The sequence below is a fragment of the Roseomonas chloroacetimidivorans genome (genome assembly GCF_049629625.1).
Taxonomy (GTDB): domain Bacteria; phylum Pseudomonadota; class Alphaproteobacteria; order Acetobacterales; family Acetobacteraceae; genus Roseomonas; species Roseomonas chloroacetimidivorans.
Map to the genome: position 1 here is coordinate 57,672 of NZ_JBNBZS010000016.1, position 56,141 is coordinate 113,812.

At 65.7% G+C, this 56,141-nt stretch carries 51 protein-coding genes (2 of these 51 cut by a window edge); 27 read left to right on the forward strand and 24 right to left on the reverse strand.

From position 1 onward, the window contains the following. Positions 1-1,875: the 5' portion of a CDC48 family AAA ATPase gene (locus tag ACO1BU_RS14060; protein ID WP_424136585.1), read on the reverse strand. The gene continues 408 nt to the left of window position 1, outside the view; the window shows 1,875 of its 2,283 coding nt (coding positions 1-1,875); its start codon is at positions 1,873-1,875; the stop codon falls past the left edge of the window. Positions 1,876-2,033: 158 nt separating this feature from the next. On the opposite strand from ACO1BU_RS14060, the gene ACO1BU_RS14065 reads away from it, so the two are divergent. Then, positions 2,034-2,180, forward strand: coding sequence for a hypothetical protein (locus ACO1BU_RS14065; protein WP_424136586.1), 147 nt, complete (start codon positions 2,034-2,036; stop codon positions 2,178-2,180). 414 nt (positions 2,181-2,594) lie between these two features. On the opposite strand, the gene ACO1BU_RS14070 is transcribed toward ACO1BU_RS14065, so the two are convergent. Further along, positions 2,595-3,425 carry an LOG family protein gene (locus ACO1BU_RS14070; protein ID WP_424136587.1) on the reverse strand — a complete coding sequence of 277 codons (831 nt, stop codon included), beginning with the start codon at positions 3,423-3,425 and terminating at the stop codon, positions 2,595-2,597. A gap of 498 nt (positions 3,426-3,923) precedes the next feature. Between ACO1BU_RS14070 and rpoD the strand changes: the two genes are divergently transcribed. Beyond that, the gene (gene rpoD / locus ACO1BU_RS14075; RefSeq protein ID WP_424136588.1) at positions 3,924-5,696 is read left to right on the forward strand and encodes an RNA polymerase sigma factor RpoD; all 1,773 of its coding nucleotides are present in this window, start codon (positions 3,924-3,926) and stop codon (positions 5,694-5,696) included. A gap of 151 nt (positions 5,697-5,847) precedes the next feature. Here rpoD and ACO1BU_RS14080 read toward each other — a convergent pair whose 3' ends face one another. After that, positions 5,848-6,684 (reverse strand): DUF1206 domain-containing protein, encoded by an 837-nt coding sequence (locus tag ACO1BU_RS14080; protein ID WP_424136589.1) that lies wholly within the window; start codon positions 6,682-6,684, stop codon positions 5,848-5,850. A gap of 296 nt (positions 6,685-6,980) precedes the next feature. Between ACO1BU_RS14080 and ACO1BU_RS14085 the strand changes: the two genes are divergently transcribed. Together ACO1BU_RS14085 and ACO1BU_RS14090 are read left to right on the forward strand one after the other, a co-directional pair. Next, entirely contained in the window at positions 6,981-7,907 is a 927-nt protein-coding gene (locus ACO1BU_RS14085; RefSeq protein WP_424136590.1) for a phosphatase PAP2 family protein, read from the forward strand. Beyond that, complete coding sequence (locus ACO1BU_RS14090; RefSeq protein ID WP_424136591.1) at positions 7,876-8,835, forward strand: lipid kinase; 960 nt, start codon at positions 7,876-7,878, stop codon at positions 8,833-8,835. Before ACO1BU_RS14085 ends, ACO1BU_RS14090 begins: the two co-directional genes overlap by 32 nt. 235 nt (positions 8,836-9,070) lie before the next feature. On the opposite strand, the gene ACO1BU_RS14095 is transcribed toward ACO1BU_RS14090, so the two are convergent. The 3 genes from ACO1BU_RS14095 to ACO1BU_RS14105 all read right to left on the reverse strand — a co-directional run bounded on the left by ACO1BU_RS14095 (position 9,071) and on the right by ACO1BU_RS14105 (position 12,668). Further along, positions 9,071-9,952 carry a YihY/virulence factor BrkB family protein gene (locus ACO1BU_RS14095; RefSeq protein ID WP_424136592.1) on the reverse strand — a complete coding sequence of 294 codons (882 nt, stop codon included), beginning with the start codon at positions 9,950-9,952 and terminating at the stop codon, positions 9,071-9,073. Positions 9,953-10,279: 327 nt separating this feature from the next. Further along, positions 10,280-10,687, reverse strand: coding sequence for a four-helix bundle copper-binding protein (locus tag ACO1BU_RS14100; RefSeq protein ID WP_424136593.1), 408 nt, complete (start codon positions 10,685-10,687; stop codon positions 10,280-10,282). Between the two features lie 1,261 nt (positions 10,688-11,948). Beyond that, on the reverse strand, positions 11,949-12,668 hold the full coding sequence (locus tag ACO1BU_RS14105; RefSeq protein WP_424136594.1) for a GntR family transcriptional regulator: 720 nt from the start codon (positions 12,666-12,668) through the stop codon (positions 11,949-11,951). A gap of 81 nt (positions 12,669-12,749) precedes the next feature. On the opposite strand from ACO1BU_RS14105, the gene ACO1BU_RS14110 reads away from it, so the two are divergent. The 5 genes from ACO1BU_RS14110 (at position 12,750) to ACO1BU_RS14130 (ending at position 17,404) form a co-directional block, all read left to right on the forward strand. Then, positions 12,750-13,034 (forward strand): UxaA family hydrolase, encoded by a 285-nt coding sequence (locus tag ACO1BU_RS14110; protein WP_424136595.1) that lies wholly within the window; start codon positions 12,750-12,752, stop codon positions 13,032-13,034. 16 nt (positions 13,035-13,050) lie between these two features. Then, positions 13,051-14,226 (forward strand): UxaA family hydrolase, encoded by a 1,176-nt coding sequence (locus ACO1BU_RS14115; protein WP_424136596.1) that lies wholly within the window; start codon positions 13,051-13,053, stop codon positions 14,224-14,226. Positions 14,227-14,459: 233 nt separating this feature from the next. Further along, the gene (locus tag ACO1BU_RS14120) at positions 14,460-15,446 is read left to right on the forward strand and encodes a Bug family tripartite tricarboxylate transporter substrate binding protein (RefSeq protein WP_424136597.1); all 987 of its coding nucleotides are present in this window, start codon (positions 14,460-14,462) and stop codon (positions 15,444-15,446) included. 6 nt (positions 15,447-15,452) lie between these two features. Further along, positions 15,453-16,379, forward strand: a complete 927-nt coding sequence (locus ACO1BU_RS14125; protein WP_424136598.1) for a hydroxyacid dehydrogenase — start codon at positions 15,453-15,455, stop codon at positions 16,377-16,379. Further along, positions 16,376-17,404 carry an Ldh family oxidoreductase gene (locus tag ACO1BU_RS14130; RefSeq protein WP_424136599.1) on the forward strand — a complete coding sequence of 343 codons (1,029 nt, stop codon included), beginning with the start codon at positions 16,376-16,378 and terminating at the stop codon, positions 17,402-17,404. The genes ACO1BU_RS14125 and ACO1BU_RS14130 overlap by 4 nt, the downstream gene beginning before the upstream one ends. Here ACO1BU_RS14130 and ACO1BU_RS14135 read toward each other — a convergent pair. Both ACO1BU_RS14135 and ACO1BU_RS14140 read right to left on the reverse strand, forming a co-directional pair. Continuing rightward, entirely contained in the window at positions 17,383-18,147 is a 765-nt protein-coding gene (locus ACO1BU_RS14135) for a GntR family transcriptional regulator (RefSeq protein ID WP_424136600.1), read from the reverse strand. The genes ACO1BU_RS14130 and ACO1BU_RS14135 overlap by 22 nt on opposite strands. A 32-nt stretch (positions 18,148-18,179) precedes the next feature. Beyond that, the gene (locus tag ACO1BU_RS14140; protein WP_424136601.1) at positions 18,180-19,838 is read right to left on the reverse strand and encodes a thiamine pyrophosphate-binding protein; all 1,659 of its coding nucleotides are present in this window, start codon (positions 19,836-19,838) and stop codon (positions 18,180-18,182) included. Between the two features lie 127 nt (positions 19,839-19,965). Between ACO1BU_RS14140 and ACO1BU_RS14145 the strand changes: the two genes are divergently transcribed. From ACO1BU_RS14145 to ACO1BU_RS14175, 7 genes are read left to right on the forward strand one after another with little or no spacing between them, the layout of a single operon-like run. Beyond that, a complete protein-coding gene (locus ACO1BU_RS14145) occupies positions 19,966-20,721 on the forward strand; it encodes a succinate dehydrogenase/fumarate reductase iron-sulfur subunit (protein ID WP_424136602.1) in 756 nt (251 codons plus the stop codon). Beyond that, the gene (locus tag ACO1BU_RS14150) at positions 20,714-21,109 is read left to right on the forward strand and encodes a succinate dehydrogenase (protein ID WP_424136603.1); all 396 of its coding nucleotides are present in this window, start codon (positions 20,714-20,716) and stop codon (positions 21,107-21,109) included. The genes ACO1BU_RS14145 and ACO1BU_RS14150 overlap by 8 nt, the downstream gene beginning before the upstream one ends. Continuing rightward, positions 21,106-21,450 carry a succinate dehydrogenase, cytochrome b556 subunit gene (gene sdhC, locus ACO1BU_RS14155; protein ID WP_424136604.1) on the forward strand — a complete coding sequence of 115 codons (345 nt, stop codon included), beginning with the start codon at positions 21,106-21,108 and terminating at the stop codon, positions 21,448-21,450. Before ACO1BU_RS14150 ends, sdhC begins: the two co-directional genes overlap by 4 nt. Beyond that, positions 21,440-22,174: a sulfite exporter TauE/SafE family protein gene (locus ACO1BU_RS14160; RefSeq protein ID WP_424136605.1), complete on the forward strand. Its 735-nt coding sequence runs from the start codon at positions 21,440-21,442 to the stop codon at positions 22,172-22,174. The genes sdhC and ACO1BU_RS14160 overlap by 11 nt, the downstream gene beginning before the upstream one ends. A 31-nt stretch (positions 22,175-22,205) precedes the next feature. Next, positions 22,206-23,114: a fumarate hydratase gene (locus tag ACO1BU_RS14165; protein WP_424136606.1), complete on the forward strand. Its 909-nt coding sequence runs from the start codon at positions 22,206-22,208 to the stop codon at positions 23,112-23,114. 18 nt (positions 23,115-23,132) lie between these two features. Then, positions 23,133-23,741, forward strand: coding sequence for a fumarate hydratase C-terminal domain-containing protein (locus ACO1BU_RS14170; protein ID WP_424136607.1), 609 nt, complete (start codon positions 23,133-23,135; stop codon positions 23,739-23,741). 32 nt (positions 23,742-23,773) lie between these two features. After that, positions 23,774-25,486 carry an L-aspartate oxidase gene (locus ACO1BU_RS14175; protein WP_424136608.1) on the forward strand — a complete coding sequence of 571 codons (1,713 nt, stop codon included), beginning with the start codon at positions 23,774-23,776 and terminating at the stop codon, positions 25,484-25,486. A 65-nt stretch (positions 25,487-25,551) separates the two neighbouring features. Here ACO1BU_RS14175 and ACO1BU_RS14180 read toward each other — a convergent pair whose 3' ends face one another. From ACO1BU_RS14180 to ACO1BU_RS14200, 5 genes are all read right to left on the reverse strand, one after another. Beyond that, the gene (locus ACO1BU_RS14180; protein ID WP_424136609.1) at positions 25,552-26,283 is read right to left on the reverse strand and encodes a WbqC family protein; all 732 of its coding nucleotides are present in this window, start codon (positions 26,281-26,283) and stop codon (positions 25,552-25,554) included. Between the two features lie 3 nt (positions 26,284-26,286). Then, positions 26,287-27,474, reverse strand: a complete 1,188-nt coding sequence (locus tag ACO1BU_RS14185; RefSeq protein WP_424136610.1) for a DegT/DnrJ/EryC1/StrS family aminotransferase — start codon at positions 27,472-27,474, stop codon at positions 26,287-26,289. Between the two features lie 17 nt (positions 27,475-27,491). Beyond that, positions 27,492-28,571, reverse strand: a complete 1,080-nt coding sequence (locus tag ACO1BU_RS14190) for an aminotransferase class I/II-fold pyridoxal phosphate-dependent enzyme (RefSeq protein WP_424136611.1) — start codon at positions 28,569-28,571, stop codon at positions 27,492-27,494. A 125-nt stretch (positions 28,572-28,696) separates the two neighbouring features. Continuing rightward, positions 28,697-29,467, reverse strand: a complete 771-nt coding sequence (locus ACO1BU_RS14195; protein WP_424136612.1) for a class I SAM-dependent methyltransferase — start codon at positions 29,465-29,467, stop codon at positions 28,697-28,699. Further along, positions 29,464-30,750, reverse strand: coding sequence for a hypothetical protein (locus ACO1BU_RS14200; protein WP_424136613.1), 1,287 nt, complete (start codon positions 30,748-30,750; stop codon positions 29,464-29,466). The genes ACO1BU_RS14195 and ACO1BU_RS14200 overlap by 4 nt, the downstream gene beginning before the upstream one ends. Before the next feature lie 720 nt (positions 30,751-31,470). On the opposite strand from ACO1BU_RS14200, the gene ACO1BU_RS14205 reads away from it, so the two are divergent. From ACO1BU_RS14205 to ACO1BU_RS14250, 10 genes are all read left to right on the forward strand, one after another. After that, positions 31,471-32,772, forward strand: a complete 1,302-nt coding sequence (locus tag ACO1BU_RS14205; RefSeq protein ID WP_424136614.1) for a glycoside hydrolase family 1 protein — start codon at positions 31,471-31,473, stop codon at positions 32,770-32,772. Between the two features lie 355 nt (positions 32,773-33,127). Then, entirely contained in the window at positions 33,128-34,027 is a 900-nt protein-coding gene (locus ACO1BU_RS14210; RefSeq protein WP_424136615.1) for a helix-turn-helix domain-containing protein, read from the forward strand. A gap of 119 nt (positions 34,028-34,146) precedes the next feature. Next, positions 34,147-35,133, forward strand: a complete 987-nt coding sequence (locus tag ACO1BU_RS14215; RefSeq protein ID WP_424136616.1) for a ring-cleaving dioxygenase — start codon at positions 34,147-34,149, stop codon at positions 35,131-35,133. Positions 35,134-35,190: 57 nt separating this feature from the next. Then, positions 35,191-36,150: an alpha/beta fold hydrolase gene (locus ACO1BU_RS14220; RefSeq protein ID WP_424136617.1), complete on the forward strand. Its 960-nt coding sequence runs from the start codon at positions 35,191-35,193 to the stop codon at positions 36,148-36,150. 156 nt (positions 36,151-36,306) lie between these two features. Then, positions 36,307-37,581, forward strand: coding sequence for an acyl-CoA dehydrogenase family protein (locus ACO1BU_RS14225; RefSeq protein WP_424136618.1), 1,275 nt, complete (start codon positions 36,307-36,309; stop codon positions 37,579-37,581). Between the two features lie 42 nt (positions 37,582-37,623). After that, positions 37,624-38,613: a tripartite tricarboxylate transporter substrate-binding protein gene (locus ACO1BU_RS14230; protein ID WP_424136619.1), complete on the forward strand. Its 990-nt coding sequence runs from the start codon at positions 37,624-37,626 to the stop codon at positions 38,611-38,613. Positions 38,614-38,618: 5 nt separating this feature from the next. Further along, the gene (locus ACO1BU_RS14235) at positions 38,619-39,758 is read left to right on the forward strand and encodes an alpha/beta hydrolase (protein ID WP_424136620.1); all 1,140 of its coding nucleotides are present in this window, start codon (positions 38,619-38,621) and stop codon (positions 39,756-39,758) included. Next, complete coding sequence (locus ACO1BU_RS14240) at positions 39,758-40,756, forward strand: Bug family tripartite tricarboxylate transporter substrate binding protein (RefSeq protein ID WP_424136621.1); 999 nt, start codon at positions 39,758-39,760, stop codon at positions 40,754-40,756. The genes ACO1BU_RS14235 and ACO1BU_RS14240 overlap by 1 nt, the downstream gene beginning before the upstream one ends. A 321-nt stretch (positions 40,757-41,077) precedes the next feature. Then, positions 41,078-41,548, forward strand: a complete 471-nt coding sequence (locus ACO1BU_RS14245; protein WP_424136622.1) for a (2Fe-2S)-binding protein — start codon at positions 41,078-41,080, stop codon at positions 41,546-41,548. Between the two features lie 16 nt (positions 41,549-41,564). Next, positions 41,565-43,817: a xanthine dehydrogenase family protein molybdopterin-binding subunit gene (locus ACO1BU_RS14250; RefSeq protein ID WP_424136623.1), complete on the forward strand. Its 2,253-nt coding sequence runs from the start codon at positions 41,565-41,567 to the stop codon at positions 43,815-43,817. 179 nt (positions 43,818-43,996) lie between these two features. Here the strand turns inward: ACO1BU_RS14250 and ACO1BU_RS14255 are convergent, their stop codons facing one another. Both ACO1BU_RS14255 and ACO1BU_RS14260 read right to left on the reverse strand, forming a co-directional pair. After that, a complete protein-coding gene (locus ACO1BU_RS14255) occupies positions 43,997-44,665 on the reverse strand; it encodes a hypothetical protein (protein ID WP_424136624.1) in 669 nt (222 codons plus the stop codon). Positions 44,666-44,922: 257 nt separating this feature from the next. Next, on the reverse strand, positions 44,923-45,750 hold the full coding sequence (locus tag ACO1BU_RS14260) for an SIR2 family NAD-dependent protein deacylase (protein WP_424136625.1): 828 nt from the start codon (positions 45,748-45,750) through the stop codon (positions 44,923-44,925). A 449-nt stretch (positions 45,751-46,199) separates the two neighbouring features. Here ACO1BU_RS14260 and ACO1BU_RS14265 point away from each other — a divergent pair, with 449 nt between their 5' ends. Next, positions 46,200-46,544, forward strand: coding sequence for a c-type cytochrome (locus ACO1BU_RS14265; protein WP_424136626.1), 345 nt, complete (start codon positions 46,200-46,202; stop codon positions 46,542-46,544). A 4-nt stretch (positions 46,545-46,548) separates the two neighbouring features. Here the strand turns inward: ACO1BU_RS14265 and ACO1BU_RS14270 are convergent, their stop codons facing one another. The 9 genes in view from ACO1BU_RS14270 to ACO1BU_RS14310 are tightly spaced (at most 42 nt apart) and all read right to left on the reverse strand, a layout consistent with a single transcriptional unit that may run on beyond the window. Beyond that, positions 46,549-46,911 (reverse strand): hypothetical protein, encoded by a 363-nt coding sequence (locus tag ACO1BU_RS14270; protein WP_424136627.1) that lies wholly within the window; start codon positions 46,909-46,911, stop codon positions 46,549-46,551. Then, positions 46,908-49,418 carry a cbb3-type cytochrome c oxidase subunit I gene (locus tag ACO1BU_RS14275; RefSeq protein ID WP_424136628.1) on the reverse strand — a complete coding sequence of 837 codons (2,511 nt, stop codon included), beginning with the start codon at positions 49,416-49,418 and terminating at the stop codon, positions 46,908-46,910. Before ACO1BU_RS14275 ends, ACO1BU_RS14270 begins: the two co-directional genes overlap by 4 nt. Then, positions 49,415-50,383 (reverse strand): cytochrome c oxidase subunit II, encoded by a 969-nt coding sequence (coxB, locus tag ACO1BU_RS14280; RefSeq protein WP_424136629.1) that lies wholly within the window; start codon positions 50,381-50,383, stop codon positions 49,415-49,417. Before coxB ends, ACO1BU_RS14275 begins: the two co-directional genes overlap by 4 nt. Then, on the reverse strand, positions 50,380-51,102 hold the full coding sequence (locus ACO1BU_RS14285) for a cytochrome c oxidase assembly protein (protein ID WP_424136630.1): 723 nt from the start codon (positions 51,100-51,102) through the stop codon (positions 50,380-50,382). The genes coxB and ACO1BU_RS14285 overlap by 4 nt, the downstream gene beginning before the upstream one ends. 42 nt (positions 51,103-51,144) lie before the next feature. Beyond that, positions 51,145-52,059, reverse strand: coding sequence for a hypothetical protein (locus ACO1BU_RS14290; protein WP_424136631.1), 915 nt, complete (start codon positions 52,057-52,059; stop codon positions 51,145-51,147). Continuing rightward, the gene (locus ACO1BU_RS14295) at positions 52,056-52,469 is read right to left on the reverse strand and encodes a c-type cytochrome (RefSeq protein WP_424136632.1); all 414 of its coding nucleotides are present in this window, start codon (positions 52,467-52,469) and stop codon (positions 52,056-52,058) included. The genes ACO1BU_RS14290 and ACO1BU_RS14295 overlap by 4 nt, the downstream gene beginning before the upstream one ends. Continuing rightward, on the reverse strand, positions 52,466-53,005 hold the full coding sequence (locus ACO1BU_RS14300) for a DUF3341 domain-containing protein (protein ID WP_424136633.1): 540 nt from the start codon (positions 53,003-53,005) through the stop codon (positions 52,466-52,468). Before ACO1BU_RS14300 ends, ACO1BU_RS14295 begins: the two co-directional genes overlap by 4 nt. Next, positions 53,002-54,324 (reverse strand): NrfD/PsrC family molybdoenzyme membrane anchor subunit, encoded by a 1,323-nt coding sequence (gene nrfD, locus ACO1BU_RS14305; protein WP_424136634.1) that lies wholly within the window; start codon positions 54,322-54,324, stop codon positions 53,002-53,004. The genes ACO1BU_RS14300 and nrfD overlap by 4 nt, the downstream gene beginning before the upstream one ends. Then, positions 54,321-56,141 carry the 3' portion of a 4Fe-4S dicluster domain-containing protein gene (locus tag ACO1BU_RS14310; RefSeq protein WP_424136635.1) on the reverse strand. It continues 990 nt past the right edge of the window, so the window shows 1,821 of its 2,811 coding nt (coding positions 991-2,811); the start codon falls outside the window, past its right edge; the stop codon is at positions 54,321-54,323. Before ACO1BU_RS14310 ends, nrfD begins: the two co-directional genes overlap by 4 nt.

Below are 56,141 nucleotides of genomic sequence, written 5' to 3' on the forward strand. Positions count from 1 at the left end.
GTTCGTGGCCCCAATGACGACTACACCCTGAAGCTCCTCAAGCCCGTCCATTTCCGCCAGGATGGTGTTAACCACCCGCTCCGTCACGGCCGGCTCGCCAAGGCCACCGCCGCGTGCGGGAACCAGGCTATCAAATTCGTCGATGAAGATCACGGTGGGCGCGACCTGCCGCGCCCGGGCGAAGAGGCGGCTCACCTGCTGCTCGGATTCGCCGTACCATTTTGAAAGGAGGTCGGAGGACTTTGTGGCAATGAAATTGGCATTGGCCTCCCGCGCAACCGCCTTTGCCATCAATGTCTTACCGGTGCCCGGCGGCCCGTAGAGCAGGAACCCTTTTGCCGGACGGATCCCGAGCCGCCGGAAGGCATCGGGATGCCTCAGCGGAAGCTCGATGCCTTCACGCAGCTGTTCCCTCGCGGCCTGGACGCCGCCGATATCTTCCCAGGTGACATTCGGCACCTGAATCATGATCTCGCGCAGGGCGGAAGGCTGGATCCGCTTCAGCGCATTCTCAAAATCGGCCCGGCAGACCTGAAGGCCGGCCAGGATCTCGGGCGGAATGCCCTCGCGCAGGTTGACTTTCGGCAGAATGCGCCGGACGGCGTCCATCGCTGCCTCGCGCGCGAGTGCGGAGAGATCCGCCCCCACAAAGCCGTAGGTCGAGCGCGCGAGCGCGTCGAGATCGACATCCTCACCCAGCGGCATGCCGCGCGTATGGATGGCGAGGACCTGCCTGCGCCCGGCCTGATCGGGGACGCCGATGATGATCTCACGGTCGAAGCGACCTGGGCGCCGTAGCGCCTCGTCGATGGCATCGATGCGATTGGTCGCGGCGATCACCACGACGTTCTGCCGTGGCTCCAGCCCATCCAGCAGCGTGAGAAGCTGCGCGACAACCCGGCGCTCCACTTCGCCGCGGGCATCCTCGCGCTTCGGTGCTATGCTATCGATCTCGTCGATGAAGATGATCGAGGGTGCCCGCTTCCCGGCCTCCTGGAAAATGTCGCGCAAGCGCTGCTCGGACTCGCCGTAATGGCTCCCCATGATCTCAGGGCCGGCGATGCTGAAGAAAGAGGCCTCGGATTCATTGGCCACGGCCTTGGCCAGCAATGTCTTGCCCGTACCGGGTGGCCCGTGAAGGATCACGCCCTTGGGCGGATCGATGCCAAGGCGCTGAAACAGCTCGGGATGGCGCAGGGGCAATTCCACCATCTCCCGGACCTGCTCCACCGCATCGCCCATGCCGCCGATATCGTCATAGGTGACATCGGCCCGCCGTGTCTCTTTCGGCTCCACATATTCGGGCAGAAGCTCGACTTCCGTCTCCGGGCCCACACGCACGATGCCCTTGGGGGAGGTGCCGACCACCAGGAGGCGGATTTCCTGAAGGGCATAGGCCTGTTGCTGGTAGAAACTCCGGAAGACCTCCTCTCGAAGGCCGTCCGGAGCCCCGGAGCGCTGGTAGACCGAGGTGGAAACGACATCGCCCGTCATCAGCGGACGGCCCAGGAAGGTACGGCGAAGAGCCTCGCCGGATCCAGACAGGCGTAGGTTCTTCTGGGCCGGCGCAAAGGTTACGCGTCCGGCGGTCTTCGCCTGCGCAGGCCGGATGTCGATGCGCTCCCCGGCGGTCACGCCTGCATTGGCGCGCTGCAGCCCGTCCAGCCGGACGATCTCCAGATCCTCATCCTCTGGATAGGAGAGGATGGCCAGCGCGGCCGTATGGCGCTGTCCAATGATCTCCAGCGCGTCGCCCTGCTGGATGCCCAGGGACTGCATGACCTTGCGGCTGACGCGGGCCACACCCTTGCCGACGTCCTCTGGTCGCGCATTGGCCACCTGCACCTGCATGGTCTTTCCGTCCGCGTCGCTCATCTGATCCTCACCTTCGCGCCCGTGCTCCAACGTCCGGCATGGGGCCGGTCATGCATGCGCCTTGACCCTGCCCGGCCTCCTTCGAGACCGAACCTGGAGGGCCAGGCCTGGCGCGCGCCGTCCGCCCTCGCCCGCGAACTTCCTTGATCAACCTCAGCATGACGGACGTCCCGGTGAATGGGACTGACCGTCCGCTCTCAACGCGTGAAGCGCAGCGTCGTTCGTGGCGTTCGGTCAGTCTTCTGCACAAGTACCGCCGCGCCGGGCAGCGCTATGAGGACGGCGCCCGCGCCCAGCGGCGATGATCAGCGCACTAGCAATCCATGGCCGTACACCGACCCGCACGAGTTGCTTCAGTGGTAGAAAGCAGGCCTGCATCATGGCACGTTGGTCACGAACATGTGCAGCGGCAGCTTACTCGGTGACGGTGAGGTCATCCTGAGGCTGCTTCGCGCCGAGCCTACATGCAGATTGCAGAACATGAACTCTGCTCGTGCGCGTCTCACCTCCTGCCCGATCGCCTCCGGCCGGAAGATTTGTGCGCTGGAAGAAGCCCTGCTTCAGCGGACCCGTCCTGATCTAAGCCGGATCTGATCCGGGAAACTTGTAGGGAACTCGTCCGGACCCGCGTCCTTGCCCCGCTTCCCCGGTCCGGCGCTCCGCTATTCTGCCGGATCGAGCTATCTTGGACGTGGCCAGGAGACGGAGGCACCATCCGCTTAGATGTCCTTAGGTTTAGCGCTGACCGGGGCGGACACCTGTTCCAGTCCTTGCTCGACCAGACAGCTCCAAGCTGCTTCGGCATCCTCGGCGAAGCGAAACAGCGCCAGATCCTCGGGCGAAATCATGCCTGCCTCGCTCAGGGCGTTTAGGTTTATCACAGAACGCCAGTAGCCCTCGTCCACCATGACAATGGGAATCTCTGGTGCCTTCCGGGTCTGGCGCAAGGTCAGCAGTTCGAACAGCTCGTCCAGAGTGCCAAAGCCGCCAGGGAACACCACCAGGGCATTGGCACGCATGGCCAGATGCATTTTCCGCATGGCAAAGTAGTGGAAGCGGAAGGTCAGTTCGGGGGTTGTATAGGCGTTCGGCTCCTGCTCGTGCGGTAGCATGATGTTAAAGCCGATTGAGGGCGCCCCCGCATCCTGCGCCCCGCGATTGGCAGCCTCCATGATGCCGGGACCGCCGCCAGTCGCGATGACATTGTCCCGGATACCCTCCCCGTCCCTGAACGCTCCACCGCGCTCCGATGCAATGCGTCCGAAGGCCCGTGCTTCAGCGTACCAGAATGGATGTCGACCGGCACCATCCTCGCGTACACGCGCACTGCCGAATACGACGATCGTGGAGCGCACCTGCCAGGCGCGCAGCACCTCGTCGGCCTTGGCGAATTCCAGCAAGAAGCGGACGCCCCGCATCGAGGTACCCAGCAGGAAATCAGGATCCAGCACCGCCAGCCGGTAGGAGGGGGATGCGAGTTGGGCGGCATTCGGCTTGGCTGGGAGCGAGGTGTTGGTCATGAAATCTCCATTGCGGGTGCCGCCGGCCACCGCCGGACCCAAGGAAACGCGGCTGCGCTCGGCCGGTTCGATAGCTCCGCGGCGGTTAACCAACTGGCGCCCCGGATCTGCCCTCCCCTGGAGAGGCAGATTGCGGAGCGTCAGATACGGTCAACTTCCCGGTGCTTGTTCAATCGCGGGCCCGGAACACGCCCCTCTCGCTTGGCCGCAGCGGCGGCCGGTTTCCCTCCCCTCCCGGGAGCCCGCCCCGTGGACTGGAACCTCTCGCGCCTTCGGCTCCGGGGTGCAGCCATGCAGATCGGGCCGTATTCATACGCCATTGTAATCCCCATATGAGCATCCATTGCGGTGCTGGCGCGTCCTGGGTTCCGCCTAGCCCGATTGGAGGCTTCGTCTGCTCTGGCGGCCCTCCTCCCGGGGTGGCGTTGAGCAGCACCAACATGTCGGAAGGGGCAGACCGGTCGCCGGGTCGGAAAGGGCGCAACCCGCGGCTGGGCAGGAATGTGAGTAGATCTGAACATGGACGGGATGGCTGGTTTCAGCGTCGTTGGTCACGACGCAACGAAGGATGTTTTGCCGGCTGAGTGGCGGCCGCAGGGGGCTGAGGAAGCCCCCGCCAGGACTGAAGCCGCGGCGGAGTTGCCTGACTTGCCCTGGTCGGCGGAGGGCGAGACCCTGCCGGTGGCCGAGACGGCGGCGGACACGGACGAGCCGGAGGCAGCCGAGGCGGACGAGCCGCATGAAATGCATGAGGCCGAGGCGGATGCCGAAGGCGGCCGGCCGAGCGGCAACGCGCCCAGAACGGAGGCGGTTCTCGGCCGTACCGAGGACCCCGTGCGCATCTTCCTGCGCGAGATGGGCGACGCGCCGCTACTCTCCCGCGAGGAGGAGGTTGCGGTCGCCCAGCGTATCGAGGCGGGCCGTGACAGGATGCTGGTCGGGCTGTGCGAGTGCCCGATGACCTTCGGCACACTGGCCAATTGGCGCGACGCGCTGCTGGCCGGGCAGAGGCCGTTGCGCGAGATGATCGAGCTGGAAGCGGCCGCAGCCGAGATGCCGGCCGCCGATGCGGAGGATGAGGCGTCCGAGGGCGCTACCTCCACCCTGGACGAGCGGCTCAAGCCCGAGGTGCTAGCCCTGTTCGATGCCCTGCTGTCCGGCCACGAGCGACTGCGGGGGCTTCCGGCCGAGGCCGACAAGGCCCGGGCCACCGAACGGGGCGAGTTGGCCAGCCTGATCCGCGATCTCCATCTACGTCCGGCCCTGGTCGAGGAGCTGGTCGGTCAGGTCAGGGCGGCGCACCGGAAGCTGACGGTGCTGGATGGACGAGCGTTGCGCCTGGCCGAGGGGGCCCGCGTGAGCCGCGACTCTTTCCTGCGGCTCTGGGACGGCGGGGAGGATGGGGTTGGCCGCATCCTGCAAGCCGCCCGCGGAGGCGCGGCAGCGCTGGATACACTTCGCGCCGGGCTGATGGAGGTCCGCGCGGAACTCCTGCGGCTGGAGGCTGAGACCGGCCTGCCGGCAGCCCAGTTCCGGCCGGTCTATGCCGAGATCATGGGCGGTGAGCGGGAGATGCGGCGCGCCAAGGACGAACTCACCCGCGCCAATCTACGCCTAGTCGTTCATATCGCCCGGAAATACCTCAATCGTGGTCTCCAGTTTGGGGACCTGATCCAGGAGGGCAATATCGGCCTGATGCGGGCCGTGGATAAGTTCGACTGGCGCCGCGGCTTCAAATTCCTGACCTACGCCACTTGGTGGATCCGGCAGTCCATCACGCGCGCCATCGCCGAGCAGGGCCGGACCATTCGCGTACCGGTGCATATGGGAGAGACGGCCAGCAAGATCGCGCGTGCGAGCCGCCGCATCGCCCAAACCGCCGGCCGTGAACCGACGCCGCAGGAGCTGGCGGAGAAGCTTGGCATGAGCGTCGAAAAGGTCACATCGGCGCAGCGGCTCGCCAAGGAGCCGGTCAGCCTTGAGACGCCGATCGGCGAAGAGGGCGACGCCCAGCTCGGAGATCTGATCGAGGATCGGGATGCGGTGCTGCCCTTCGACGCCGTCGCGCGCACCACCCTGCGCGACGCGGCCGGGCGGATGCTGTCGGGCCTGACGCCCCGCGAAGAGCGCATCCTGCGGATGCGCTTCGGTGTGGGGGCTGGCGGGGAGCACACGCTTGAGGAGGTGGGCCGGACCTTTGGCGTGACCCGCGAGCGCATCCGCCAGATCGAGGCGAAGGCGCTCGGCAAGCTGCGCAAGTCAACTCAGGGGCGGGTGCTGCGGAGCTTTCTGGAGGCGTGACCAGGACAGCCAAAGCCGGACGCACGCCGAGCTTCAGAGGCGGGCGGGTCCGGGTCGGTTCATGATCGGCCCGGTGCGCTACCCGCCCCGCCGGCGTGCCACAAGGCCATTGCCATTGGCTGGAATGCCTGGGCTCGCTCGCCCAGGCAGATCAGGCGAGGCGGGATCTCGCCTCCTCGATCACCTGCCCCTCAGTTGGTGCCGCGATACGCCGGTATCTTGCCTCTGCGAATTCGAAGGCCCCGAAGGCGGCAAGACCGAGCGCAACCGCTCCGAAGAGCGCCTGCCCGAAGGGCTGCTGCCGGAGGGCGAGCAGCGCGCCGCCCAGGCCGCGCGCCTCACTCGGATCTGACTGATAGGCCGCCACGATGAGGAAGCCGCCTATAATAAAGAAGACGATAGCCCTCGCCGCGTAGCCGGCGCGGCCAAAGGGCACCACCCAGGAGGCCGTGTCGGGTCCGCACTCAAGATGCCGCCGGAAGGAGGCTGACCATGCCTTCCCGGCCATGCCGAGGCCCGCCCCAAGCACCCCAAGCCCGACCGCGCCGACCAGCCATCTGCCGAAATGCTGTCTCAGCAGCCAGGCAGTCCAGTCGCGCGTCGCCTGCTCCTCTCCACCGCCCGAAGCCGATCCGAAGATGAGGCTGACGGCAAACACCCCGAGGCTAACGTAGACCGCGGCCGAGACCAGCTGCCCTGCACGTGCGGCAAGAGCACGCCAGCTTGTGCCCCGACGGTCAGCATCGAGCAGCGACTGGACGATGCGCCACAGGGCGAAGCCAAAGAGGCCGAGCGCCACGGCTGCGAGCAGGCCCTTCCCGAGAGGCTGGGTCAGGAGTGTCTGAAGGGCCCCCTTGGAACCTGTAGCCCCTCCGCCATGCCCGGTTGCAGCGAGAAGGGCCATAAGGCCGATGAGCAAGCTGACCGCGCCCCGGGCGGCGTAGCCGAGGCGGGCGAGCAACTCGAAGCGGTTGTGATCTCCCACCATCATCGACCTCGGTTTGTCACAGGTGACGGATGTCCAACGCCAGGGCCGCTATCCCGGTTCCCTCCCGTTGCTCCGGCCCTCCTCGTCGCCCTCCACGGCCCAGATCACCCGCAGGCGGGCTCCCGCAGCTATTCCTTCCGGCGAGGGCGAAAGGGCACAGCGCGACGAAACATCCCCCTTGGCCGCTACGTTTCGCGTGGGGTCCTCAACGGTACCGTGCCGCACCGCCCTGCCAGGGAGGCCATGCTCGCGGGGCGCCTGGAAGCACCGGGCGGGACAGCGGAAAAGGATTGGCCATGCGCGTCCGGCACGGCGCCTCTCTCTTCCAAAACCTGCACCGGGGCAGGCCGGGCATGCAGGATGTTCGGCATTGGCCTGTTCGCCTGTTCCGGCTTTGCTTGCCGCTCATCAAGCGCCTGGGCCGGGACGGGCTGGGTCTGCCGCTCGCCCTGCTGACGGTCGCAATCCTGATCCTCAGCTTCGGCCTGCTGGCTGAGGAGGTCGTCGATGGCGATCTTTCTGACTTCGACACCGCCATTCTCAAGATATTCCGTGCGACAGGCGATGCAGCCGATCCGATCGGTCCCCCTTGGCTGGAGGAAGTGGGCCGCGACGTAACAGCTCTTGGCAGCTTCGTCTTTCTCGGCTTCGTGCTGGCGGGTGTCGTTGGCTACCTCATTCTGATCAGAAAGCATGGCGCGGCCGTGCTGATGGTCGTCGCCGTGCTCGGCGGCGTGGTTGTCAGCACCTTGCTGAAATTCGTGTTCGACCGGCCCAGGCCAGAAATTTCACACGCCGCGCGCGTGTTCACGGCCAGCTTTCCCAGCGCACACGCGACCATGTCGGCCGTCACCTTCCTCACGGTTGGAGCCTTGTTCACCCGCGTGGCTGCAGAGCGGAAGGTGAAGGTCTACTTCATGGCCGTCGCTCTCTTCCTGACGATCATGGTCGGGCTGAGCCGACTTTACCTGGGAGTGCACTACCCGAGCGACGTGCTGGCCGGATGGTGCATCGGATCTGCATGGGCCATTCTGTGCTGGGCGGGCGCTCTCTGGTTACAGCAAAAGGGCGAGGTGGAGCCTCCCGGGACGGCGCCGGGGCGGGCCGTAGACCGCCGTACCGACAGAGAGCAACCAGGCTTGCCCTTCCGGTCCTTCCAACTGCCGGATGGGCCTCAGGAGACAGGCACGGATGACGCTAGTACCGCAGGATCGAACTCCTGATCCTGATGGCCGCGGGGCGAGCACCTTACCCGCCGCGCCACTACACCGCCGTGCCCTGTTCATCGTGAATACCAAGAGCCGACAGGGCCTGGATGCTGCCGATGCGGCGGCGGAGGCCCTTGAGCGCCGCGGCCTGCAACTCTCGCGTGAAGAATGCCTGGATCCGCAGGCCCTGCGCACCGCTATCTGCCGATCGGCGGACTCCGTCGACATGATCGTGCTGGGCGGCGGCGACGGTACGCTGAATGCCGCCGCCCCGGCGCTCATCAAGGCCGGGCTGCCGCTCGGCATCCTGCCACTGGGCACCGCGAACGATCTGGCCCGCACGCTTGGTATTCCGCTGGAACTGGAGGCTGCCGCCCAGGTGATCGTGGATGGAAAGGCTCGGCCCATCGACCTCGGCGAGGTTAATGGTCATCCCTTCTTCAACGTCGCCAGTATCGGCCTTAGCGTCGACGTGACTCGCGAGCTGACACGCGATCTGAAGCAGCGCTGGGGCAAACTCGGCTACGCAGTCGCCACCTGCCGCGCACTCTGGCGCATGCGGCCCTTTTCCGCCGAGATCCGGCATGAGGGGCAGGTCCATCGGGTACGCACGTTGCAGATTGCCGTGGGCAACGGGCGTTACTATGGCGGAGGCATGACGATCGATGAGGAGGCTGAGATCGACGATGGCCTGCTCAATCTCTACAGCCTCGAATTCGAGAGCCTTTGGAAGCTCGCCCTCGTCTACCCGGCCTTCCGGTCCGGCCGGCATGGCGTCTGGCACGAGGTGCGCACCGGCACCTTTCGGGAGGGCGAGCTCCGCACACGCCGCCCAAGGCCGGTAAACACCGATGGTGAGCTCACGACGCAGACGCCCGCCCGTTTCCGGGTTCTGCGCCAGGCCATCACCGTGCTGGTGCCGCCAGAGAATGGCATGGAGTAGGGAGCGCTGCCTCGCACCGAATTAGGTGGGGACGGAGGCAGTCCGGGCGAAGCCGCCGACAATGTTAGCGCGCGGGCTTTGGCAAGGTCTTCCAGGAGCACGCACGACGCAGCGGTGATGAACGCCTTTGGACTCGGGCTGCCGAGGTCTTGAACAGACCTTCCATAGGATCCCGTGCGGCCCCCTGATGCGCTGCCCCCGCTTGAGGCTCATGGCGGTTATCGGAGCGCCCTCCTTACCGGTCTCCGGAGGCCACTGTGTCAGCCATGGTGGCGCCGCGACTACCCATGGGCTGCTCCGGCCCCTCGGTGGTGTCCCTTTCGGTTTGCCGCTCCATTTCGGCATCCAGTTCCGCTCCGGTCAACACGACCGCCGTTGAAAGCCATATCCACGTCATAAAGCCGATTACTGCGCCGAGCGACCCGTAGGTCTCGTTGTATTTGCCAAAATTAGCCACGTAGAAGGAGAAAGCCGCAGAGGCGATCAGCCACGAGATCGCGGCGAAGGCGCCGCCCCAGCTAACCCAGCGCCACTTGGCCTTATCGCGGCTCGGTGCGTAGCGGAACAGGACCGCGAGCAGGATGCCGACGGCCACAAGCAGCAGCGGCCAGCGCAGTACCTGTAGAAGAAGATCTGCTGTCGGACCCAGACCCACAAACTTCAGCACGACCGGAACTGCCACCACGGCGCCAATCGCCAGAAGCACGAACAGAATTGCCCCCAGGGTGAAAGCGAGCGAGATTGCGGTGCGCCTGATGAAGCTGCGTTCCTCCTTCTCCTCGTAGACGATATTCAGCGTGTCGAAGATGGCCTTGGTCGCCGCATTCGCGCTCCAGAGGGAGACTGCCAGGCTGGCCGCCAGGCCAAAGCCGAGCTTGGCCGTGCCCTGCTCCGCCACGCGGCGTACCTGCTCCTCAATGATCTGCATGCCGCCACCCGGGACGAGCCCGGACAGCGCCGCAAGGTGCCTGCTGATGTCCTCCGGATCCGCGAAAAGGCCGTAGAGCGATACAAGCGCCGTCACAGCCGGAAAAAGGGCCAGGAGCGCATAGAAGGTGATACCGGCCGCCTCGGTGAGCAGGCGGTCCTCCGAAGCCTGCGCCAAGGTGCGGCGCATAATATCCCACCATCCGCGGGCCGGGATCTCAGAGGGGGTGGAGGCCCCCTGACCGCGGCCGGCCGCGCCTCGGCGGGGGACCGCCGTCCGGCCTGGCTGAGCGGGCGGCGGACCGGCGGTCGCGCCTCCGGCTGGGCTTTGTCGAGCTTCCGCCCCCCAGAAGCCGGCCGCCATAAGGCCAAGGGAGGCAATAACCGCTGCGAGCAATGGGCTCGGCCACCTGTTCCTCGTTCCCATGGGTTCCTCAGGCGACGTGCGATATGTGCGAGATCAACAAGGAGGCACCCCAGGCAAAGGGGCCTGGGGTGCCGGCCCTCAACGATACTGTCAGTGCGCCGTAATGCTGCGCAGGGCGTCGGCGCAAGCCTGCCGGCAACGCTGACATGCCTCGGCGCAAATCCGGCAATGGTCATGCATGCCGGCGTGGCGCCCGCATTCCTCACCGCAAAGGCGGCACGCCATCTCGCATGCCGTCAGCATCTGGCGGATCACCTCCTCGTTTGAGCCAGTCCGGCGAGAGGCCACGGCGCCAGTCGCCGCGCAGACGTCGGCGCAGTCGAGGTTGAGCCGGATGCACTGGGTAAGTTCCTTAAGCATCTCCTTCCCGAGGCAGGCATCAGCGCACGAGGTGCAAGTCTGAGCACAGTCGTAGCATTCTTCGATGCACCGAATCAGCGCGTCGTTCGTGTTGCCGCGGACGTGCGGATGGGTGCGGATCATCTCCATGGTGTGCATGGCGCTCAACACTCCTTCTGCCAGGTGCTTACCGGCCCGGATGTGCCTCCGAGGCCAGATCATGGCCGGACGGTCGGGGCTACTAACACCTCAGGTCACGCCAAGTTTAGCGCCGAGGTGATAATCTATTCTGGGCTGGCCGTCGGAGGGATTGCTCCGGACGACGACGATGGACGCAGGTATCACATGCTCACCGAACCGGCGGCGGACGCGACCGGCGCACTGCTGACGGGCGCCGCCCGGCCGCATGGCTGGGGCGGCCCGTGCGTTTGGCGATGTCTTTCTGCTTGAACCCGCTAAGACACTGCGCCCTAATCACCGCCATAAGAGGGACAAGCCTCGCACACGCAGGAGGAGACGATGAATCCAGGAACGCTTTTCGCGCCATTGCCTCTCAACGAGGGCATCACGCCGGCTGCCTGAGGTCCGTCTGCCATCTGATTTCCGAGGGGTAAGACAGCAGGCACGGCCCGGCGCCGTTTTAATGATCCGGCAGCTCGATAGAATGGCGAGAATGCCCGCCTGTTGGCCGTATCGGTGGACAGTTCAGGGTTCCCAGCAAGCCCGTTACGCGCGCTCCTTGCAGGATCTTCGCATCGTCCAGAAGGTGCCTGGGAGTTCCGAGATGACGACCCGGATTCTTTGCCGCGCCTGCAATTACCAGAAGGCCATGTCGGTTCTGCTTGCCCTAGAGGCCGCGGGGGTGCCGCCGTGTGATGTTCGCTTCTGTCCCGGCGAGGCCAGCGCAGCCATAACCGGATCAGTTCTGGGCGCGCTGCTCGGTGCGGCCTGCGGGACGCTGATCTCCTCCGGGCCGCTCAATCCAGCTGGCGCTCCGATGATGGAGAGCGGACTTGCCACGATGCTGCTCGCCGGAGGCTGCATCGGACTGCTCATAGGCCTCCTGGCCTCGACCTTACCCGTTGCCCGTCGCGGCGCTCCGGACTTCCACGGGGACCACGGGCTCATTCTTGTTCAGGCTTCCGATTCAGATTTTGGACGGATCGAAGCATTGCTGGACGATCTTGCTCTGCCAGCCAGCGGTAACTTGCCCTCCGGCTGTGGACTGACGGAATGGGAAAGTGCTGAGCCCGGTAGCTGGCCCACGCACAGTCCAGAGTGCCCCGCTCAGCGTCTTCTGGAGCACCACAGACGCCGGCTCCTGGCGCCCCCAACAGGGGAATAGCGCTGCGTACAAGTCTGTCTGTGGCGCGCTGGAGTTGCCGCTGCGGCAACGGCTCTAATCCTCCTCCTCCGCCGGTTAGGAGAGCCTGCTGAAATAGACGTGGTCCCGCGTATCCACCCAGGACTGACGCAGTTCCAAGGGCCGGTCTCCGATGGCGAAGGCCACACGCTGGATCCGTAGCATGGGCATGCCCGCTTCGACGCTCAGCAGCGCCGCGACCTCTTCCGGTGCGGCAGCGGCCCGGAGCCGTTCATCGGCGCGAACGACGGAGTAGCCATATCGCTGCTGATACAGGCCGTAGATCGTGCCGGTGCGCTTGGCAAAGCTGGCCTGGTCCAAGCCTGGAAACAGCGCTTCGGGCAGCCAGAGTTCGTCCAGCATTACAGGTCGCCCCTGCAGACGTTGAAGATTTTGCACCCGCAGCATCATCGATCCGGGCTCAATCCCGAGCCGGGCCGCTGCCCATTCCGGACAAGGCTGACCGGACTGAAAGGACAGCAGTTCGGTTGCCGGATGCTCGCGGTGATCATCCTCACCCACGATGTGGAAGAAGTGGAACAGCGTGCGGTCCGGGCCATGGTCGGGGACAAACGTCCCGCGGCCCTGCTTCCGGATCAGCGTCCGGGAAGCGACGAGTTCGTCGACGGCCCGCCGGACGGTGCCGATAGCCACGCCGAAGCGTGCGGCGAGCTTCGCCTCTGATGGAAGCGGTGTGCCCGGCGGATACTCCCCGGCGGCCAGGGAGGCCTCAAGGGCTGCATGGATGCTCCGCCAGAGGGATGGCTCGAAATTCATACATATGACCTATATCATATAGTTGACATGAACGCCAGTGCGGCTATCGTTTGCGGCAGGAAGCAACTGGGAGGAAGTCCGATGACAATCCATTTCGTCGTTCATGACGAAGGGGACTCCGTCGGCGTCGTCGTCGTGGAAGGCCTAAAGGCCGGCCAGAAGCTCACCGGCTGGATCATGGATCAGGACAGGATGATGGAGTTCGACGCGAAGTCGGACATCCCCATCGGGCACAAGCTCGCCATCCGCGCCCTCAACGAGGGCGACACCATCATCAAATACGGCGTCGACATCGGCCGGGTCGTGGCGCCGGTCGCTCCAGGCGAGCACCTGCACGTCCACAATGCCAAGACGAAGCGCTGGTAGGGGAAGGAACGCCACCATGGTCATGCAACTGGCAAACACAACCTTCGAGGGCTATGAGCGCGAGAATGGCCGCTACGGCGTCCGTAATCATGTCATCATCCTGCCCGTCGACGATCTGTCCAACGCGGCCTGTGAAGCCGTAGCGAATAACATCAAGGGCGCGATGGCCCTGCCGCACTCCTATGGCCGGCTGCAGTTCGGCGCTGACCTGGAACTGCATTTCCGCACGTTGATCGGCGTCGGCACCAACCCGAATGTGGCCGGTGTGGTGGTGATCGGGATCGAGCCGGGCTGGACCGGCAAGATCGTCGAGGGCATCGCTAAGTCGGGCAAGCCAGTCGAAGGCTTTGCTATCGAGCAGAACGGCGATATCAACACCATCGCCCGAGCCTCCCGTGCCGCCTACACGATGGTCAAGCACGCCTCCAAGCTGCGCCGCAAGGAAGCGCCGTTACAGGAACTCTGGGTCTCCACTAAGTGCGGCGAGAGCGACACCACCTCGGGCCTTGCTTCCTGCCCGACGGTGGGCAATGCCTTCGACAAGCTCTGGAGCAATGGCAACACGCTCGTCTTCGGCGAAACCAGCGAAATCACCGGTGGAGAACACCTGGTGGCCGAGCGCTGCGCCAGCCCGGACGTCCGCCGGCAATTCATCGCCATGTTCGACCGGTACCAGAGGGTGATCGAGGCCAATAAGACGAGCGACCTCTCCGAGAGCCAGCCTACCAAGGGCAACATCGAGGGTGGCTTGACCACCATCGAGGAGAAGGCCCTCGGCAACATCCAGAAGATCGGCAAGAAGTGCAAGGTGGATGGCGTGCTCGATAAGGCGGAGACGCCGACGCATCCGGGGCTCTGGTTCATGGACAGCTCCTCGGCGGCGGCGGAGATGGTGACGCTTTGCGCGGCGGCCGGCTATGCCGTCCACACCTTTCCCACCGGGCAGGGCAACGTGATCGGCAACCCGATTTTGCCGGTTATCAAGATCACCGCCAATCCACGAACCCAGCGCACCATGTCGGAGCATATCGATGTGGACGTGACGGGTATTCTCCAGAAGGAGATGAATATGGACGATGCGGGTGAGATGCTGCTCGACTGCATCGTGCGGACCGCCAATGGAGAACTCACCGCCGCCGAGCTTCTGGGCCACCGCGAGTTCGTGATGACCCGCCTCTACGAGAGCGCCTGACGCTTCTGCCGTCTATCGCCCCGGCGCGCCTTCTCCCCGAGGCGGTGCGCCGGGTGGCAGCGCTGTGCCGTGCCGGCCTCGCTTGCCGTGGCCCCTGCCCCGGCAGCGTCAATGAGAACAAAGCATTGTCCAGGAAAGTCGTCGGCGGCATCGGGAAGACCCGGGGCGCCGCATCACCAGGCAGGTGCTGTCCTTAAGCCGGCTGGCAGCCTGCCCCAGGGAGGAAGCGCAGCATGACCATCCTTGCTCCGGGCCGTCGCGCCTTGCTCGGTACAGGTGCCGCACTGCTCACGGGCGGAAGCGCCTGGGCGCAGAAAGCATCCGATTATCCCGACCGCTCGGTGCGGTACATCGTGCCCTTTCCGCCGGGGGGACTGACCGACATTATGGCGCGGCAGGTGGCAAAATACCTGGGTGATATCTGGGGAAAGCCGGTCGTCATCGACAATCGTGCCGGCGGAAATGCGATGATCGGGGCGGAAGCTGCGGCCCGCTCCGCCCCCGACGGTTACACGCTCCTCGCGATCACCCTCACCCATGCGGTGAATGTCTCGCTTTTCCCGAACGCGACCTACGACTTCAAACACGACTTCACGACCATATCCGTGCTTGGATCACTGCCGCTGGTGGTGTGCGTGAATGCCAACAGCCCTGCCCGAACCTTGCGAGATCTTGCCGATCTGGCACGGAAGCGGGAGCTGAACGGCGGGTCCTCCGGCACCGGGTCGCCGCCGCATCTTGGGCTGGAGCTGTTCCGGCGGGCCACCGGTGTCGGCCCTCGGCTCATCCACGTGCCCTATCGTGGCGGGGCACCCTCGGTGACGGACCTCGTTGCCGGCAACCTCGACCTCATCATTTCTAACCTGCCGGAATGCCTGGCGCAGCTACGCGGTGACCGGCTGCGTGGTCTCGCGGTCACCAGTTCGTCGCGCCATCCGCTGGTGCCCGACATCCCTACCGTCCGGGAGGCCGGCATGCCTGATCTCGAGATGACCAACTGGACCGCTCTCATGACCAATAGCGGCGTTCCCGAGCCAATAAGGGCCAAGATCGAGCACGACACGCTGGTGGGGCTGCGGAATCCGGCTGTGCGAAAGACCATCGAGGACGGCGGCTTTGAGATCACGGGGTGGGATTCACGGAAATCCATCAGCTTTGTTCAGACCGAGACCGACCGCTGGGCTAGGCTCGTGGCCGATACCGGCATCCGCCCGGAGTAGCCGCCCTTGAGCACAATCCTGATAGCTGAGTTCATGGACGAGGATGCGGTGGCGCAGCTGCGCGCCGCCCATCCGACCCTTTATGATCCTCAGCTGGTGAACCGGCGCGCCGATTTGCTCGGGCTGGTGAACGGCCCGCGCGCGCTGATCGTGCGCAATCTCACGCAGGTCGACCGGACGCTCCTCGAAAGGGCGCCGGCTTTGCGCGTCATCGGGAGGCTGGGCGTGGGGTTGGACAATATTGATGTCGCAGCCTGTCATGCGCGCGACATCAAGGTTATCCCGGCCACCGGGGCAAATGCGGACTCGGTGGCCGAATACGTCATCATCGCTATTGGGGCGTTGCTCCGTGGCGCCTTTCTCTCGACCGGTGAGGTGGCCGCTGGACAATGGCCGCGCGGGCGCCTGTCCGCCGGCCGGGAGCTGGGCGGCCGCCTGCTCGGCCTCATCGGCTTCGGCGATATTGGGCAGCGTGTGGCGCGGCGTGCCGTCGCACTCGGTATGCGCGTGGCTGCCTTCGATCCGGCACTGCCCGCGGATCACCCGGCCTGGACGACCCATGGCGTCGGACGGACGGATCTGGACGCGCTGATCGGGGCGGCCGATGCCGTCTCGTTGCATGTTCCGCTGAACGAGCACACCCGGAACCTCATTTCGGCGGAGAGGCTGGCGCGGATGCGGCCGGATGCGGTGCTGGTCAACACGGCTCGCGGTGGCATAGTGGACGAGGCGGCCCTTGCGGAGGTGCTGCGCGCCGGCCGGTTGGGCGGCGCGGCGCTCGATGTTTTCGCCGAGGAGCCCCTGCGCCCCGGATCACCGCTCGTGGGCGTTCCCAACCTGATCCTGACACCGCACATTGCGGGCGTAACGACGGAGAGCAATGTGCGCGTTTCATCCATGATCGCGGTCCGAGTGCTGGAGGCGCTGCAATGAGTCGGCTTGATCCAAAGCAGGCCGAGGAGCGCGTGCGGGCCGCACTGACGGCCGCCGGGGCGGGCGCAGCGATGGCCATCAGTACCGCCCGTAGCCTCGTCGGCGCCGAGATGCAGGGTCAGTCCGGGCACGGACTTTCGCGTGTGCCGCAATATGCATCGATGCTGCGAAACGGCCGGGCCGACGGGGCGGCAATCCCCGCTGTGGTGGGCGAGCGCGGCGGCGCGGCACTGGTAGACGCCCGCGACGGTCTGGCCTTCCCGGCCGTGGACCTGGCGGTGCAGGAAGCGGCGCGGCGGGCGCGCGATTTCGGCATCGCCTTCATTGGCATCGCCAATAGCCATCACTCGGGCGCGATGGGCCTTCCGGTCGAACGCCTGGCGCGCGAGGGCCTCGTCGCGCTGGCCTTCACCAATTCTCCCTCCGCCATGCCGGTGCCCGGCGGCAAGGTCGCACTACTCGGCACCAACCCGGTCGCCGCCGCCTTCCCACGGCGTGATGCGGACCCGCTGGTCATTGATCTGGCGCTTTCCGAGGTTGCCCGCGGCAAGATCATGGTGGCGGCGAAGGAAGGGCGCTCCATTCCCGAGGGATGGGCCCTGGACTCCTCCGGCGCGCCGACGACGGATCCGAAGGCGGCGCTCGGGGGCGCGATGCTGGCCATCGGTGGCACCAAGGGCGCCCTGCTCGCGCTGATCGTGGAGTTGCTCTGCTGCGCCCTCACCGGCTCTCAATTTGGTTTCGAGGCGGACAGCTTTTTCCGGGACGAAGGTAATCGGCCGCGGCTCGGTCAGGTGCTTATGGCCATCGATCCGGGAGCGCTGGCGGGTGCCGACACCTTCGCGGCACGCATGGAGACGATCGTCGCCGTGATGCTGCAGGACTCGGGGGTGCGGCTGCCGGGTGCGCGCCGGGGCGGCCTTATGGCACGCGCCATGGCCGAGGGGATCGAGGTGCCCGATGCACTCATGGAGCAGATCGACGCGATCGCGGCGGGTGCCGGTCAATCCAGCTCGACCGCGTAGAAATAGCGCCGCGTATCGAGAAGCGAAATCCGCCACTCCACGGGCCGGTCCTGCAGGTCGATGGCAATGCGGTCGACCCGCTGAAGCGGCGTGCCGGGCGCCAGCGCAAGCAGTTCCGCCTCCAGGCTACCGGCCGCGACGGCGCTCAGCCTTTCGGTGGCGTGGGTCACGGTGATGCCGAAGCGTTTCTGGTAGAGGACGTAGAGTTCATCCTGCAGCGCGCGCTGTATCGGCAGGGAGAACTGCGGAAAGAGGGCTGCCGGCAGACAGAGATGCTCCAGGATTGCGGCGCGGCCCTCGAGCGCGCGCAGCCGTGTGAGACGGTGCACCGGCGCATCCTCCTCAAGCTGCAGGCGCTCTCGCTCCTCCGGCCTGGCGGGCCCAATTTCCTGCTGAAGGACGACGCTGCTGGTCGGTTCCAGCTTGCGCCCTGAGGCGTCCACGACCCGGAAAAAGTGGAAGAGCGAGCGGGCCGTGGTCTGTTGCGTGACCACCGTGCCACGGCCGCGCCGCCGCTCGATCAGGCGCCGCCGCTCAAGCAGCGCCATCGCTCTCCGTACCGTACCCGGCGACACGCCGAGTTCCAGCGCCAGCTCCGGTTCGGTCGGAAGGAGCATACCGGGCGACCACTTGCCCTCCGCCAAGCGGCGGGTCAGCATCGCGGTGACCTGAGCGTAAAGGGGCTGGGCTGGAGGGGGCTTCGTCTGGCTAGCATCCCCGGCCTGCCCGATTTCCTGCTCCATGAAAGCCGCCGCGTTTCCTCTCTGCTTGCCCATCAATGCCGGCGGATCACCGGCGCTGCACTTCCGTCGGTTCGCACGTTCACACATGCAGGACGGCCGCTGGCGAAGGCGCGTTCCAACGCCGCGGGAAGCGCTTCCGCCTCGGTCACGAATTCGCCATGGCCGCCCAGCGCGGCGACGACGAGGTCGTAGCGCGTATCTGGCGACAGCGTACATCCGACAGAGCGCTCCGGGCCGTATTCGCGCGCCTGGATCTGGTATTCGGCGTTCCATCGGCTGTCATTGCCTATCACGGCAACGAAGGGCAGTCCGTAGCGGACGGCGGTGTCGAACTCCGCCATGTGGAAACCGAAGGTTCCGTCGCCCAACACTGCCAGAACCGGGCTGTCGGGGAAGGCGCATTTCGCGCCGATGCAGAAAGGGATTGAGGGGCCGATCGCGCCGGCGACTCCGTTGATGACGCGATGTGGCGCCCGCAGCAGGGCCTGGGCCCACTGCCCGATCTCCCCGCCATCGCTGATGAATACGCTGCTGTCATGGCGCGCCAGCCAGTGCTGCAGGGCCCCGCACATAGCGGCCGAGGACATGGGCTGCCCCGCACCAGCCGCGCTCCAGGCTGCAGGTCGATAGGCGACGGCTTCCCTCATCTCCGAGCGCCAGGCCTCGTGGGCGCTGGAGAGGCCGTCAGGCGAGCTCCGCTGGGCCTCCTGCGTCAGGATGGACACAGCTTCAACGGGCCCAGCAATGGCCGAAAAGACGAGACGGCCGCCCAGCCCGCGCGCCGCGCGGGCGATCAGGGTGGTATCGGGATCGACAACGATCCAGCGGCAACTGGCTGCCACCGTTGGCGACCGGCCGAAGCGGAGCGTGAAGTCGAACGGTTTGCCCAGCAGGACCAGCAGATCTGCCTGCGCCAGCATCTCGGCGAAGGCGCCGAGGCTCGGGTCGTTCACTCCGCGCGGACTCTCCATACCGATAACGGGAATGCCGGTCGCGGCCTCCAGCGCCGCAGCGGTCGCACGCCCACGCGTGGTGCAGAGCGCAGGGGGCAAGAGAATGATCGGGCGCTTCGCGCCGGCGGCTGCCGCCAGCACGCGGCGGGCCGCATCAGCGCCGAGCGGCAGCGGAACTGCGGCGAAGGCCTCCTTCTCCGGCCATGCGACGGCGTCCGCCTCAACCGCCCCCTCCAGCAAGTCGGAGGGAAGGCTGAGATGCACCGGCCCCGGGCGGCCGCTTCGGGCGATCCTGAAGGCGCGCGCGAGTTCCTGCGGCAGGGTGGCAGCCGAACCTGCCACCCAGGACGCCTTGGTAAGAGGCGCCGCGAGTTCCACCTGCGGCATTTCCTGGAACGCGCCGAGACCCAACTCGCCTAGCCCGGCATGGCCGGAGAGTAGCACCAGCGGCGTCTCCGCTGCCGCGGCAGTGCAAAGGGCGCTGACCGCATTGGCATGGCCCTGCCCGCCAGTGACCAGCGCCACTCCCACCCCGTCCGTCAGCCGCGCCCAGGCATCGGCGGCATGGACAGTGGCGGCTTCCTGCCGGAAATGCAGCAGCCGGATGTCGTGGTCCAGCACCGCATCATAGACGGCCATGATGTGGTTGCCAGAAAGGGAGAACACCGTCCCGACGCCAGCCGTGTTGAGCGCGCGCAGCAAAGCGTCCGCGCCGCGCCGCAATTGTGCCTGCCCCATCTAATCCTCCTCCCTGCCCTCGGTCGGTAACCAGCCGCACATTCATGTATATCTTCTCTTGTATCATATAGATGATTCGCGCAAGGTCACGGCAAGAACACGACGTGAGCGGGAGGAACAAGGCAGCATGGCTCCGAGCGACCACGGATCGGGCGAGATTCAGGCTTCTGTCTGGCGCGGCGGCACCGAGGGAAGCCTGGTGAACTACAGCGTTCCGGCCAGGGATAACCAAACCGTCCTCGACGTCGTCACCTATATCCAGCGGGAGCTGGATCCCACCCTGGCCTACCGCTTCGCGTGCCGGGTCGGGATGTGCGGCTCCTGCGCCATGGTGGTGAACGGCAAGGCACGCTGGACCTGCCGCACCCATGTCCGGAAAGTTGTCTCAAGAGACGGGCGGCTGGAACTTCTTCCGCTGGTTAACCTGCCGATCCTTCGTGACCTCGCGGCTGACATGGCGCCGTTCTTCGACAAATGGGCGCGCGCTGGCGGACAGTTCGTTCCGAAAGACGCGCCCGACGGCGCCGTGCCGGAGGACTTCCATGTCGTTCCACCCGAGTCGAAGCGCCGGCGCGCGGCGGATGCGGGCATCGAGTGTATCGGCTGCGGCGTCTGCTACGCGAGCTGCGACGTGGTGCGCTGGAATCCTGAATATCTCGGTCCTGCCGCGCTCAATCGGGCCTGGACGCTGGTGAATGACGAGCGCGACGGCGCGCGCAAGGAAAGGCTGGACATGGTGGCGGGGGATGCAGGCTGTCACTCCTGCCACTCACAGCAGAGCTGCACTGAGCGCTGCCCGAAGGCGCTGGATCCGTCCGCCTCAATCGCGGGGCTGAAGCGTACCCTGTTCTGGGACCAGTTGCTGGGGCGTGCCCATGGATAGCCAGTCCGATTTGCTGATGCGCGACCCTGCCGCACCCACGCGGACGGCACGAGCATCGCAGCGGCAGCTCCATCTCTGGATCGTGCAGCGCGCGACAGCGATGGTGCTGGCCGTCGCCGTGCTCGTGCACCTCGTCACCATCATCTATGCCGTTCGTGGTGGGTTGACGGCTGCAGAAATCATCGAACGTATCCAGGCCAATCTCGCCTGGCTCGTATTCTACGCAATTTTCGCGCTGGCTGCGGGCCTACACGGGGCGATCGGAATGCGCACGATCGCGGCCGAGACACTTGGCTGGCACGGACGCGGCTTCGATCTTCTCTGGCTTGCCATCGGCCTCGTCACAGCGGCCTTCGGCATCCGCGCCGCCTGGGGGCTCTACGCATGATGGATCTTCGCGGCCGTTCGCACCCCACCTATGTCGCCTTCCTGGTGCACCGCTTTTCCGGCCTTGGGCTCGCCCTGTTCCTGCCGCTGCATTTTTGGGCGCTGTCGCGCGCCATCGAGGGCGCCGCGCGCTTCGACGACTTCCTGCGCTGGGCGCACAATCCCTGGACCAGGGCGGGCGAGTTCGGATTGACTGTGCTGCTGGCCCTGCACCTCTTCGGCGGGCTGCGCGTGCTGGCGCTTGAGTTCCTGGGCTGGCGCCCCGTTCAAAAGACACTGGTGGCTGCCACGGCCGCCTTCGGCTTCGCCATTGGCCTGCTGTTCCTGCTCCATGCCTTCTGACCTGCTCTTCCTGATGCTCGGCGGCTTCCTGGCCGCGCTGGCGGCCGGACTGGCAGGCTTCGCCTTCGCGCTGGTCGCGAGCGCGGTCTGGTACCACCTCCTACCCCCGCAAGAGGCGGCTCCGCTGGTGGTGGCCGGCGGGCTCGCCATCCAGATGCTCACCCTGGTGCCCCTGCGCCGCATTATCGCCTGGCGGATGCTGGTGCCCTTCCTGATCGGCGGCGCGCTGGGCGTGCCTCTCGGCACCTTGGTGCTGCTCTGGGTGGATGCGCGTCTGCTCACCCTCGGGGTCGGGCTTCTGATGATACTCTATGGTGGATGGATGCTGCTACGGATGGCACTCCGGCGCGCACCGCTCGCCGTGACCACCGGCGGACGCCGGGCCGATGCGGCGGTCGGGCTACTTGGCGGGGTGCTCGGCGGCATCGGCGGCTTTTCCGGCGTGCTGCCTACTCTGTGGTGTGACCTGCGGGGCTGGCCCAAGGACACCGCGCGGGGCGTCTATCAACCCTATATCGTCGCCATGCATGCCTGCTCGGCCGCCTCCCTCGCGGCCGCCGGCTTCTTCAGCACCGGCACGATGCGGCTGCTGCTGCCGCTTGCGCCCGCTCTTCTGCTCGGCACCGTCCTGGGGCTTTGGCTCTACAAGGCCGCCACGGCGGAACGCTTCCGTCTCGTCCTTCTCGTCCTGGTGATGGTTTCCGGTCTGTCCCTGGTCTGGTGACCCCTGGCCCAAGCGCTCAAAGGAGGAAGCAATGAACGTCATGCACACGACCGCGGCAGAGCCCCTGAAGGTCGATCCTCGTGCGATCGAGGAGGCCGCCAAGCTCCTCTACATCCGCGCCCTCAAGGTCCTGCCAGACGACGTCAAGGCTGGTTTTGTGCGCCTCGGGGAGGCGGAGACGGATGCGACCGCCCAGGCCGTGCTCGCGACCATGGTAGAAAATATCGGTGTCGCCGAGCGGACAGAGAACCTGCTTTGCCAGGACACAGGCATCCCGATCTACAATGTGGAAATTGGCCGCCAAGTGACGCTTGACGGCTGGGGGCTTAAGGACGCGATTACCCGCGGCGTAGAACGGGCGACGCGCGAGCACCCGCTGCGCTCCTCGGTTGTGCATCCTATCACCCGAAAGAACGAGCACAGTTCCTGCGGGGACCGTGTTCCCGTGATCAACATCGATTTCACTGATGACGACCGTACCCTACGGATCGAGATGATCCCGAAGGGTTCGGGCAGTGAGAATGGCAGTTTCCTGCAAATGCTGGTTCCGGCCGACGGCATCGCCGCTGTGAAGCGCTTTGTGGTGGAACGGGTGGTGCAAGCGGGCGGCAAGGTCTGCCCGCCCACCATAGTCGGGGTCGGCGTGGGCGGCACGAGCGACCTGTGCATGCACCTTGCCAAGGTCGCCGCCACCCGACCGCTCGGTAGCCGCTGCCGGGACCCCGAAGGCGCAAAGCTCGAGAAGGAGCTCTCGGAGGCTGTGAACGGCCTCGGCATCGGGCCGCAGGGCCTGGGCGGCGATGCAACAGCCTTCGCGGTGCATGTCGAGACTGCTGCGACGCACATCACCATGAACCCAGTGGCCGTGAACATCCAGTGCCATAGCGCGCGTCGCGCCAGCGCCACTTTCACGCCAGCCGGCATCTCAATCGGCTTCTGAGCGCGAGGAAAAACAGTCATGTCTGACCACGTGCTCAACATGCCGGTATCCGAGGCCGAGGTCCGGACCCTGCGGGTCGGCGACCGGGTGGTACTGCAGCAGACGCTCTTCGGCATTCGTGACGCCACTCAAATCCACATGTTTGACCGTGGGCGCCGCACCCGGTTGGATCTGCGGGGCCATGCGGTGATCCACACGGCACCCAATGTTCGCAAGGTGGAGCCCTCAGCCGATTTCCCGGCGGGCTACGCACCGGTCTGCATCGGCACCACCACCTCTGACCGCATGGAGCGCTTCACGCGGCCACTTATGGAGCGGGAGCGCGTACGGGTCATCATCGGAAAGGGCGGGTTGCGGCAGGGCTCCCTCGATGCCTTTGCTGAACTCGGGGGCTGCTACCTCGCCATCATCGGCGGCACGGCGGCGCTGGAGACGACCTGGATCGAGCAGATCGAGGATGTCGACCTCGACGATCTGAACCCCGAAAGTCTTTGGCAGTTCCGCATCCGGGATTTTGGCCCGCTCCTCGTCGCGATGGATAGCCATGGCGGCAGTCTCTACGCCGATATCGGCCGCAAGGTAGCGGAGCGGCAGCGCGCTGTGCTTGAACGGCTCGGGGCGGCGTGATGACAACGGGATCCCTCCCCGGCATCCGCCGGATGCGCACCGATGTGCTGATCCTCGGCTCCGGCGGAGCCGGTCTGCTGGCCGCGCTGCATGCAAAGCGTACGGCACCGGACCTGGAGGTCACCATTGCCGTCAAGGGGCTGCTCGGAAAATGCGGGTGCACCCGCATGGTCCAGGGTGGTTATAACGTTGCGCTCGCCCAAGGTGATTCCGCGGAGCGCCACTTCATGGACACGCTTGAGGGCGGCAAGTGGCTCAATGACCAGGATCTCGCCTGGACCCTGGTGACGGGCGCGCAGCGCCGGATCCGTGAGCTGGAGAATGAGTGGGGTTGCTTCTTCGATCGCAATCCCGACGGCACAGTGCACCAGAAGGCCTTTGCCGGGCAGACCTTCGACCGCACCGTTCACAAGGGCGACCTGACCGGGATAGATATCGTCAATCGGCTTGCCGAGCAGGTCTGGGCGCGAGGTGTGCGCCGGTTGGAAGAGCATCGTGCGTCCGCTCTCATTCGCAGCGCCGATGGATCCCGCCTCTCCGGCGTATTGCTTGTGGACATGCGCAGCGGCGAGCTGGTCTTCGTTCAGGCACGCGCCGTGCTGCTCGGCACTGGCGGAGGGCCAACAATGTACCGCTATCACACTCCCTCTGGTGACAAGTCCTGTGACGGAATGGCGATGGCACTGCAGGCCGGCCTTGCCCTTCGTGACATGGAGATGGTTCAGTTCCATCCTACCGGCCTGCTCGCCGGCGCGGAAACGCGTATGACCGGGACGGTCTTGGAGGAAGGTCTCCGCGGCGCCGGCGGCTACCTGTTGGGCGGCGACGGTCAGCGCTTCATGCACAAATATGACGGTCGTAACGAGCGAGCGACGCGCGACATCGTCAGTCGCTCCGTGTACCGCGAGATGCTGGCCGGCAACACCACACCGAATGGCGGCGTCTGGATTCAGATGAGCCATCTTGGCCCGGACAAAGTCCGACAGATGTTCAAGGGCATGGTGGATCGCTGCGGTGACTGCGGCTTTGATCTGGCCGAAGGCCTGGTCGAAGTGGTACCGACCGCACATTACATGATGGGCGGGGTCGAATTTGCCGTGGACGGCTCCACGGACCTGCCAGGCCTCTTCGCGGCGGGGGAAGATACCGGCGGCGTTCACGGAGCTAACCGGCTTGGCGGTAATGGCGTTGCGAACTCGACAGTGTTCGGTGGTATCGCCGGGGACTCAATCGGCGAGTGGGCGCCGCGCGAGGGGCACTTCATCGAACCCGGCAGACCAGAGCTGGAGGCGGCGCGCGAAGGACTCCTTGCCCCGTTTGGCCGACCAGCCGGTCGACTGACACCGCTGCGCGACACGTTACACGATCTCATGTGGAACAAGGCCGGCATTCTGCGTGACGCCCAACGCCTTTCTGAGGCGGCCACGGAGCTGCGGAGCCTGGAGGAGGCCGTGGACCGCACGGGAGTGACCGGTGGTACTGCCTTCAACCTGACTTGGCATGACTGGCTGAACCTGAAGAGCCTTATCCTTGTCAGCCGCGTGATCGTCGCCGCGGCACAAGCACGACGGGAAAGCCGTGGCGCGCATTTCCGCGACGATTTTCCCGCGACTGCGCCGATGGAAGGTGGGCTACGCTTCACCAGTGCGACCCTGCACGAACAGGAGATCGCGCTCGACTGGAAGCCTGTGCGCTTCAGCCGCCTCCAGCCCGGCGAAAGCCTGATGGCGCCCGAGGTGGCGTAATGGCCCCAGCTGCGATGATATCCGTACTGGCCCCGGGTCGCCGGCCCCCTGGAGATAGACAGGCCTTAAGTCAGGGCCGAAGTTAGAGCGGTGCCGCTACAAATCCTGTCTGCCACCTCCGACCTATCCGCCCATAGAAGCAGATCCAGAATACTTAGACCCTTTTGTCCGACATATGGACCCGTGGAATAGTTCCATAACGTCGTTTCGGCGAAGAGAAGTTCCACGCCGATCGCCTGGAAGGCCCCGGGATCAAAGAGCGCTCTTCCTCCAGCCGGATTAACATAGGAGGTCGCGCCGAGCTGCGAACAAAGCGCGGGAGCCCAGCCGCCGGGTCCCGGCCGATCCGGCAAGTCCAAGTACAGTGACGAGCAAACGCGGTGACGGAACGGAAACTGCAGTACCTTGCAGGCTTCCTCCAGTCCGCGAGTGTTAAGGCGTACCAGAGACTTGTCCAGGGTATCCGCGAATGCGGCCTCGACGAGCCCGCAAGCCGTATCGTATCGGGCCTTCCTGACATGGGGCTTGTAGTGAGTAAGCTTGCCCAAGATCGAGGCCCTTGCTGCCGACGGGTCCAGGATCTGGGCGTCTTTGATGGAAATCGAGATTGACGAGTTGCTTAGCGGAACAGTGATCCAATTCAGTCCGCCACGGGGATGAAGAACCCTGTTCCTATTCAACCAAGCCTTCGGAGTATATTGCGTGACGTCAAAGACAACCCACTCGTCAACTGATGCAATCAAGCCAAAGTGGCCAGCGTGCGGAAAGAAGTAGGGTTGCATGATCCCGAGGCGCATCTATCAAGCCTCCTCCGCCTGGGTGAGAGGATCCGGCGTTTTGCTGAGCAGCTGATGGATCACATCACAGACACGCTTAGCATCCTCAACCCGAACTCCTGTACCGACCGGAAGGGCAATGGCCGACGCAGCAGCCGCGCGCGCCCCCGGTAACGGTGCTTCCTCAGATCGAGGTTCGCGCTCCAGCACCCTTTCCGGGTCCAAGATCCGCCTCGCCACGATGTTCTCGGCCCTCAACCCGCGAAGAAGCGTCGGCGCGGAGATTCTGCCCTCCGGGTCTTCCAGGCGGATGATATGGTGATAGCTCTGCCCAGGCCTCCCGGCGTCTGTGTCTAACTGCCTGATTACACCGATCCCGCTTAGGCCCGACGTGTAAGCAGCACGAATTTCCGCAGCATGCGACCGGTTCGCCCCCCAGTCGTCCAGTGACAGAAGTGCGACAGCGGCTTGTAGCTCCGACATCCGGCCATTCGCCGTTCGATGGACGGCGACCTGGCGGCCGGCGCCATAGCTTGAGCGGATGTTACGCAGCCGGTCCGCTAGATCATCGTCGTTCGTCGTGATGCAGCCACCCTCAGTGGCAGTGATCATCCGGTTCCGGCCGAAGGAAAATACCTCGCAGGATCCCGCGCTTCCTACGGGCCTTCCATTGGGCAACGTGACGCCGAAGCAGTCGGAAGAATCGAACCATATCGGCACGCGCAGGCGAGCGGCTTCGGCCATCATTCCTTGCGTGTCACCGGGCATCCCCCAGGGTCTCGCCGCCAGCACTCCTCGGACTGTTTCCACACTCCGCGGAGTTCTGGCCCACAGCTGGGACCGGTTCGGGATCAGGGTGTCGGGATCGATGTCACAGCAAACAGCCGTTCGGTTGGTCCAGGAGAGCGACTCGTAGGCGGCTGGCCTAGCTGCGGCGGAGATCACGATTCCGCTGCCGGGCTGTGCGTGCACCTCGGCAGCCATCAAGAGTCCGATCGATGCGCTGGTGACGCATATGGCGTGCTGCACACCGAGCATCCCCTCGATGCGTCGCTCGAGTTCCTGCGCCAGCGGCCCCTGATTGGTGTACCATTGACGGTCTAGAATCGCCGTACAGGCGTCATGGAGCGCGCTCTTGGATGGGAACCATGGGCGTCCTCCACCCAGCGGCCGAGAGAACGCCGGCTTCTTTCCAGGCCGGAGGATGTTCATGGTCTTTTGCAACTGACTCATGCTTCGGCGACCATGGCAGCAGCATTCAAGGCAGCATGAATGCTTCTTCCGCCAGCCAGATGGGCCAGGAACCGGGCGAGAAGTGCTACGTCACCTGGAGAGACATGATGCCCGCAGGGCATGAGAATGTATCGCTGCGCAAGCGCATCCGTCGTCGTAAGGACCGCCGGCACGTGAGGATAAGTCATTCGCTTTTGATGTAGAGGGGGAGCGTAATAGGCGCGCGCCAGCGCACCCTGGTCGTTCAGAATCCGGACCGTCTCGTCTCGGGATAGCGGCCATTCACTAAGGTCAAGCTCGACCAGGACATTCTTGAACGATGTCCGCTGAGCTCCTCCGAACGGAACAACCCGAATTCCACGGATGTCCTTAAAAAGCGAGACATAACTCCCATAGATTTCTCGGTTGTGCTGCAATTGGTTCTCGACGCCGTCGAGGGAGGCAAGCGCGGCCGCGGCATGAAGCCCACTGAGCCTAGCGTTGAGACCAAAGCCAGGACCGCCTGCGCTGGTTCCATGGTCACGAATCCGGCGGAGCCTGGAAGCCAGATCGGCACATAGGGTTGTTACAAATCCACCCTCAAATCCGTTGATGAGCTTACTTGCATGAAGGGAGAAGACCTCCGCCTCGCCAAACTGGCCTACGCGCCCTTCCGGAATCACCTCGAACGCTGACTCGACAGCGTCGAACAGAACCGGGATCCCCTTCCGGCCGCCAAGCTCCATCAGGCCAGCGACGTCGCAGACCCCGACGATTGGATGCACTCCCAGAATTAGGGCAGATTCGCTGGTCAGGCACGGCTGCACTGTCGCGGGCGTAGCTGCGAGGGTCGCTTCGTCCACCTCGCAGAAGCGCGGCTTCAAGCCGGCCCACGCCGCCACGTCGGCCATGCGGCGATAGGTCAGGGAGGGCAGGACGATCTCACTCCGCCCTGGTATTGCGCAGGCGCGGACGCAGGAGACGAGGGCCCAGAACCCGTTCGAATAGGCCACGCAGTGGGGAACCTCGTGGAACTCCGCGAAGCGACGCTCCATAAGACGCACCAGGCGAGCTTCGCCGTCCGGTTCGAAGAGCATTTCCAGGTGGGCGAGTAGGATATCCCGATCAGGAGGCACGAGGTTCGACGTGGACCGCGGCCGATCAAAGAGCCTCGCCCGGCTAGAAGCGGCAGAGCGCCCAGCTATTTGCTGCTGCTTCACCACTAGCACCCCCGGGCTGTCGCGCTGCCCGGGCCGGGAGGCAAGCGTGTAAAAAGGGCATCGAATCTGTAATGGGCCGCGAAGAAGGGCGTTGGCATGGTGGAAAGCGAGACGGACCATCCTGCCTGCTCAGCCAGGTACGTGATGTCTGACCTGCTCCGCCAGATGCCGATGCGGGATGAGGGATCCGCCATCTCAGCGGCGGACGGCATCTGCTCGCCGTAGAAGCTGCAAGCCCTGTCCCGATCAGGAAGGTTCCCGACGAAGAGGCGAGAGATCCTGGGGAAGCGGCGGTAAACTCCGTCGAGCAAGCACCAGGCCTCGTCGTCGCTGAGGTAAGCAAAGGACCCGTAGCAGAGCGCCTTGGTGAAATGGTCAGGGTCGGATTCTGACAAGACATGATCCGCGGCCCCAGACACCCGGAAGTTGATGCCGTTCCGGGCGTCTGCAAACCTTTCCTTCGCTATACCGATGAGGTAGGGTGAAATGTCCGATCCGAGATAGCCGCCCACCCTGCTAAAGAGGTGACTTGCCAGCGCGCCATTGCCGCATGCAAAGTCAATGAGCACGTCGTGCCTTTCGAGGCTAAGTGCTTCGTCGATCTTGCTGACGATTGCCGCAATGTCAGAGGGCGAAACGGGCTTACCCCCGACAGTTCTGCGGACTTGGCCCCAAAGATTGTCCCGCGAGACGGATCTCGCCCAGCTGTCGTAGTTCAGGGTTGGGTAATCGGGCTTCCCTGACTCGGACGCGGTAAATGCGCTTTGGCTCATTGGGCAGCCTCAGGACTGAATTCAGCGAAAGCCTCATTTGCCCTTGCCGCATCGGCGAGCTCCGCGACAGAACGCATGAAGGCGAGTGGGCTGAAATGCTGCTCGACGAACTGGGTGCCCTGGTCGAGTGCACTCTGATCAAGAGATTTACACGCGAGCGCCTCCGCTATCTGGTCCGTTAGCCCCGGACTGTTCCACTCGAAGCCGCAGAAGGCAGGCAGGCGGGAGAGATTAGAGCGAGCATAGTCGTTGAGATCGGACGCGACCGCGCAACCCGCGGCGAACCCTCGCAAGACGCGCTCGTGAGCTCCTGTCGAAAAGTTGGGGGTTGAGTTCACCAACCACCGGGACCTCGCAAAGAGCACATCCAGCTTGGAGGCGTGGAATGCGGGCCGGAACACCGCTCGCGCGCCCTCGGTCTCCTGACACAGGTAGTCCCATCCGCCTCCATAGATTTCGACCGGCAATGGAAGCAGCGCACGGGCAACTCTCGTCGCACGGACCGCTCGAATGTACAGGTCAAGCTCGTTGAGCATACCGAACAGCATCGCTCGGCTCTCCTCAATGTGCAGGCCAACGGCCCGGAAGGTCGCCGTGGCAACGGTGACCAGGTCGCCCGTGGGTTGATCGGTCAGGATCCTTGCCGCCTCCCGCAGCGCCTTGTTCAGGCGCGCTGGCAGACGCTCCCATGCTGCCACCAACTTTTGTGGGTCGCTTCCCGTTTTGACGTAGGCCATGGCGACCGGGCGACGCTCCCAGGGTATGGATGCTCGGTCCGGATTGGGCAGCACGCCCATGGGCAGCAGGCTCGAGATTTGCGGCGAGCGAATGTATTTCTTCTGAAAGGTGAGCCAATCTTTGTAAACATATCCGTTTACAACCCAGCTCGAGGGCACTTGATGGTTCCGGGCCATCCAGAACGGCGGATCGGCCAGGACGGAGACGAACGGAACCTTGATGGATGCCCAGAAGTTCTGATTGCCGGATCCCAGGCGGGCTCCGACGCCGGCATAACCCCAGGCGAAAGCAATGCCTTCGATCACGAGCTCGGTGAGTCGCTGGCTGGTATCCGGGGCCCGAAGATCAAGCACGTGACCAACATATCCAAAGGGCCGGAGCACTTCCATGAAACGGGCACTTTGCACGGCGAGGATGTCGTTCAGGTTGTCCCCGGTGAAAGCAACTACATTGTTCGGTATCGGCTTCATGGCTTGATCCCGCTTCGATATCGGCGCTCGCTTCTCTGAAGCTCCGCCTTTGGTGGCTTGGCCCGCATCGATCATTCTGGAGCTAGCGCTCGCTCTGCCCGGAGGCGGCGTATTTCGAGGCCCCGAGGCCCCAACTCGGACCTATGTCGGCCACGTGGCGTGCGGGAATAAGAATCCTGACGACGGCGCGTACAGGATGATTCGTGTTGCGCCCTGAGCTTGTGGTGGCCTGCGGGCACGGTGTGGACCATGGCCGCGATGATCACTTCGCGCTCCGCGTCCGACGGAATACGCTGTGTCCCCTGCACGACCACGGAGAGCCAGGAGAGGACTGTCGGGTCGCTCCCCATGCAGTGCGGGGAAGTGCTATTTTGGTCTAGCGAGATCAGGGCCCAGGTCAGCAGATCACGGTTGCGACCTGGCGAGGGCTGCGCGACTAGCGGCTCCGAGCGAGGACGTGAGCCGTTCAGGTCACGGCCTTCGCCATGCTCTTGATCGCCGGCAGGGCCCGAAGCGCGGGCGCTCCGGTCGGGTGTTCTCCGCATCACGCGACTCCTTTTTGGGTTCGCGAGAAGCACAGTACCGGGGAAGGTCTTAACAGAAGTTGGATGCCGAGAAGGGATCTGTCAGAGGCTTGGGCAGCAGCGTCGTCTCGCATTCTCGTCCGGCCACATCTACGGCTCGTTCCGGATCTCGAGTGCTGTTCCTGGGGTTTTGATTAAATCAGCCTCGCCCTGCAACGCGCGCGCCGCCTGAGCTTTCCATTCGGAAAGCAGAGGAGGACGCGACGGAACGATGTCCACGAACCGCCTGAGGCGCCAGCTCCTGGCCGGGGGGACTGCGGCGCTGGCTTCCGTGACCGGAGCTGTCGGTCAGTCGAAAGCCATCGCGCCTGCGGCGACCCAGCTTCCCCGCTCTCTTCCAGCGTTCCGCCCCACCCTATTCCAGAGCTTCTTCCTCGGCGGATTTGAGTGCTCTACCCATCGGCGTGCTGACGGGCGGCGTCTCGACCTCATCGCCGCCACCGGGCACGATCGGCTAGCTCGGTCTGACTATGGCCAACTTGCCTCGCATCGCATTCGAACAGTGCGGGACGGCCTGCGCTGGCATCTGATCGAGGCTGCCGCGGCCGGCGACTATGATTGGTCCTCTGCGCTTCCAATGCTGCGCGCAGCGGAGGCCGAGGGCATGCAGGTCCTGTGGGATCTCTGCCATTATGGCTGGCCGGATGGGCTGGACGTGTTCTCGGCCGCTTTCGTCGAACGCCTCGCCCGCTATGCCGCGGCATTCAGCCGTCTGCACCTGGAGGAGACCGGCCGCCCGCCAATGGTTTGCCCCATCAACGAGATCTCGTATCTCGCCTGGGCGGGAGGCGACATGGCGCTGATGAATCCCATGGTTCGCGGCCGCGGGGGCGAATTAAAGCGTCAGCTCGTACGCGCGGCCATCGCCTCCATCCAGTCCATCCGCGAGGCGGCGCCTGGAGCGCGGATCATGACCGCGGAACCGGTAATTCATATCGCGTCCCCCTCCGGCGCCGATCCTGGGCCCGCCAGGGCCCATCTCGAGGCCCAGTTCCAGGCCTGGGAAATGCTGACCGGAAAGCTGGCCCCGGAACTGGGGGGGAAACCCGATCTGCTCGACGTAGTGGGCGTGAACTATTACTGGAATAACCAGTGGCTCTGCGCCCGGCCACAGCTCGCGGGCGCGCAATGGCTGTGCGAGGGCCCTACCCTCTCCCCCTTCGACCCGCGCGCGCGCCCTCTGCGCCGGCTGCTGGCCGATGTCCATGCGCGCTATCGCCGCCCCATCTTCCTGGCCGAAACAAGTATCGAAGGCGAACTGCGCGCAGCCTGGCTGCGCCATGTTTGCATGGAGGTCTGGGAGGCGATGCGCGACGGGGTTCCACTAGAGGGGGTTTGTCTCTATCCCGTACTGAGCCATCCCGGCTGGGCCGACGACCGCTACTGCCCGAACGGTTTGCTGGAGATGGAGGTGCAGAACGGCCGACGGGTGGAGCACGCGCCGCTTGTAGCCGAGCTGCTCTACCAGCAGGACCGTCTACAGGACCTGCTGGCGCGGGCCGGTCAGCCATGATGCGGCAGCCATGCACCCCGCGCCGTGCCCCTGATCTCCGGGTGAGATGGCGTCTCAGTCGGATGACACCTGGGGCACGCCCGGGCGCCTGATCTGGCCCCTGCGGCGCGGAGCCGACGGTCCAGGACCGTACTCGCCGGGGAGGCCGTTCCCAGACCAGGCGGGCCAGGAGAACCGCCACTGCGCCTTTCTCGGCACTAGTCCTCGCGCGGGCACCGGATCTTGTTCCCGGCCCGCGGGAGCTCCTCCGCGTGGCTCCGTCCGGGCCGGGGGCATGGCGCGGGCCGCCGGATCAATGCGCTGGCGTTGTGTAATATATCACGCCATCATCGCGACAGCACGGCGGGCACAAACAATGATGGCAGCAACGCAGCCCTATGCCTCCAGCCTGGCGCATGGCATGCTTTCGCGCGCCGGGGTGACCGAACAGATATCTAGCCATACCCAGGGCTGGCGATCGCTGCACGCCTCAACGCAACGTGAGCAGCCCTATGAGCACGACTGCCCGAGCGTGCCGGATCATCTGCTCGTGCTGCATATGGACGGTCCTGTTCCGGTGGAGCGGGAGCTTCCTCAGGGGCGTGGCACCTCCCTCATTCCACAGGGGGGTACCCATATTATCCCTGGCGGAACGCAGTTCAGCGTCCGCCTGCGCGCCCCTCTACAAAGCCTGCACCTCTATCTCTCCGACGAGGTTCTGCGCGGCGTGGCAGGGGAATGCGGAGTTCGCAATCCTGCCGGTCTGGAGATCATCCCTCGGTTCGGGGATACGGACCCAGCGTTGACACGCCTTCTCCTCGCCGTCAGCGATGTGCTTGCGGATGAGCATCCGGCGAACAGCTGCTATGTTGACCATCTGGCGGCTGCCATCGCAGCGCGGCTGGTCCGGCATCACTCCAGCAGTCCGGCCGTCCCGGCTCCCGCACCGAAGGCCACGGCACGCGACATCGCGCCGGCAATTGGCTTCATGCGCGCTAACCTTCAGCGCCCCCTTACCTTGGCAGAGATCGCCTCGGTCACCTCCTGCGGCCCGGTTCAACTCACGCGGCGCTTCCGCCAGGTTCTGGGGAAGCCGCCGCATCAATATCTGATCCAACTGCGGATCGAGGCCGCCCGCAGGCTACTCGCCAGGTCCGACCTGCCCGTCGCGGAGATCGCGCTGGAATGCGGCTTCGCAAGCCAGGAGCACCTCACCCGCTTCTTCCGGCGGGTAACGGGGACCACGCCAGCCTCTTTCCGCCGGCAGTCCCGCTAGGACCCAGGAGGGGAGAACGAGCGTTTCGTGACGGAAAGATGCGCGGTTCATGCAGGCCGCGCGTGACACTTTTTGCCTAGCCTTCGCATCAAGGCCAGAAGGCCATGGCGGAGGAAACAATGGACAAGAACTATGTGACCGGGATTCACCATGTCACCTCATGCGTCGGCCGGGCGCAGGAGGACATCGACTTCTTCACCCGGATCATCGGACAGCGCATGGTGAAGCAGACCGTGCTGTTCGACGGAACCACGCCGATCTACCACCTGTATTACGGCAACCGGGACGCCGAGATCGGCACCATTATGACCACCTTCCCTTATCGGCAAGCGGGGATCCGGGGCCGGAAGGGCACAGGCCAGGTGGCTGTAACCGGCTATTCCGTGGCCGAGGACGCGTTGGATTTCTGGGCCCGGCGGCTCGAACGCCTGGGTGTCGTGAATGACGGCATACGGCAGCGTCTGGACCAGCCTGTGATCCGCTTCGAGCATCCCTCCGGCCTGGAGTTCGAGATGGTCGGCGATAACCGCGATAACCGCGCCGGCTGGACCACCGAGGAGATCGAGGAGAAGGACTCGGTTCGCGGCTTCAACGCCGTGACCATGTCCGTGCGGGACCGGGTGGAGCAGGAGCGTTTCCTCGTGGATGCGGTGGGCTTCCGCAAGACCGCCGAGGACGAGCGCTACCAGCGCTTCGAAATTGCGGAGGGCGGGCCGGGCCGCACCGTGATCGTCCGCCACGATCCCGACGTCCCACAGGGAAGCTGGACTTTCGGAGAGGGGACCGTGCATCACGTCGCCTTCGCCGTGCGGAACGATGCGGAGCAGATGGAGTTCCGCGAGCAGGTCGTGGGCATGGGCTATACCGACTGCTCGGAATCCAAGGATCGGAACTACTTCCACTCCGTCTATTGCCGCTCGCCCGGCGGAATTCTCTGCGAGTTCGCGACCTCCGATATCGGGTTCACCGCCGATGAACCGGCGGGGGAGTTGGGCCAGAAACTACTGCTGCCGCCCTGGTTCGAGAGCCGCCGGGCGGAGATCATCGCGCCGCTGGAGCCGATCACGGTCCCGCCTTCCTCCCTCAAGGCGAAGATGCCAGCCTGATCGGTGTCGGGGCGGCCCATCCGGACCGCCCCGGGCGACGAAGCAGGGAGGACGGAGATGGAACGCAGTTTCGCGAGCCGGCGCAATCTGATGGGGTTGGGAGCGGTGGGCATGGGTCTCGAACTCCTGCCCATACAGGCAGCCCAGGCGCAGCTTCCACCGGAGAAGGCTGATCGGGCAGCCTATTCGCCACACTTCGTCCGCTCGCCGGATGGCGTGCGGCTGGCGGCGTATGAATTCGGCAACCCTCAAGGCCCGGCTATCCTGTTCCTGCACGGTTTCGCCCAGGCAGCCCTCTCCTGGGATCGGCAGTTGCGCGATCCGGCGCTCGCCCGGGAGTTCCGCATGATCGCGATCGACCTGCGGGGCCACGGGATGAGCTCCAAGCCGGAGGGCGACGCCTTCTACAAGCCAGGCCAGGTCTGGGCCGATGACGTGAGGAGCGTGATCACGGAACTGGGGCTGCAACGTCCTGTACTCGTCGGCTGGTCGTATGCGGGGCGTGTCCTGGGTGACTACCTGACGGCCTATGGCGCGGGCGCGCTCGCCGGCATCAATTATGTGGATGCCAGCAGCGCTCTCGGCGATCCAGCCTTCCTCGGGCCTGATGTAGGGCTGCTCGGCCCGCAGGCCATGCTCGCCCCCGGCATTGACGGTTTCATCGAGGGCACGATCCGCTTCCTGCGCTCGTGCTTCGCGACCCAGCCCGAGCCGGCCGACTTCCAGACCATGCTGGCCTTCAACATGCTGGCGCCGCACTACGTGCGCGCTGGCCTGGCCGGCCGCCCGGCCGAATATGCAGCGGTGCTGAAGACACTCCAGCTGCCCGTGCTGGTCACACATGGCGAGAAGGATCGGATCCTCGACACGCGCATGGCACGCTTCACAGCGGCCACTGTGCCGGGCGCCCGGCTCTCGCTCTATCCCGACAGCGGTCATGCACCCTTCTGGGAGGAGCCGGCGCGCTTCAACCGGGAACTCGTCGAGTTTGTGCGCCACGCCCGCAGTCGTCCCTAGCGCGGCACGGCGCGCCGGGACTTAGGGATGGTTGCGGCGAGCCGACAGCGACGCTGCCCCGTATCAAAGCCAGGGACAGGGGGGGGGCGCACCGCGCCTCTCCAAGCACTGGGCCATGCCAGCACTGGTGAAATCAGAAGGTTCCAGGAGGATTTCATGTCCATTGCCGTCCCGGCCGCGCTGCGGCCCACCGCCGCCGAGATTCCCGTTCCAGAACCGCACCTTACCCCGCGGGAGCTGATCGCGCGCGCCACTGCCATGCGCAGCCGGCTGCGTGAGGCCCAGGCTGAAAATGATGAGCGCGGAGGGTATGGAGAGGACCTGTTCCGCGCCTTTGATGCGGCCGGCTTCTACCGCATCACCCAGCCTCGCAGGTTTGGCGGCTACGAGTTCGACATGCGTACCTTCTACAAGGCGATGGTGGAAATCTCCCGTGGCCACCCCGGCGTAGGCTGGTGTCTGACACTGGCCGCTTCGCATGCCTTCGTGCTGGCCTCACACTGGCCTGAACGTGGGCAGCGCGAGCTCTTCGCGCCGGATGGCCTCTTCGTCTGCCCGGCCCGTGCGGTTCCCTTCGGCACAGCCACCCCCGCCGAAGGCGGATTCCGCATCAGCGGCACCTGGAACTACTGCTCCGGTTCACCCTTCTCCACCCATTTCATGGGACATGCGCTGGTGAAGCGGGAAGGCCATCCGCCATCATCCCTGCTCTTCGTCGTACCGCGTACCGCCTACGAAATCCTACCGGACTGGGGAGGAGATCAGACCCTGGGAATGCAGGCCAGCGGCTCGAACAGTATCCGGGTCGATGACGCCTTCGTGCCCGAACATCATACCATTCCCAAGGATTTCATGTTCGCGCGGCCGGAGGACATGCTGGAGGGCACGCCGGGCACACGGCTCCATGGCAATCCGATGTATCTCGGTCGGCTGATGGGGCCCTTCCACGCATCGCTGGTTTCCACTGTCGTCGGCGCAGCCTGGGCCGCGATCGACGAGTTTGAGAACATCCTGCACACCACTCGTCCGGTCAGCGATCCGTCCATCCTGCGCGTTGACCATGCGGACTCGCAACGGCCTCTAGGTATGGCGCTGGGTATGGTCGATGCGGCTGAAGCGGCGCTGCTCGGCGTGGCCGACCGCTACATGGAACTCTGCGAGCGCTGGGCGGCTGACGGCACGCCGATCAGCGTTGAGGACAATCTGCGCATGCGCGGCATGGCACAACATGCCGGGCGGATGGCCTGCGACGTGGTGGAAATGCTGTTCCACGCGGCGAGCTCCTCCGCCACCAAAAGGGGCAATCGCCTACAGCGCTACTTCCGCGACGTGCAGATGTACCGATCGCACTCCTCCGCCCAATACCTGGACTTCGCGACGCTGATCGCGCGAGCGCATCTGGGGCGAGAGATAGGTTTCCGGGGGCTCTGAACCGGGCCCGTGGGGCCGGCAGGACGTAAGGGAGGAACGATAATGAGCATCGCCATGACCAGGCGCGGCACGCTAGGCTCCGGCGCGCTACTGGCCGGGAACATGGCCGCGGGCCGGGCGCGCGCAGCGCTCCCGGTGGATCGCGTCGCGCGCATGGTGACGGGCTGGTCTGCCGGCAGCGCTGCGGACATCATTGCCCGGCTTTACGCCGAACGCCTGCGCGGTACCTATGCGCAGCAGGTCATTGTCGACAACCGCCCGGGCGCCGCCGCGCGGCTGGCAGTCGAGGCCGTTAAGCTCGCCGCGCCAGATGGTGCCACCATGCTGATGACGCCCGAGAGCATGCTGACGATCTATCCGCACACTTATTCGCGCACGCTGCGCTATGACGGGCTACGCGACCTGATGCCGGTCAGCGGCCTGTGTGCCAGCGCTTTTGCCTTTGCGGTGTCCAGCCAGCATCCAGCCCGTGACGTGGAGGATTTCGCGGCTTGGGCCCGGACGCGCGGCGACATCCCGTATGCCAGCCCCGCCGCCGGATCGACCCCGCATTTCATTGCGGAGCAGCTGGGTCTCGCCCTCCGCATCAGCCTCGAACACGTCTCCTATAGCGGCGGCACCGCTGGGGCTTTGCCGGACCTGCAGGCTGGCCGCATCGCCGCGTATTGCGGCGTGCTCGGCAGCCTGACGGAGTTGCAGCGCTCGGGCTATGTCCGCATCCTTGCCGTCAGTTCAGCGCAGCGCGTCGCCGCCGTGCCGCAAGTGCCCACCTTCGCCGACCTGAACCTCGCCGCGCTTACGGCCGAGGAATGGTACGGCGTACTTCTTCCCGCCGGAACGTCGCCAGAGCTGGTCGGCGCGCTAAGCACCGCTATTCAGGCAGCAGCTGCTGTGCCGGATATGCGAGAGGCGCTGCTTCGCATTGATCAGCGTCCCCTCACCTGTTCGCCAGCGGAATTCGCAGAGCGCATCCGAAGCGAGCTCGACCGGTGGGGACCAATCGTTCGCCAGAGCAATTATCGGGCGGAGTGACGGGCATGGCGGAAGGTGGTGGCCCGCTGCGGATTGCTGAACAGGGCGGGTTCTGGGTCGGGGTGACGCGGACCTCCCTGCCCCACGGCACCGCTGCGGCCGGGCAGATGTATGTCCAGTATCAGCTTCCTGCGGAGCGCCGCCACGCGCTGCCCCTGGTGCTCGTGCATGGCGGAGGCGGCCAGGGAACGGACTACCTGACCACGCCCGATGGCAGGCCCGGCTGGGCGAGCTATTTCCTGCGCCGCGGCTTCGCAGTGTATGTGGTGGACCGCCCCTCCCTGGGGCGCTCGCCCTACCATGCCGACATATATGGCCCAGCCACGCCGCCTCCCACCTATGAGGCGCTGCTCAAGCTTTTCGTCGCTCCAGAACGGTACCCGGACTCCTATCCTCAGGCACGGCTGCACACACAATGGCCTGGCGGGACGGAACCAGGGGATCCGGTTCTCGACCAGTTCATGGCGCCGCTTGGCGCCTCCCTGGCCGAGCTCAGGCTGGTGCATGAGCACATGCGCCGTTGTGGCGCGGCGCTGCTGGACCGGATCGGGCCGGCCGTGCTGCTGACCCATTCGGCGGGCGGGCCTTTTGGCTGGCTCGCCGCAGACGCCCGGCCCGAATTTGTGAAGGCCATCGTAGCGATCGAGCCACTGGGTCCGCCCTTTGCCCGAACACTGACCGGCGGGCTTGACTGGGGACTGACCGCAGTGCCGCTGTCCTTCGACCCGCCGGCACCGGATCCTTCCGCCATGCAGCCGGAGCTACGCGCTGCACCGGGGGCAGACCTGAAGCTCTGCATGGTGCAGGCGGAGCCGGCGCGGCAGCTTCCGCGTCTAAGCGGCATTCCGATCGTCGTCGTCACCGCGGAGGCGTCCTGGAAGGCGCAGGAGGATCATGGTGTCGTCGATTTCCTGCGCCAGGCCGGCGTACCGGCAGACCATCTGCGGCTGGAGCAGGCTGGCATTCACGGCAACGGCCATATGGTCATGCTGGAGCGGAACAGCGACGAAATCGCAGCACTGCTGGCGGACTGGATCGAACGATGCGCAGGGATGCCTCAGGCCAGCCAAGACCGAGCGAATGAGGAAACCAAGAGCAAGCGCCCAGAACAACTGAGCCGCTCGACATCAGGGAGGAAAAGATAATGACAGATGTAGTGACACGTCGAATGCTGCTTGAGCTGGGCGGCGCCGCGGCCATAGGCGGCGCGGCGGCTCTTCCACGCCGCGCCTCGGCGGCCGAGGCGCTAAGCCGGCCAGCAAGGCTGGTCATGAACTTTTCAGCTGGCGGCGTCATGGACACGGTCGCGCGTCTGTATGCCGAGCGCCTGCGCGGCCTCTACGCCCCGCAGGTCATTGTGGAGAACCGCCCCGGCGCCGCCGCGCGCATCGGCATCGAGGTAGCCAAGGCCGCACCCTCGGATGGAACGACCTTCCTAATGACGCCCGAGACGATGATGGTGATCTATCCCTTCATCTATACACGGACGCTGCGCTACGATCCTCAGCGTGATTTCATTCCGGTTACGGGGCTGTCCTCCACCGGCTTCGTCTGGATGGTCGATGCCAATCACCCCGCGCGCGACTTCCGCGAGTTTATCCATTGGGCCAAGGGCCGGGACGAAGTACCCTATGCCAGCCCTGCGGCGGGATCCACGCCACACTTTCTCTCCGTGCAGATGGCCAAGACCTTGGGCCTAAACCTCGTGCATGTACCCTATCGCGAAATCGCCATGGCCTTCGCCGACCTCAATGGCGGGCGTATCTCCGCCTATATGGCCGTGCTTGGAACCGGGGCCGAGCAACACAGGGCCGGACGGATGCGGGCACTGGCCGTGACGATGCCGCAGCGTGTGCCGACGCTGCCGGACGTGCCCAGCTTCGGCGAACTTGGCCTACCGCAAATGACGGCCGAGGAATGGTACGGCATCTTTCTGCCGGCAGGCACGCCGCAGCCGATCGTGACCGCCTTGCATGGCGCAATCGGCCGGGTGGGGGCGATGCCGGAGATGCGCGCCGCGCTTCAGCGGCTGGAGCAATACCCCGTCAGCAGCACCCCGGCGGAGTTCGCGGAACGCCTTCGGACGGAGCGGAACCGGTGGGAGCCGGTGATCCGAGATTCAGGCTACGTTGTCGAGGAGTGACCGGAACTGGAGGAACGGAAAGACCTGCACCTCCGAGTGTCTCGGGCAACCTTGGATCGAGCCCTCCAGAGCAGGTCCGCTGCTCCGAAGCGGCCCGCAGGGCCACGAAACGCCGAAGGTGGAGCAGACAGGCGCCCGCTGACCGTTCCGCCCCCGGTGCCGGTCCCGCCTTCCAGACCTGTGGGCCGCTCATACTCGTTGCAGATGATCACCTAAGGCCGGCCTGCAAAACCGGTTGGCAGGTTCGTCGTTACCCGCTCTGTGGTGCAGTTCCACCCGGGTCTGGGACAGCCAGGGCCATGGGTGCCGGAGGATTCTGTCATGCCGACTTCCGTGCCGTTACACGTCAATGGACGGGCTACGACGGTTGACATTGATGATCCTGATATGCCGCTTCTCTATGCCCTGCGGGACAATCTGGGGCTGCATGGACCCCGTTTCGGCTGTGGCCTCGGCCAATGTGGTACCTGCACCGTTCATATCGACGGCGAGGCTGCCCGGTCCTGCGTCACGCCGATGTCCTCGATCGGCCCGGACCAGCGGATCGTTACGCTTGAGGGGCTAGGGTCGCCCGAGAACCCGCATCAGGTCCAAAAGGCCTTTATGGACGAACAGGCGGTTCAGTGCGGGTACTGCATCAATGGCATGATCATGCAGGCGGCCGCGTTTCTCGCGCAGACTCCCAGGCCCACGGATGACCAGATCCGGGACGCCCTGGCCAACAACATATGCCGCTGCGGCACGCACGCCCGGATCATCCGGGCCGTGAAGCGTGCGGCCGGCACACTGTAATCAGGGGAGCGAAGCCATGATGTCGGCCACTGCCACACGCCGCTCCTTCCTCGGGACAGGCGGATCCCTCATTGTCAGCTTTGCGCTCGCGGGACGCGCCCTGGCGCAGGGCGGGCAAGCGCCAGCCGCTGCGGGCCCTTCCCGCCCGGCTGGCGGCGCTGCTGTCGCCAAGAGTGTCGCGCTCGACGACGTGGACGGCTTCCTCGCCATCGGCGCTGACGGAAAGGTCACGCTCTTCTCCGGCAAGGTCGATCTCGGCACGGGCGTACGGACCGCCCTGACCCAGATGGCGGCCGAGGAACTCGATGTACCAATCGAGCGCATCACCTTCATCCAGGGCGACACGGCCCTGACACCCGATCAGGGGCCCACCTATGGCAGCCTATCAATTCAGAATGGCGGCATGCAGATCCGCCAGGCTGCCGCTACCGCCCGCCGGGCGCTCGTAGAAGCGGCCGCGCAGCGCCTCGGCGTTCCGGCGGCGGAGCTGGTCGTAGAGGACGGAACGGTGCGGCGGCGCTCGGGTGGGCCCGGCATCGGCTATGCGGAGCTGATCGGAGACCGCAACTTCTCGCTGAAGGTGGACAAGGAGGTCACCACCAAGGACCCGGCCAGCTTCCGGGTCGTCGGCCAGTCCGTGCCGCGGCTGGACATCCCCGAGAAGACCACGGGTCGCTTTACCTATATGCACGACTTCAAGGTCGAGGGCATGCTGCACGGCCGCGTGGTCCGACCACCGGCGCTGCAGGCCGAGCTACGGGAGGTGGATGAGTCCTCGGTCCGGAACATCCCCGGCTTCGTGAAGGTGGTACGGGAAGGCAACTTCCTCGGCGTGATCGCGGAGACCGAATGGGGTGCGATCCGGGCGGCCCAAGAGATCAAGGCCAGCTGGTCGGACTGGCAAGGGCTGCCGGAGCAGAGCCGGCTTTGGGAGCATGTCCGCAACACCCGTGTTGCCAAGGATGATGTGACCAGCAATGTCGGCAATACGAAGGAAGCCATGGGCGGGGCGGCACGCCGCCTCTCCGCCACTTATGACTTCGCCATCCATACCCACGGCTCCCTTGGCCCGTCTTGTGCCGTCGCGGAGGTCCGGGACGGGCGGCTGACCTGCTGGAGCGCGTCGCAGATGACGCACAACCTCCGGAAGCAGCTTGCAGCCATGATGCGGATGCCTGAGGAGCAGGTCCGTTGCATATACCTCGAAGGATCCGGCTGTTACGGCCGGAACGGGCATGAGGACGCCGCGGGTGATGCCGCGCTGCTTTCCCGCGCGGTCGATGGACGTCCCGTGCGCGTGCAGTGGATGCGGCAGGATGAGCATGGCTGGGATCCGAAGGGCCCACCTACCCTGATCGACCTGCGTGCTGCCCTGGACGCGAACGGCAATGTTGTGGCCTGGGAATCCGAGTTCTTCGTCCCGCAGGGTGCTGCCGGCAATGTCGCCCTGGTGCCGGCGGAGTTGGCCGGGCTTCCCCATGAGGAGTCGATGGCGCCGGGCAACATCATCCAGAACTCGGCCCTGCCCTACTCCATGCCGAACATCCATACGGTCTGCCATCGGCTAGAGAACACGCTCTTCAAACCCTCCTGGATCCGCACGCCTGGGCGGATGCAGAATACCTTCGCCAATGAGTGCTTCCTGGACGAGCTGGCCGCGGCAGCCGGCGCGGATCCCCTGGAGTTCCGCCTGCGGCATCTGAAGGATGAGCGCGGACTGGAACTTCTGCGTCGTCTGGCCGTGCTGTCACGCTGGGAGACCCGCCCTTCGCCGCAGCGCAGCACGGGCAGCGGACCCGCCCGAGGCCGCGGTGTCAGCTATGTGAAATACGAGCTGAACAGGACCTATGTCGGCGCCGTAGCGGAGGTCGAGGTGAACCGGGAAACCGGCGACATCCGGGTGACGCGCTTCTCCGTCGTTCATGATTGTGGCCAGGTGATCAACCCGGATGGCGTGCGGAATCAAGTGGAGGGCAATGTCCTGCACACGATCAGCCGCACCCTTAAGGAAGAGTTGACCTGGGATCGCTCGATGGTAACAAGCCTGGACTGGGGCAGCTATCCCGTCATCACCTTCCCGGAAGTGCCGGAGATTGCCATCGAGCTTCTCGACCGTCCGGGTGAGAAGCCCTGGGGAGCAGGTGAGCCTTCCGCGGCGGTCATTCCGTCCGCCATTTCGAACGCAGTCTTTGATGCGACCGGGGTGCGACTGCGTTCGGTACCGTTCACTCCGCCCCGGGTGAAAGCAGCTATCCAGCAGGCCAGCTGAGCAACGCAACAGGCGGCGCCGCACTCGGCGCCGCCTGTTGCGGCAGCATGGGGTCAGCGTGGGGCCTCGTGCTGGATAGCGCCGGAGCAAAGGAAGCGTGTATGGCGCCGGCGGCCCTGAAGCGCATTGCCTCAGGGCCGCATCACGCCGGAATGTAAATCCGCCTCTTGGCGAGGGCGCTAGCGTATAACTGCTGGGCTCGTGCCAGTACCCTGCCCTGGGGTCGAGTTGGCCGCCGGTATATCTGGATCCCGGAGATCGCCCTGCGGCGGACCCAGGCGCAGTTCACGAGCATCGGCCGGGATCCGATCCGCCTGGATTTCTCGTACTCCCGCCGCCATGGCTTCGCGGGCCTGCGCCGCCGTCTTCTGGCCGCGGATGATGTCGTGCGCCAGGTTCAATGCCAGGATGTTCGTTGCCTCCCGATCGCAATGCGCGATCAGCTCTCCCCGCGTCCGGTCTGGTATGACACTACCGTTGAAGGTCGCAAGCGGTTCGAAGAAGTTGAGCGGCACGCGGTAGGATACGGCCTGCTCCAGCACATCCGTGTGCTTGGCGGGAAAGTCGTGTTCCAACCCCGCCTTGTGCACGACGCTCCGGATCCACGGGCGGTTCGCCTCCCAGTGCAGCCGCGTGGGGGTTACCTCCTGCGGCGCGCCGTACTTGCGCAGCATCTCCTCCGCAGCAGCCTTCGCCTCCTGCGGCCAGTCCTTGATCAATTCCGTGACTGAGGCCGGGCTGTTCTGAGCCGCCGCTTCCGCCACGGGGAGGATAGCGGCGCAGGTAGCGGCGCTGGCACCCAACAGAAGCCCACGGCGGGTAGCTTGGATCTGGTAGCGGTGGCCCATGAGCCTCCTCCATGCATCGCGCTGCAGGGCGTTCAACGACACCGCCTGGACACAGGTTGCGGAGCAGGCCCTGGCCGAAGACATAACCGGTCACGGGAGTGGCCCTCTCACCATGAGGCCCGCACAGGCATGGCAGAATGCTTGGCCGACCTCGTCCAGCCGCCGCGCATGATGAGAGAACAGGCGCGGGCTGCCGGGCTTCCCGCCGAGGAGGCCAGCGGGCGCGGCGCGCCTCCGCTAGGCACGCGCCAGGGATCCTATTCTTTGTCGCCGCGAACGCGGTGCAGCAACTCCTCCATGAAGCCCGCGAGCGACGCTTCCGGATCGTCGCTATCGCCCGTGATGACGCGGATACCCCACTGACTGAGCACTGCTTCCTGCACGTCGTTGCGGCGTGGCATGAACACGAAGGGAGCAGGCCGGTCCCGCTCATAGCCAGAGTCCCGCCAGATCTGGGCGAGCTTGTGCAGCAGCAGCCGGATGTTCAGGTCGGACATGCTATAGCCGATGAACAATAGCGTCCTGCCCAGCGCATCTGCCCAGAGCTTGATGTCAAGAGGAGAGGAGAAGCTCAGCCGGTTGAGATAATCGGTTTCGGCAATGACCAATGACTGGTCATCGTCGAAGTCCCCGTGATACTTGACGATCTGGGTGCTGCTGTTACTGGCGCTCGCGATGTCGCGTGTATTCGCGATCTTAACATAGTCCCGGCCATGAACACGGAACGCAGTTTCCAGATTGGCGTCGTAGTTCGTGGTATAGATGATCGGAAAGTCCAGGAGCACGATGATCTCGTGGATACGAGATGCCCGCACCCTGTCCTCCGACACGCTCCAGTTTCGGTCCATCCAGCTACGCAGCGGGCCGATGCTGCCTTTCTGCAACCGGTAGTACTCCGCCAGCGTCTGATAGCTGCTGTCCGCGCTAAGAAACCAAGCCGGGTCGAGACCGAGCTCCTGCCCCATATGTTCGATCAGTTGCCGCCAGGATGGCAGGCCAACGGTCATCGAGAGTCCCGCGCCCGCGAACAGGATGGCACGCCTCTCCCGAATGACGCTTGCGAGGGAATCGATTTCGGTACGCATCCTGCAGGACCACTGCGCCGGAGGCAGCTACAACCCCGGAAGCGCGGTGCGAGTTTCCGCCACGGCTATCGAGGCAGCCCTTCCCACGAGATTTGCACTCAGCTCGACCTTGAGGACTGGCATCCGGCTGTGACACCCCTTGGCCGCCTCTGCTGCGATCGGTTCGGTGGAGATCCGGCAAGGGCCTGCCCCAGGGGTGCGTTATCAGCACCGGCCTGGCCGACACAGAGACCGACCAGCCGGCGTGGCCAAAGGCACGCACGCCCCGCCGGAAACGGAGATTGGATAAGCAACCGGGCCTGCGTTCCGGCGTTCGCCCAGCATTGCCGGGACGGGGGCTTCCCATCCGAGCCTTGTTTTTCCCTTTTGTTCTGCTTCTTCTGGGATGCGATGGTGAACAGCCGCCGGGCCTTCGCGTCACGGGGGGAAATCCGGACCGCGGGCGGGTGGTGATCGGATCGGCTGGCTGCGGCGCCTGCCATGTCATCCCAGGCGTGCGCGGCGCTAATTCCTGGGCGGCACCTCCGCTGAACGAATGGGCACGGCGAGGATATCTCGCCGGGCGCTTTCCTAACTCCCCGGAGAATCTCGTCGCCTGGCTTCGCGACCCTCAGGCGATGCTGCCAGGGAACGCCATGCCCAATTTGGGTCTGACTGATACAGAAGCGCGGGACGCCGCCGCCTACCTCCTGACGCTCGGGGCCAATCGCCTGCCGGCGGTTCCGGCAGGGCTGCCCCTAGGGCCGAAGGAGGCTGGTCCGCGGGAGGAGCCACGCATCCGTCCGCGCGGCTGATCGCCTATCGGCAGGCCGGCAGCACGAGGGCTGGCAGGGCCTCGAACAAGATGGCGAAGCAGGCGACGACGCAGGCGGCTCCGCCAAACCATTGGGTGAAGAGCGGCTCTGTCTCGCCACCCTCTATCACTCCGCCTCCCTGTCGCAGCAGCAAGAAAGTCAGGCCTAGCGCGGCCAGGGCCAGCAGCGTCGCGCCACTGACCAGGACGGAAACCCAGGGCAGGCCGAATAGCTGCCAGTCCGCCATCGCGCGCTCGCAAGCGAGTGCGTGCACGGCGTAGATCGCACCGAAGTGCATGGCCCAGATGATGAAGCCTGCGGCGGGCAGGACCACCGCCCTCCCAGCGGAGGCGGTGCGCACCGTCACAGCAGCCGCGGGAAGCCGTGCAGCAGCACCAGCCCCACCGCCCCCTGTCCCGCTGTGTAGAGCCAGAACAGCATCATATTGTCGAAGGTCAGGCGCCGCGTGCCGTCGATCATCCCCGCCCAGGCCCGTGCCTGGGTGTAGAGGACCATGATGAGCGCGGCCGCCACGATCGCGCCGTGCCAAGTCAGCAGCGTGTAGGAGATCGCGGAATGAGCATGCTGCTCCGGCTCCAAACCTGAACCGAGCAGCGCGGCGAGGTCCGCAGCGAAGCCCCCGAGCATGAGCACCAGCGCCAGCGGCATTCCCCAGAATGGCAGACGGTTCCGTGTCCGCAGCATCCGGCTGGCCAGCATCATCGCGCCACCTGCCAGCAGATAAAGGACCAGGGCCGCGCCTCCCCAGCCCAGCACCGGCGAGCCCAGCCCCGCCGGAGGCCACATCCCGTCCCCGTTCACGAGCCAGAGGAAGAGATAGCTGCCAATGAGGCAGGCGTAGCAAGAGCCCATGACCAGCATCAGCACGATCATGGCCCACCAGGAGGTAGCCATTGGTCCCGTCACGTAAGTGGGCAGGACGATCCCGCCACCGATATCGCCGCGGCCCTCCCCGATGGGGCCAAAGTCGGTGCCGGTCCAGAGCCAATAGAGGAAGGCCCCGAACGCCAGCAGGGCGAAAGCGCCTGCAGGTACGAGCCATTCCACGGTCAGTACGAGAAAAAAGCCTGCCGTTCCGACGGCCGCGACGATATGGGCCCAGCTCGGGCCGGGCAGGACCGCAACATATTGCGGGATGCCCTCGGCGGGGCTGACCACCAAGCCCTCCCGCCGCCCGGTAAGGGTGCCGGGCAGGTAATGGCCGCCCGCCTCCACCTCCTTTGCCAGACCGGGGTGGCGCCAGAGCGGGTAACGGCTGTCCACCGCCGGAATGCTGCGCGGTCCGTAATTCATGTTCGGCAGCCATTCGAGCGTGCCGGCATCCCAGTGGTTTCCGCCGCCTTGCTGCACCCGGAAGTGCCGCAGGATGTCGACAAGGAGCAGCATCCCGCCCAGCAGCACCACCAGCGCGCCGATGGAGGAGAGCGCGTTCCAGATCTCCAGCCCATAGCCCGCAGGGTAGGTGTAGATGCGCCGCGGCATGCCCAGGAATCCCGAAATGTGCATCGGGAAGAAAGTGAGATTCACGCCCAGGAAGAGCAGTCCGAACACCCATCTTCCCAGGCGTTCGGAAAGCGGCGTGCCGAGGGCGGGTGCCCAGTAGTAGAGCGCCGCGAGCACCGGGAAGACCATTCCCCCGATCAGCACGTAGTGGAGATGGGCCACGACGAAATACGTGTCATGCGCCTGCCAGTCGAAGGGCGTGACGGAAACCATCACGCCCGTCAGCCCACCCAGCGAGAAGATGAAGATGAAGCCGAGGATGAAAAGCGTTGGCGTCGCGATCCGAACCTTCCTGCCGGAGGCGAAGGTCGCAATCCAGGCGAAGACCTGAAGTCCCGTCGGCACCGAGACCGCGAAGCCCGCAGAGGCGAAGAAGGCCAGGCTCAGCCCCGGGATGCCAGTGGTGTACATATGATGGACCCACAGCCCGAAAGAGAGGAAGGCCGTGCCTACCAGCGCCAGTACCACCAGCGACTGGCCGATCAACGGCGCCCGTGCCATGGCCGGCACAATCATCGACACCATGCCCGCGGCGGGCAGAAAGATGATGTAGACCTCCGGGTGCCCGAAGAACCAGAACAGGTGTTGCCAGAGCATCGGGTCACCACCGCGCTCCGGGATGAAGAAGGGCCAGTCGAAGGCGCGCTCCAGCTCCAGCAGGGTGGAGGCGATGATGACCGCGGGGAAAGCGAAGACCACCATGGCCGCGAAGACGAGCATCGCCCAGGCGAAGATGGGCATCCGCCCCAGCGTCATCCCCGGCGCGCGGCAGCGCAGGATGCCCGTGATCAGCTCGATCGCACCGGCTATCGCGGAGATCTCAATAAAGCCGATGCCCAGGAGATACATGTCGGTGTTGACGCCGGGCGATGCGGCCTTTCCGGTCAGCGGAGGGTACATGAACCAGCCGCCGTCGGGCGCCGCGCCAAAGAAGAGCGACGCAAAGAAGGCCGTGCCGCCGATCAGGTAGATCCAATAGGCATAGGCCCCGAGGCGCGGCGTGGGCATTTCCCTTGCGCCGAGCATGGCGGGCAGAAACGAGATGCCGACCGCCTCCACCACCGGCACGGCGAAGAGGAACATCATCACCACGCCATGGGTGGTGAAGACCTGGTTGTAGGTATCCGCATCCAGGATGTTCAGGCCGGGCAAGGCGAGTTGCAACCGGATCAGCACGCCCAGAAGCCCTGCCAGCAGAAGGAACATCAGCGCGGTGGCAAGAAAAAGCGGGCCGATAAGGTTGTTGTTGATCTCCGTGATCACGGCAATGCCGCGGGGAAAGGCCCAGGCATGCTCCAGGCGGCCCAACTCCTCTGGCGGGCGCGGAAGCGGGTTCGGAAGATCGCTCAACGCAGCGTCTCCAGCCAGGAAGTCAGGGCGAGCAGGTCGGAACCCTCCAGCGCACGCGCATAGGCGGGCATGGCGTTGCCCGGCTTGATATCCTGCGGCGCAGCGATCCAACCCGCGAGGTTGCCCCGCGTATTTGGCAGCGTCCCCGCTGCCAAGGTGGCGCGGGAGCCGATGCGGGAAAGGTCGGGCGCGATCCGCGCCGTCCAGGGCGTGCCGCGCACGGCATGGCAGGCGCCGCAGCCAGCCTCACCGAAAACTTCCATGCCGCGGCGGTGCTCCGCTGTCCGAGGCTCTGGCACCGGAGCGCGCTGGCGTGCGATCCAGGCCTCGAATTCGGCGGGTTCCTGCACGAGGACATCGAAGGCCATCCGCGTGTGCTGGATGCCGCAGAACTCCGTGCACTGCCCGCGCAGTTCACCCGTGCGGTCAGCGCGCAGGCGCTGGCGGTTCACGCGCCCGGGAATCATATCCAGCTTTCCATGCAGGTTGGGCACCCAGACGCTGTGGATGACGTCGGCGGAGGTAAGATGCAGCTCCACCTCGCGTCCACGCGGCAGGTGCAGGGCATTGGCGGTGACGGCACCCTCGCCAAGATCGGGGTAGCGCACCTCCCACCAGTACTGGCGCCCGATGATTTCGATCCGCAGCGGCGCCTCGGACATGGGCTGGAGCAGCGCGCGCGAGACGCCGAGGGAATAGGCCAGCAAAGCCGTCAGCACCGTCACAGGAAAGACGATGCCGCCAGCGATGGCGAAGCGGCGCGATCCCATCGCCTGGCGCAGGCGCGCCGGGGCAAAAAGGGCGAGCGCCAGGAAGGCCATAGTGATGGCGAACACCGCCCCACCGCCCCAGAACAGCACCTGGCTGAGCACCGCGATGCGCTCCGCCTGCACGCCCCAGGGATCGAGGGGTGTCTGCACGCCCGAGCAGCCCGCCAGGAAAAGAAGAGGAAGAAGCCGCCTCACGCCTCCAGCCGGTCCCTCCCCAGGCGCAGCGCGCGGGAGAGCGGGAGCAGGGCCAGCCCCGCGAAAGCCACACCGCCGGGCACCCACATCAACAGCCCGCCGAGTTGCTGATCGTCCAGCGGCGTTAGCCCCCATGGTAAGGTGGTCAGCGCATGCGGCGCGAAAAGCGGGCGCTGCGCAAAGGTGAGGAAAGCGCCCAGCCCCCCCATCTGCGCGGCGGTCACCAGACCGGAGAACAGGGTTGCCTCCACGCGGCTGGCCCGCACCGCGCCATGCCAGAGCCAGGCAGCGGTACCGAACAAAGAGGCGTGCATGGCCCACCACGCGACATCCGACCGGAAGGTCAGCGCATAGGGTGCGGGAAGGTGCCAGAACCACAGCGCGATCGCGAAAATGGCCGTGGAAAAGGTGAGCTCCCCTGTAGACGCGGCGCGGGCGCGCAGCCCCGCCGCGACCAGCGGTGCCGCGACCAGCATCACCAACAGGTGCTGCCCCGCCCGTGCGGAGAAGAGCGCCACGGCGACGCTGCAGAGCGGCGAGAGCAGCGCCAATGCCAGCACGGCCCAGCCGGACAGGAACAGGCGCCGATCCTCCGATGCCCGCCAGCCCCAGCCCAGCGCGACCAGCAACACGCCGACCAACAGCGCGTCGAAATTCCAGGTCGCCGCGCCCGGAAGTGGCGGCAGGCCACAGAAGGGAACGGCCTCGGCAGGATTCACGCGCTGGCCCTCGCATTGCCGAATCATGGGCGATCATACAGGTCAGGTGCCTCGGCGCCTCACCACACGGGCCATCAGCAACAGCAGGAGTGCGACGAGGCCGATCACAATTGCGTCCGCAAGCAGCTGCGGCGTGCCTCCTGTAGCGCCGGGTGCCAGTGGCGCATCCGGCCGCACCGTCCACAGCACCAAGCCGGCGTGCTGCAGGACGAGCAGCGCACAAACGGCCCGCATGCGCCAGGCCGACCACTGCGGGACGGCGGCCAGGGCGAGAGCCGCGCCCAGCGCGGACACGACGAGGCCAGGGTTCAGCCACTGCCAGGGGCCTTCCTGTCGTCGAAGATACCAGGCGGCCTCTGCCGGCAGGTCGGCTGCCCAGACTGTGACGAAGGGCACAAAGAGCAGCCAGAGTGTGAAGATTCCGAGTGCCAGCAGCGCCCGCTCCAGCCCGGTCCGTGCCTCCGGCTCCGCCGGATTTCCATGCACCAGCACCGCCATGCCGAGCGCGGCCGCCGCGCCACCGATCAGCATGGCAAGGCCGTTGAGACTGCCGACCCAACCCCGATCGCGGGAGAGCGCCCAGTCCTCAAACCCGATCGCGGCGGTGAGAGGCAGCAGGAGCAGCGCCACCCCTGCCCCCCAGCGGGCCGGCGCCGGGCGCGCGAGTTGCCGGCCCAGAACGGACCAAAGCAGTAGGATCACCACACTGGCGACAAGCACGACCAGCCCCCGGGGGCGGTCCGCCCATGGGTAAAGCCGGCCCGATAACGCCAGGAGCGGCAGCGCCAGGAAGGGAAGCGCCGGCATCATCCGCGCTGCGGCGGAGAGGATTGGCCTGAGAGGCTCCACCCAGCGCTCCTGTAGCAGGATGCCGCTTGCAAGCACCGCCAGCACCCCTGCCCCGAGCGTTGCGGCCAGCAGGAAGGCGAGGAGCCAGGCTTCCGCGAGCGCCGTCATGGCCTTCCTCGCATCAGGACCTCTACATGCCGGGCGACAGCCCAGCGCTGGTGAGGGTCCAGCCGGTCGGAATGGGGATGGGCACCGGCAAGGTTCCCGGTAATCGCGGCCATGCTGCGCGCGGGATCGGACGGTAGTGGCGTGATGTGCGGGTGCCCGCGCTTGACAACGACGCCGTCGCCCAGGCCGCGCGCGCCGTGGCAGGGGGTGCAGAAGATGGCGTACCGGTCCGCACCTTGGGCCAGCAAGGCTGCATCGACGGGCGGGCCCGGCGAGGCCAGGGCGCGCGCTTGCGCGGCGGTGCCACGCGGGACGGAACCATCGGGCGGAGGGGCTGGGGGCGGCGGTTTTGGGCTTTCCGGCCAGCCGTCGCAGCCTGTGAGAAGAAGGAGAAGGAAGAGCCATCTCACGCGCTCTGCACCTCCGTCACTCGAAGGGGAGAGAGTTCACGCAAGAAGCGCCTGGCGGGCTCGGATGCGTAGAGCGGGTCCTCGGCGGAGAGGAAAAGGAAGAACCGGTCTTCGCTGGCCCGGTGGAAGCCGCGGGCATGAAAGGCGGGATGATTCAGCCGAGGCAAGCCGTTCAGCACCAGCATGCCGACCAGCGCCGCCGTGCAGGCCCAGAGGATCGGGATGAGATAGGTGGTGGGCAGGAAAACCGGCCAGGCATTGGGTGGCCGCCCGCCAACATTCACGGGGTAGAGGTGGACGGAGATGTACCAAGCCGCACCGGCCGAGAGAGCCGCGCCGATGACGGCGGCGGCCACAGCAATATAGCCTATCGGCGCAGCGCTGACGCCGAGCGCCTCGGCGGCCTCTGGAACGGGATAGGGGGAATAGGCTTCTATCCGCGTCCAGCCGGCGGCGCGGGCGGCACGGACCGCTCCGGTCATAGCCTCGGCTTCAGCGAACTCCGCCATGACGCCGAAGGGAGGCAGGTGGCTCATCGCTCTTCCTCCTCGGCTTCGGCCTCACTCTCCTCATGGCGCGTCTCGAACATGGAAACGGCCGGCACGAGGCGGCCGAAGAGAAGCAGGACAAGGGCAAAGAGTGCCACGGTGCCGCCGAGGAGCCCCCATTCGGCGGTGCTGGGCGTATAACCGCGGGCCATGCTGGGGAGGTGGTCGCGAAGAAGGCCGTCCACCACGAGGGACCAGCGGTCCAACCAGACCCCGGATGCGGCGAGCAGGCCGGCCGGGACCACGATGGCGGTGTGCCGGCGCAGCCCGTCGTGCCAGAGAAGTTGAGGCACGACGGCCGAGAGGAGGACCGCGCCCCAATAGGCCGGCGCCCCCTTACCCAGCACACGTGCGATGAGGGCAGCCTGGGTCGTCTCATCTTCCTCGACGAAGCCGACCAGCAGCTCATGCGCATAGGCGAGGCCCGCCGCCAGGCCGGCGCAGGCGAGAAGGCGGCCGAGCAGATCCATATCCGCATCATCGACGAAACGCTCCAGCGAGAGTGCGAAGCGCAGTACGGCCGCCAGAGAGAGAACGATGCCCAGGCCCGAGGGGAGGCCGGTGACGACCACATGCAGCGGCAGCCGCGCCTGGTGCCAGGCGGGGACGAGGGTGGTGGCGAATTCCAGCGCCACCACCGTCTGCGCCCAGAGCAGAAGGGGCAGCACCATGGCCGCGACCAGGCGATAGGCGGCCTGATGACGATGCCAGTGGGCGACGGAGCCGCGCCAGCCAAGGGCGAGAAGACCATAGGCGCGGGCGAGGCGGATGCGGCCGCGCCTAGCGGCGCGGTCGCGCATCGTCGCCAGGTCAGGAATGAGACCGATATACCAGAAAAGAGAAGTGACGATGACGTGGGACATGATGCCCCAGAAATCCCAGACCAGCGGACTGCCGAATTGGGGCCAGAGCGTGGTGTAGGAGGGGTAGGGAAAGGTCCACAGGGACAGCCACGGCCGCCCGAGATGCAGGATCGGGTAGAGGGCGGCGGCAAGGATTGCGGCAAGCGCGGCGGCCTCGGCGAAGCGGTTCACGGCGGTGCGAAGGCCGTGGCGGCGCAGCACGAGAATGGCCGCGAAGAGGCTTGCGGCGTTTGCGATGCCGATCCACCAGGCATAGGCGATGAGGTCGAAGCCCCACACATGAGGGATGTTGTTCCCCCACACGCCCACGCCCTGCAGCACCACGGCGGCAACGGAAATCGCCAGCACGATCACCCCCGCCGTGCAGAGCGCCGCGGAGAGGCGGAAGCTCCAGGCGCCCGGGCGCAGCGCAGCTTCCGCGACGGGCGCGGTAACGTCGCTCATGTCTCTGCCTCTGGCATGACGCGGGCGAGATAAGTGGTGCGCGGGCGCGTGCCGAGCTCCCCGAGAAGCGCGTAATGGCGCCCGTTCCGCTTCGCGCGCGAAACGGCACTGTCGGCATCGTTGAGATCGCCGAAGGCGATGGCGCGGGTGGGGCAAGCGCGCTGGCACGCGGTCTCCACCTCTCCGTCACTGAGAGCACGGCCTTCGGTGGCCGCCTTACTCCGCGCGGCGGTGATGCGTTGCGTACAGTAGGTGCATTTCTCCATCACACCACGCGGCCGCAGCGAGACATCCGGGTTGCGAGCCGGAGTGTCGAGGAGGCGGCGGTGGTCCGACCAGTTGAACCGGCGGACCTTGTAGGGGCAGTTGTTGGAGCAGCTGCGCGTGCCGATACAGCGCGGATACACCATCACGTTCAGCCCCTCATGGTCGTGCAGCGTGGCATTGACGGGGCATACGGGTTCGCAGGGTGCCTGCTCGCAATGCATGCACGGCACAGGCTGAAAACTGGCAGTTGGATTGTCCTCCTCTCCATGGAGGTACCGATCCACGCGGAGCCAGTGCATCTCGCGCCCCTGCGAGACGGCAAGCGGGCCTACGACGGGAACATTGTTTTCCGCCTGACAGGCCAGGGCGCATGCGTTGCAGCCGATGCAAGCGTCGATGTCGATCGCCATCCCCCAGGCATGGCCCGGATAGGGCCAGTCCCCATACAGGGAGGCGTCGCGCTCCGGCTGCGGCAGGGTGCCGCCGGGCGCGACGATACGGATCGCCTCCGTGGGATTGAGGCTGTGATGGGAGTCCGTGGTGACCGGCGGGGTATTCCGGCCGGTGGAGCGTAGTGAGAGACCAGGGACGACCCAGGCACCGTCGGCGGGCCGGAGGGAATAGGCGTCGAAGCCCCTCCCTTCCCCCACCGGCCCGCCGGCGCGGCGCCCCCCGCCGAGCGGCAGCGTGACGCAGCCGGGGGCATGGCCCGGAACCGGCCAGCAGGGGGCAAGGAGACTGCGTCCCTCCAGGCTCAGTTCCACCTCGTCCCCAGGCGCAAGGCCCAGTTCCGCCAGAGTGGCAGGAGCCATCAATGCGGCATTGCCCCAGGTGATCTTGGTCAGTGGCCGTGGCATTTCCTGGAGCCAGGCTTCATGCGCCTCGGCACCGCCGCGTGTGCCGGGATCAGGCACAAAGATCGCGGCAAGACCGTCCGGCAGGGGGGACGAGACTTGGTCCCAGCCCTCCCGTAGAGGAATGTCGAGCGCAGCGGACGCATCACCAGCCACGCCAGCCTCCAGCGCCTCCGCCCAGGCCGCCTCGAAATCACGTCCGGTCCAGGCGGCGCGCCAGCTTGCCTCCACCGCCGCTCGGGCGGTCGCGGGGGTGCCGAGCAGCAGTGTGAGAAGCTCGGTCTCCGCGCGCGCCTCCTCGACCAGGGGCGCAGAGACGGGCTGGCGTATAGCGGGAGTGCCGTCGAAGCCGCGTGAGTCGCCCCAGGACTCCAGCGGATGCGAAAGCGGCACATGCCAGGTGCAAAGCCGGGCCGTTTCATCCTGCCGGTAGCCAAGATGCAGCGTGAAAGGCACGCGACGCAGCGCGGCATCGAAGCGAAGCGCGGCGGGGGCATCATAGGTCGGGTTAGCCCCGAGGATGAGCAGATGCGTCACCGCGCCCGCCTCCATTTCCGCCACCAGCCCGGCGAGAGAGGCAGCCATCGGCTCGGGCCGAGCAAGCGGCGGGGGAATTTGACGGACCACGGTGCTGCGAAGCTGCGCGTTCATCGCATGGGCGAGCGCGTGGACCGCGGCCCCCTCGCCCCGCCCGGC

What these genes read in the sequence shown, in the direction of transcription:
- ACO1BU_RS14250 (WP_424136623.1), top strand. Translation starts at nt 41,565, where the DNA reads ATGATGTCGGCCACTGCCACACGCCGCTCCTTCCTCGGGACAGGCGGA.
- ACO1BU_RS14095 (WP_424136592.1), bottom strand. Translation starts at nt 9,952, where the DNA reads ATGCGCCGCACCTTGGCGCAGGCTTCGGAGGACCGCCTGCTCACCGAG.
- ACO1BU_RS14120 (WP_424136597.1), top strand. Translation starts at nt 14,460, where the DNA reads ATGACCATCCTTGCTCCGGGCCGTCGCGCCTTGCTCGGTACAGGTGCC.
- ACO1BU_RS14210 (WP_424136615.1), top strand. Translation starts at nt 33,128, where the DNA reads ATGATGGCAGCAACGCAGCCCTATGCCTCCAGCCTGGCGCATGGCATG.
- ACO1BU_RS14085 (WP_424136590.1), top strand. Translation starts at nt 6,981, where the DNA reads ATGCGCGTCCGGCACGGCGCCTCTCTCTTCCAAAACCTGCACCGGGGC.
- ACO1BU_RS14260 (WP_424136625.1), bottom strand. Translation starts at nt 45,750, where the DNA reads ATGCGTACCGAAATCGATTCCCTCGCAAGCGTCATTCGGGAGAGGCGT.
- ACO1BU_RS14165 (WP_424136606.1), top strand. Translation starts at nt 22,206, where the DNA reads ATGAACGTCATGCACACGACCGCGGCAGAGCCCCTGAAGGTCGATCCT.
- ACO1BU_RS14105 (WP_424136594.1), bottom strand. Translation starts at nt 12,668, where the DNA reads ATGAATTTCGAGCCATCCCTCTGGCGGAGCATCCATGCAGCCCTTGAG.
- ACO1BU_RS14245 (WP_424136622.1), top strand. Translation starts at nt 41,078, where the DNA reads ATGCCGACTTCCGTGCCGTTACACGTCAATGGACGGGCTACGACGGTT.
- ACO1BU_RS14135 (WP_424136600.1), bottom strand. Translation starts at nt 18,147, where the DNA reads ATGGAGCAGGAAATCGGGCAGGCCGGGGATGCTAGCCAGACGAAGCCC.
- ACO1BU_RS14180 (WP_424136609.1), bottom strand. Translation starts at nt 26,283, where the DNA reads ATGCGCCTCGGGATCATGCAACCCTACTTCTTTCCGCACGCTGGCCAC.
- ACO1BU_RS14175 (WP_424136608.1), top strand. Translation starts at nt 23,774, where the DNA reads ATGCGCACCGATGTGCTGATCCTCGGCTCCGGCGGAGCCGGTCTGCTG.
- ACO1BU_RS14220 (WP_424136617.1), top strand. Translation starts at nt 35,191, where the DNA reads ATGGAACGCAGTTTCGCGAGCCGGCGCAATCTGATGGGGTTGGGAGCG.
- ACO1BU_RS14240 (WP_424136621.1), top strand. Translation starts at nt 39,758, where the DNA reads ATGACAGATGTAGTGACACGTCGAATGCTGCTTGAGCTGGGCGGCGCC.
- ACO1BU_RS14145 (WP_424136602.1), top strand. Translation starts at nt 19,966, where the DNA reads ATGGCTCCGAGCGACCACGGATCGGGCGAGATTCAGGCTTCTGTCTGG.
- rpoD (WP_424136588.1), top strand. Translation starts at nt 3,924, where the DNA reads ATGGCTGGTTTCAGCGTCGTTGGTCACGACGCAACGAAGGATGTTTTG.
- ACO1BU_RS14115 (WP_424136596.1), top strand. Translation starts at nt 13,051, where the DNA reads ATGGTCATGCAACTGGCAAACACAACCTTCGAGGGCTATGAGCGCGAG.
- nrfD (WP_424136634.1), bottom strand. Translation starts at nt 54,324, where the DNA reads ATGAGCGACGTTACCGCGCCCGTCGCGGAAGCTGCGCTGCGCCCGGGC.
- ACO1BU_RS14235 (WP_424136620.1), top strand. Translation starts at nt 38,619, where the DNA reads ATGGCGGAAGGTGGTGGCCCGCTGCGGATTGCTGAACAGGGCGGGTTC.
- ACO1BU_RS14065 (WP_424136586.1), top strand. Translation starts at nt 2,034, where the DNA reads ATGACGGACGTCCCGGTGAATGGGACTGACCGTCCGCTCTCAACGCGT.
- ACO1BU_RS14215 (WP_424136616.1), top strand. Translation starts at nt 34,147, where the DNA reads ATGGACAAGAACTATGTGACCGGGATTCACCATGTCACCTCATGCGTC.
- ACO1BU_RS14090 (WP_424136591.1), top strand. Translation starts at nt 7,876, where the DNA reads ATGACGCTAGTACCGCAGGATCGAACTCCTGATCCTGATGGCCGCGGG.
- ACO1BU_RS14225 (WP_424136618.1), top strand. Translation starts at nt 36,307, where the DNA reads ATGTCCATTGCCGTCCCGGCCGCGCTGCGGCCCACCGCCGCCGAGATT.
- ACO1BU_RS14150 (WP_424136603.1), top strand. Translation starts at nt 20,714, where the DNA reads ATGGATAGCCAGTCCGATTTGCTGATGCGCGACCCTGCCGCACCCACG.
- ACO1BU_RS14170 (WP_424136607.1), top strand. Translation starts at nt 23,133, where the DNA reads ATGTCTGACCACGTGCTCAACATGCCGGTATCCGAGGCCGAGGTCCGG.
- ACO1BU_RS14185 (WP_424136610.1), bottom strand. Translation starts at nt 27,474, where the DNA reads ATGAACATCCTCCGGCCTGGAAAGAAGCCGGCGTTCTCTCGGCCGCTG.
- ACO1BU_RS14130 (WP_424136599.1), top strand. Translation starts at nt 16,376, where the DNA reads ATGAGTCGGCTTGATCCAAAGCAGGCCGAGGAGCGCGTGCGGGCCGCA.
- ACO1BU_RS14290 (WP_424136631.1), bottom strand. Translation starts at nt 52,059, where the DNA reads ATGACGGCGCTCGCGGAAGCCTGGCTCCTCGCCTTCCTGCTGGCCGCA.
- sdhC (WP_424136604.1), top strand. Translation starts at nt 21,106, where the DNA reads ATGATGGATCTTCGCGGCCGTTCGCACCCCACCTATGTCGCCTTCCTG.
- ACO1BU_RS14100 (WP_424136593.1), bottom strand. Translation starts at nt 10,687, where the DNA reads ATGCACACCATGGAGATGATCCGCACCCATCCGCACGTCCGCGGCAAC.
- ACO1BU_RS14195 (WP_424136612.1), bottom strand. Translation starts at nt 29,467, where the DNA reads ATGAGCCAAAGCGCATTTACCGCGTCCGAGTCAGGGAAGCCCGATTAC.
- ACO1BU_RS14255 (WP_424136624.1), bottom strand. Translation starts at nt 44,665, where the DNA reads ATGGGCCACCGCTACCAGATCCAAGCTACCCGCCGTGGGCTTCTGTTG.
- ACO1BU_RS14205 (WP_424136614.1), top strand. Translation starts at nt 31,471, where the DNA reads ATGTCCACGAACCGCCTGAGGCGCCAGCTCCTGGCCGGGGGGACTGCG.
- ACO1BU_RS14230 (WP_424136619.1), top strand. Translation starts at nt 37,624, where the DNA reads ATGAGCATCGCCATGACCAGGCGCGGCACGCTAGGCTCCGGCGCGCTA.
- ACO1BU_RS14190 (WP_424136611.1), bottom strand. Translation starts at nt 28,571, where the DNA reads ATGCTCTTCGAACCGGACGGCGAAGCTCGCCTGGTGCGTCTTATGGAG.
- ACO1BU_RS14140 (WP_424136601.1), bottom strand. Translation starts at nt 19,838, where the DNA reads ATGGGGCAGGCACAATTGCGGCGCGGCGCGGACGCTTTGCTGCGCGCG.
- ACO1BU_RS14200 (WP_424136613.1), bottom strand. Translation starts at nt 30,750, where the DNA reads ATGATCGATGCGGGCCAAGCCACCAAAGGCGGAGCTTCAGAGAAGCGA.
- ACO1BU_RS14160 (WP_424136605.1), top strand. Translation starts at nt 21,440, where the DNA reads ATGCCTTCTGACCTGCTCTTCCTGATGCTCGGCGGCTTCCTGGCCGCG.
- ACO1BU_RS14110 (WP_424136595.1), top strand. Translation starts at nt 12,750, where the DNA reads ATGACAATCCATTTCGTCGTTCATGACGAAGGGGACTCCGTCGGCGTC.
- ACO1BU_RS14300 (WP_424136633.1), bottom strand. Translation starts at nt 53,005, where the DNA reads ATGAGCCACCTGCCTCCCTTCGGCGTCATGGCGGAGTTCGCTGAAGCC.
- ACO1BU_RS14080 (WP_424136589.1), bottom strand. Translation starts at nt 6,684, where the DNA reads ATGGTGGGAGATCACAACCGCTTCGAGTTGCTCGCCCGCCTCGGCTAC.